Genomic DNA, 56,375 nt, shown 5'->3' on the forward strand with positions numbered 1-56,375 from the left:
ACTTGCGGAACCCGGCACTCGCCGGGCCGCGCCCGGGCCGAGTACTATCCGGCCAACACGCCCGCGAGCTGGACCCGCCCGCGGCGTGGCCGGCGGCCCGGAAGGCGGCCAGGGCCCGTCGCTCGGCCTCGGGGTCGAGGTGGTCGGCGCGCAGGGTGGCGGTCAGCGCCGTTTCCAGCGCGCTGGAGCCGGGTGCGTCCCAGGGGCCGGACACGGTGCCGCCAGGGTGTACATGCCGGTGACGGACCGGAACCCCGTCGCCGTTCAGCCGTTCACCCATGTCCGCTTCCGTTCCTGTCCGACCGTTTCGATTCGTTCGAGATGCCGGGAATGGCATCTTCCGGCCGTCCACTGTCGCCCTTGTTGTTCAATTCGACTCCCCCAGCGCGCGGGAAGCCTCATCCGTCACACCCTTGTCCGCCTCGCCGCCGACGCCCAGTTGCCGGGCGAGGCGTTTCAGGCCCCGGTGGGCGGCCGTGCGCACCGCTCCCGGACGCTTGCCGAGGACGCGTGCGGAGGCGGGACCGTCGAGGCCGACGACGACCCGCAGCAGCACGGCCTCGGCCTGGTCCTGCGGCAGTCCCTGGACCAGCCCCAGGGCCTGCGCGGTGGAGAGGGACTCCAGGGCCTGGTCATGGGTGTCGTGCGGTGCGGGCAGGTGCAGTACGTCCTGTTCGGTGCCGCCCGCCCGGGGCCGCGCCCGCTGGCGGCGCAGGTGGTCCAGGGCGCGGTGCCGGGCGATGGTCGCGGTCCAGCCGCGGAACCCGGCGCCGTCGCCCTTGAAACGCCCGAGGTCGCGGGCTATCTCCAGCCAGGCGTCCGAGGCCACGTCCTCCGCGTCCTCGCCGACCAGCCCGCGCAGATAGCCGAGCAGGCCCGGCTGCACGATCCGGTAGGCCACCGCGAAAGCGGCTTCGTCGCCGTCCTGGGCCCGCGCGACCGCAGCGCCCAGCTCCCCGTCGTACGCCTGAACGCGGCGGGGTTGCCGTACCTGGCCCAAGACTGTCCTCGATCGCACCGGGTTCACAGCGATTTCCGTGTCGTCCGCCGCGCTCCGGTCGCATCGACGGCCCCATGTGTACAGCGCCGGACCTCACGGAAATGTCACAACGCGCCAGTGGCCCTCACGCCGTGGCCGGATCCGGAGTGACGTTTCGCGCCGGTCGTGCGCTGGCTGAGTACCGGGGTCGGTACCGGGCGGCCCGAGAGCGGACACCCGCCGGATACCGACACCGCCGGACCCCCCTCCGTGCCGCCGCCGACTCCCCCCTTGAGCGGCACGGAGGGGACGGGGCCTTGCCGACGGGATCCCGCCGCCGCGTGACGCTCCGGCGCCGCCGCGCGCTCCTCGTGGCATGAGTGCGTACCTCCGTCTGCGCGCGGTGCCGCCTCCGGCGCTGCGCAACAGCGCGACCTGGTGGGAACGACAGTTCGAGGGCGACGTGGAGAGACACCGCGAGGAGGTGCTGGACGAGCGCTATCCGGACCAGGAGCGCATCTACGCCGGCACCCTCCCGCACGGTGCCGAGGGCCGGCCCCAGGCCCAGGTCGTGCTCGGGGGCCGGCCGGTGTTCCGGCCCGACCGGCACAAGCCGCAGCTCCTGGTGCTGACGGCGGCCCAGGCCCGCCGGGTGGCCGGGTTCCTGATCACGGCCGACTTCGACGCGCTGTGGGACTTCGCCCGCGACGAACTGCTGCCGCGCTACGGCGGAGTGAGCGCGGAGGCCGAGACGTGGGGCGCGTTCGCCGCGGCGCACCAGGAGTTGCGGGCGTTCTACGCGCAGACGGCCGAACGCGGTGATGCGGTGGTGAAGTGGCTGTGGGCGTCCCGTGAAGCCCGGGTGTAACACTTTCGGCCGAGTTCGCTCTGTCCATGCGGGCGACCATGTCGGTCGGCCAGGACATAGGGGGACACGACTCGTGCAAGGGACAGACGAACGCGCAGCGGTGCACGGCCAGGTGCCGTACACCCCCACACGTGAGCCCGCGCGGCCCGTCTTCGTCGATTCCTCGGGGCGCCGCCAGCGCCGCGTGCGCCGCGCCGCCCGGCTGCTGGTGCTCCCCGCTGTCGGCTATGTCGCCCTGCTGACCAGTGCGCTGCTCGGCGGCCCCGCCATCAGCTCCCCGTTCGTCCCGCAGGCGGGCCCCACGCACCCGGACCTGCCCGGCTCGACCGCACCCGACTCCTCGCCCGGCACCGGACACCCGGCGAAGAGCGCGGGCCCCGCCGCGGCGCGGCACGGCTCCGGCACCACGGCGCGGAAGAACTCCGGCCTCGCGGCACGGCGGGCCACCGGCCCCACCGCCCGGCCGGCCGCCTCCACCGCCCCCGCGGTCACCTCCCGGCCCACGGCCGCGCCCACCACGACCACGGCCCCCGCTCCCTCCTCCAAGGGCCGCGCCCTCGGCTCCTCCCACAGACCAGCGAAGTGATCCAAGGCACTGACGTGACCGACCGCCGACACCGCGACGCTCCCCACCGCCGCCGCAGCCGCACCCGCCAGATCACCCCCCGCACCCACTGGCTGCTGCTGACCACGCTCGCGGTGACCCTGTCGACGGCCCTTCTGCTGCAGGGCTACACCCACCACATGTTCGGGATCACCTCGGACGCCGTGACCGGTGCCCGTGGCCGGAGCGAGGCGGTGCCCGGCCGGGTGACCCACGGCGGCCCCGTCATCGCGGGTGCCGCCACCTCCGCGCACACCGCCCGGGTCAAGGCCCGCACCATCGCGCTCACTTTCGACGACGGCCCCGACCCCGTCTGGACCCCGCGCATCCTGGACGTACTGCGCCGCAACCATGTGCAGGCGACGTTCTTCGTCGTCGGAACCCAGGTGGTGGCCCACCCCGAGCTGGTCGGCCGGATCGTCGCCGACGGCCACCAGATCGGCATCCACACCTTCACCCACCCCGACCTGGCCCGCCTCGCCCCATGGCAGCGTTCCCTGGAACTGCGGGAGACGCAGCTGGCGGTGGCCGGCGCCGCCGGGGTCACCACCGCACTGCTCAGGCCGCCGTACTCCGCGGAGAACGACGCACTGGACGACGCCGACTGGTCCGTCCTGAAGCAGGCCGACGCGGCGGGTTATGTCACGGTGCTCTCCACCCAGGACGCCGAGGACTGGCAGCGCCCCGGTGTGGACCGCATCCTCGCGAACGCGACACCCCACGGCCACGCCGGGCAGATCCTGCTGATGCACGACGCCGGCGGTGACCGGTCCCAGACCGTCGCCGCGCTGAACACCCTGATTCCCCGGCTCAAGGCACAGGGCTTCCGGTTCGCGACGGTCGGCGCCTCGGTCGGCATGGCCGGACCCGTCCAGCGCGCCGGACTCGGCGACCGGCTGCAGGGTATGGCCCTCATCAGGCTGCTGCAGGCCGGCGACTGGGCCGTGTGGCTGCTGGGCGTGCTGATGTACGCGGCGGGCGCGCTCAGCGTGCTGCGCGCGGCGGCCGTACTGATCGCGGCCCGCCGGCACCGGGGGCTGCGCTCCCGGCGCCGGGGCGGGGGCCGGTCCTGGGGGCCGCCGGTGACCGAACCGGTCAGCGTCATCGTCCCCGCGTACAACGAGAGCGCCGGGATCGAGGCGGCCGTGCGCTCCCTGCTCGCCTCGGACCACCCGGTGGAGGTCATCGTCGTGGACGACGGCTCCACCGACGGCACCGCCGACCTGGTGGAGTCGCTCCGGCTGCCGGGGGTGCGGGTGATCCGGCAGGAGAACGCGGGCAAACCGGCCGCGCTCAACACCGGGCTTGCCGCGGCCTCCTGCGAGCTGGTGGTCATGGTCGACGGCGACACGGTCTTCGAACCCGGCACCGTCCGCACCCTCGTGCAGCCCTTCGCCGACCCCCGGGTGGGCGCCGTCTCCGGCAACGCCAAGGTCGTCAACCGCGGTGGCATGCTGGGCCGTTGGCAGCACATCGAGTACGTGATCGGCTTCAACCTCGACCGCCGCCTGTTCGACCTCGCCGAGTGCATGCCGACCGTTCCGGGCGCGGTCGGCGCGTTCCGCCGCCGGGCGCTGCTGGCCCTCGGCGGCGTCAGCGACGTCACCCTCGCCGAGGACACCGACCTCACCATGGCGCTGTGCCGGGCCGGCTGGCGCGTGGTCTACGAGGAGGGCGCGGTGGCCTGGACCGAGGCGCCCGCGTCCCTGAACGCCCTGTGGCGGCAGCGCTACCGCTGGTGCTACGGCACCCTGCAGGCGATGTGGAAGCACCGCGCCGCGCTGGTGCAGCGCGGCGCGGCCGGCAAACTGGGCCGCCGGGGCCTGGTCTATCTCCTCCTCTTCCAGGTCCTGCTGCCGCTGCTCGCACCGGTCGTGGACATCTTCGCCCTGTACGGCCTGGCCTTCCTCGACCCGGTCCGGATCACCGGGCTGTGGCTCGCCTTCCTGCTGCTGCAGCTCCTGATGGGCCTGTACGCCTTCCACCTGGACGGCGAACGCCGGGGCCCGCTGTGGAGCCTGCCGTTGCAGCAGTTCGTCTACCGGCAGCTGATGTACCTCGTGGTGATCCAGTCCGTCTTCACCGCCGTGTCCGGCTCGCGCCTGCGCTGGCAGCGCATGGAGCGCTACGGCAGCCTCCAGGCTCCGGCCCCCATGAAAGGACAGTGATCCGAGTCCATGAGCGGACACCGGCGCCGACCGCCGCAGAGTTCCGGGCGCAGGAGGCGGGCACCCCAGCAGAAACGTTGGATCGACTACCCGCGCCGAGGCCGGACGGGCCCGCGCCGCTGGCTGCCGTCGCTGCGCCAGCTGCTGGCACTCGTCCTGTTCTTCCTCGGCGGCACGGCAGCGGCCGTCGGCTATGCCTACGCCACGGTCACCATCCCCGACCCCAACCCCACGACGCTGCTGCAGAACAACGTCTACTACTGGTCGGACGGCACGGTCCTGGCGACCGACGGCAGCGTGAACCGGCAGAACATCACGCTCGCGCAGGTGCCCGCCGACGTGCGGTGGGACTTCATCGCCGCGGAGAACGCGTCCTTCTACACCGACCCGGGCATCGACCCGCAGGGCATCCTCCGCGCCGCCGTCCACATGGCCGAGGGCGGCTCCGTCCAGTCCGGATCGACGATCACCCAGCAGTTCGTCAAGAACACCTACCTGGACCAGTCGCAGACGCTGTCCCGCAAGTTCAAGGAACTGCTGATCTCCGCCAAGATCGGCGCGAGCATGAGCAAGCAGCAGATCCTCCAGGGCTACCTGAACACCTGCTTCTTCGGCCGCCAGGCCAACGGCATCCAGGCCGCCGCCCGCGTCTACTACGGTCTCCCGGTGGAGAAGCTCGACGCGAGCCAGGGGGCGTTCCTCGCCGCGGCGGTCAACGAGCCGAGCCTCATCCAGCACGCGGACTCCGACCCCGTGGCCAGGAAGCAGGCGGAAGCACGCTGGTCCTGGGTGCTCGACCGGATGGTGAAGATCGGCAAGCTGACGCCGGAGCGGCGGGCACGGTACGCGGCCGCCGGATTCCCGGCACCCAGGAAGTGGACGCCCGGTTCGGGGCTCACGGGCGAGACCGGTTACCTGGTCCAGCTGGCCAGGTCGTACGCCGAGGCCCACGACCGCACCGTCACCGACAGCAGCCTGAGCCGGGGCGGCTACCAGATCCACACCACCTTCGACCGGAGGAAGACGGCAGAACTGGCCAGGGCCGTCGCCAAGGTGCGCGCAGGGCGCCTCGACCCGGCCCACCGGTCGGCCGACCGGGACGTCCAGGTCGGAGCCGCTTCGGTGGAACCCGGGACCGGCAGGATCCTCGCCGTCTACGGCGGCCCCGGCTTCGACCACGCCCACTACTCCGACAACGCGGACACCTCCGGCGTCCCGGTGGGCTCCACGTTCAAGCCGGTCGTCCTCGCCGCCGCGCTCCAGCACGGAGCCGTACTGCAACCCGGCGGGCCCGCCCGGCCGATCACCCCGGCCAGCAAGTTCAACGGCGACGACGGCATCGGGATCAAGGACCAGCAGGGCACCTACGTCACCGACGACAAGGACCCCACCGGCCTGCTCCACCAGCACAACGACACCGACCGCCGCTGGGGCTACATCACCCTGCGCACGGCGATGGAGCAGTCGGTCAACACGCCGTACGTGCAACTGGGGGAGGACGTCGGCTACGGCAACGTGGCGAGGACGGCGGGGGCCCTCGGCCTGCGCCCCGACAGCCTCGCCGCCCCCAGCGCCGGCTTCTACATCGGCACCTCGACACCGAGCGCCATCCGCATGGCAGGCGCCTACGCGACCTTCGCCGCCTCCGGTGTGCAGGCCACCCCCTACTCGGTGACCAAGGTGACCCACAACGGCTCGGCACTGCCGGGCTTCACCGCCCCCGCCCCCGTACGGGCGCTACCGGCGGCGATCGCCGACAACGTCACCGACGTCCTCCGGGGCGTCATAGCCCGGGGCACCGGCACCAAGGCCCAGGCCCTCGGCAGGACGGCCGCGGGCAAGACGGGAACCACCGACGACTACCACTCGGCCTGGTTCGTGGGCTACACCCGCCAACTGGCCACGTCGGTCGTCCTCTTCAAAGAGGACCCGGCCCACCCTCAGCTCCAGTCCCTGGCGGGCGTCGGCGGCCTGCAGAAGGTGTTCGGCGGAGACATCCCGACCGAGATCTGGACCGCGTACATGCGCGACGCCCTGTCCGGCCTGCCCGACCTCCCGTTCCCCGCCCCGGCGCCCCTGGGCCACGGCAGCAACGAGCCCGGCGTCCCCTCACCCTCCCCCAAGCCCACCCACCCCCGGGCCAAGCACGCCACCAGACCGGGCAAGCGAACACCCGGCACCGCCACCCCCGGACCAGGCGCCCCCGCGCCCGGGACCAAGTGCCACGGGCACAAGTGCCGTTGACTTCGGTGGCCGAGGGGAACGGCGCTGGGCGTGTGCGCCTGGTTGCGGAAGACAGTCTTCGGGCCTGGGTGACGACAGGGGACGCCTCCCGGGCCATCCCACCCCTGCAGGTGCTCGTGCTCGGCATGGGCAAGCCGACGTGGCGCGAGCGTCATCATGGCCACCTGCTCCAGCCGAAGAGGGTCGCCGCACAGCACTTCGCCCCGCCGGATGGCCGACGGGGCGAAGTGAACCGCTACCTGCGGGAGTTGATCGTCACTTGGTGAAGGCCGCGACCCCGTTCGGGGTGCCCAGGCCGGTCGGGCCGTCGTAGCCCTTGCCCGCCTTGCAGAGGTAGTTGCCGCAGGACCCGTTGGCGCCGTCGGTGACGTCGTTCAGCTTGTCCGGGTGGGCGTAGGGGTAGGAGGACGGCACGTCACCGGTGCCCGGGGTGCCGGCGAGGGCGTAGACACCGGCGATGAACGGCGCGGAGGCGCTGGTGCCGCCGTACACGTTCCAGCCGCTCGCCTGGTAGGTGTCGTAGACGGCGAGACCGGTGGCCGGGTCGGCGACCGCGGCGACGTCGGCGACGGCGCGCTTGCCGCAGCCGGTGTCCTTCTGCCAGGACGGCTTGGCGTCGTACTGCGAGCAGCCCGAGCCCGCCCCGTCGCCGCCGGCGGAGGTGCCCCACACGGACTCGGACCAGCCGCGGGTGCTGTTGTCCTTCTTGAGCGAGGTGCCGCCGACGGCGGTCACGTACTGCGAGGAGGCCGGGTACTCGGTGCCGTAGCCGCTGTCGCCGGAGCTGACGGTGATGGCGACGCCGGGGTGCTTGAAGTACTTGTCGTCGGCCTGGGTGTCGGCGGCCTCCTCGCCGCCGCCGTAGCTGTTGGAGACGTACTTGGCGCCCTGCTTGACGGCCTGGTTCACGGCCGCGCCGAGGTCGTCCATGCTGGCGGACTTGGCCTCGACGAGGAGGATCTTGCACTGCGGGCAGGCCGCGCTGACCATGTCGACGTCGAGCGAGATCTCTCCGGCCCAACCGGCGTCCGGCGCCGGGTAGTTCGTGCCGCCGTCCTGGTCGATCTTCTTGAAGCAGCCGTTGCCCGTGCTGCACTCCGGCAGGCCGTACTGGGAGCGGTAGGCCGCCAGGTCCTTCTCGGCGTTCGGGTCGTCGTTCGCGTCGACGATCGCGATGGTGGCGCCCTTGCCGCCGTCCTTGGGCAGGTTGTAGGCGGCCTGGAGGTCGGCCGGCCCGAGGCCCTTGGGGGCGTCGTGGCGGCCGAGGGACTTCTGCGGTGTGAGGTCGGTGCGGACAACCGCCTCGCACGCCATGTAGCCGGGCTTGGTCGGCTGCGAACACAGCTGGCGGGTATGCACCGTGGAGCTCGCGGCCGAGGTGGTGGCCGTCGTGTGCGAGGCGCTGGACGTCGTGGCGAAGGCCGCCGACTGTGTGGCGATGGCCAGGCCGCCGGTGATCAGAGCTGCTGCAGACAGGAGTGCGGGCGCGCCGCGGCGTATGGGGTTCCTTCTGCGATGAGACTGCAATGAACTGCCCTCCGTGGGGGGATGGGTGGCTCCGCGCCGGCGGCCGGAGGCGGTGTCACCATGGCTTCCGCCATGTGCATGACAACCGCTTTCCGTTGGGGGTGGCCGACTGGAGTCGACTTTCGGGCATCCTGCTGATGCTGCCACCCCGGTCAGTGGTGGCTACAGAAGAGGTTATGGAGAATTTGCCGGAGAGAACAGTGGCAGTTGGTAAAAACCTTGGCCTCAACTCCTCGGCCACGACGGGTACCTTGTGCAGCCATGGAGCTTGAAGACGGAACCATCAACGACCTGATGTCCCTGGGCCTGGCCCGGTACGAGGCACGGGTCTACCTGACCTTGATCAGGCGTGGTTCTTACACGGCCGCCGAGGTGGCCCGGGAGGCCGATGTGCCGCGGCAACGCGTGTACGACGTGCTGGACGCGCTCGTACGGCGGCAACTGGCCACCACCCATCCCGGGCGGGTGGCCACGTACTCCGCCGTCACGCCCGAGCTGGCCCTCGCCCGGCTGATGGCTGTCCAACGGGAGTCGGTCGACCGGCTGGAGCGGGTCTCGCAGGGGCTGGCCGGCGTCTTGCAACCCCTGTGGTCCCAGGGGCGGGACCACACCGATCCGCTGGACTACATCGAGATCCTGCGCGACCCGAAGGCGATCGCCGAGCGCTTCGCCGACATCCAGCGGCAGGCGCGGCACGAGCTGCTCACCTTCTGCAAACCGCCGTTCGTCGCCCCCGCCGAGAACGCGGACGGCCTCGCGGTGGTCCGCCGGCTCCACCGGGCGGGCGGCACCGTCCGCGCGATCTACCTCGACGACTCCCTGGACGACCCCGAGACGGTGGAGCACGTCCAACGCTTCGCCGCGGCGGGGGAGGAGGCCCGCTTCGCCCCCGAACTGCCCCTGAAACTGGTCATCGCCGACGCCACCCTGGTCCTGTGCGACATGCCCGACCCGGTGGCCGGCGCCGACTCCACCACCACCCTCTTCATCGAACACCCGGCGCTCGCGGGGTGCCTGCGGCTGGCTTTCCACACGGTGTGGAAGGACGCGGCACCCGGGCCGGAGACCGTCCTGGCGCCATGAGGAGTCCGTCCTCGGTCACCGGGGGCGTCGCCTCAGTGCTGGGGGTTGCAGTCGTAGAGGGCGAAGCTGCCGTCGGTGCGGCGGCCGTAGGCGGTGGGCCGGATGCGGGTGCAGTGGGACTTCACCCAGGTGGTGGCGGGAGTGGTGGGGCGCTGGCTGGTGAGCAGCGCATAGCGCAGCTGGTGGGCGGTGACGAGGCCGCCGAGCTGCTGGGCGGTGGGGAAGGGGGTGCTGCCGGTGAAGCCGCCCATGACGAGGATGGGCTCGGACTTCGCGCGCAGCAGGGGCTCGGCGGGGTAGGCGGCCTGGGTGGCGAGCAGGTACTTCTCGCCGTGGCGGTGCGTGGTGAGGTAGTCGAGCAGGGCGGTGTCGCGGGCGCTGGGCTGGTCGAGCCCTGCCCTGTGCGGAGCGTGGTGGTGGTGGGCGGCGTAGGCCTTGCCGACCGGACCGGTCATCGGCGAGGTGACGGCGCCCGCGTAGAGCGGGTTGAGGCTGGAGAGGGCCCAGCCGGCCGGTACGACCAGGGTGGCCGCGATCCCGGCGGCGAGGGCGGCGTGGACCATCCGCGGTGCGGTGCGCGGGCCGCGGGTCCACAGGCCCACCGCGGCGCACAGCGCGAGCATCGCGGCGATCGGCAGCAACCAGGAGACGAATCGGGTCGGCCAGTCGAGCACCAGGGCCCAGGCCACCGTCAGCACGATCGCCGCCGGCAACGCCATGTGCCGCCGGCCGCCCACCGCCTCGCTCGCCTCCCGCGCCCAGTCGTACTCCGACCGGAAGAGCGCGAACCCGCCGCCGGCCAGCGCGGCGAGCGCCGGGGCGATGACGGCCGTGTAGTAGGCGTGGTTGCCGTTGGAGGCGCTGAACACCACGGCGTGCACGGCCAGCCAGCCGCCCCACAGCACAAATCCCGCGCGCAGCAGGTCGGTTCGCGGCTGCCCGGCGCGCCAGACGACGCCCAGGACCGTGGCGAGCACGGCGAGGGGCAGGAACCAGGCGATCTGCGGGCCGACCGTGTGGTTGATCAGCATGTCCCAGCCGGTGTTGCCGGTGGTGCGGCTGGCGGCGGTGCCCGCGACGGCGCCGAACGCGGTGGAATCGCTGCTGAAGCGGCTCAGGCCGTTGTAGCCGAAGACCAGGGCGAACGGATTGTTGTCGGACGTCCCGTCGAGGTACGGGCGGTCCGCGACCGGTGTCACCCAGGCGATCAGCACCCACGAGCAGGAGACCCCCAGCGCGACCGCACCGCCCAGCAGGCCGCGCAGGGCCCGCTTCAACGGGGCGCCGGGCGCCACGAGTTGGTACACGGCGCCGAAGACCGGCAGCACCAGCCACGCCTGCAGCATCTTCGTCTGGAAGGCGAGCCCGACCCAGATCCCGCAGGTGATCAGCGGCAGCAGCCGCTCGGTGCGCACCGCCTTCTGCAGCGCTCCGGCGGCCGCCACCAGGAGCAGAGTGAGCGCGGTGTCCGGGATGGTGGCACGGTTGAGTACCACGGTGACCGGCGTGAGGGTGAGCGTCAGCGCGGCGATCAGCGCCGCGAACGGCCCGGCCCAGGCCCGTACGATCCGGTGCAGCAGCCATACGGTGAGCACGCCCTCGACGACCTGCGGCAGCGCGGCCGCCCAGGTGCTCGGGCCGAAGAGCCACACGGAGACGGCGTCGGGCCAGAAGGCACCGGGCAGCTTGTCGATGCTGATCGAACCGCTGGCGTCGAGCCCGCCGAAGAAGAAGGCACGCCAGCTCTCGGACATCGACCGTATCGCCGCGCCGTAGAAGGGGTGGAGCGCGGCGTGCCCGATGCCCCAGGAGTACAGCACCGTGGCGAGGACCAGCACCGCGGCGAGCGCCGGGCGCTCCCAGCGCGGGGCGTCTTCCAGCGGGCCGGAGCGGCGGTTCCCCGCCCGGCGGCCTCGGGGCGCGCCGGTGGGCGGGGCGGCGGGGATGGCGGTCATGGCAGTGGTCCTCGGATCAGCAGGTCAGGTGGAGCGGCGGTGCACAGGCGGCGGGATCACGGTCGGCCGGGATCACGGTCGTCCGGGATCACGGGCGGCGGATTCACAGGCGGCGGGCCGCCCGGAAGCCGCGGGCGTAGAAGTCGGTGCCGTCCAGCAGTGAGCGGCCCGACAGGTCGCCCAGGGTGGGGCCGTTGGCGGCGGAGCGGCTGGAGTAGAAGCGGTGCCGGCCCTGGTCGTCCAGGCCCATGTACATGCCGCAGTGGTCGATGAAGTCCGGCCGGTCCTTGATGATGGCGAAGAAGACCAGATCGCCGGGTTGCAGCGCGGCCAGATCGGTGGCCTGCTGATTTCCGGTGTGAGGGATCACCAGACGGCCGGGACCGTAGGCGGCGATGGCGAAGGCGCGGCGCGGCAGACCGATGCCCCGGGTGTTGGTGTTGTGCACGGGGATGCCCATGCGGTAGCCCCACACCAGACGCTGGAAGCCGGAGCAGTCGACGTCGCCGTAGCGGGCCTGCTCCGGCTGCACGCGCGTGCCGTCCGGGAAGGTCCAGTCAATGCCCAGATAGTCGTAGAAGTCTGACTGTTCGTCGTGGTAGGCGAAGTCCAGCGGGTTGTTGACCTTGGAGTTGCGCGGGCCGAAGTGCGCGGTGCCCGCGTAGCGCACGCCGCGGGCGTTGTGCTTGTCGGGCGCCCCGGCGCTGCTGTACTCGAACGCCACCGCGAAGACGTCCGGGCTGGTGTCGGCGAGCGCCTTGCGGAACCAGCCCTTGAACCAGGCGGACTTCTCCATGCCCCGCTGCCACTCGTGCGGCAGCACCCGCACCCAGGCGTCCGTGGTCACCTTGGCCTCGGTGGTCCGCGGCTCGCTGAAGGTGCGGGTGGGCCCGGTGAGTACGGCCGTACGGGCGCCGTCGGTGAACGTGGCGAGCGTGCCGCCGTCGGCTGCGCGGGCCACGGTGCGGTCGGGGGCGGACAGCCGCTCGAAGGTGTGGGCCCCGGTGGGCCGGGCGCCCGGGCCGGTGCCCGTGCCGTCGGCCGTACCGCCGAGGTCGTCGCCGCCGCTGCCGTGCCCGTGGTGGGCCCAGGCGTACCCGCCCGCCACCCCGGCGGCCGCCACGCCCGCGATCGTCCCGAGCACGGCGCGGCGAGTCGGGCGGCTGCGTCCGCCGACGGGTTCGGAGTGCATGGCCGATCCTCCTGGGAGTGCGAGGTGAGAGGGCGGTGGGCAGGTCAGCCGGTGGGCAGGACGCCGATCAGCAGACCGGAGACCAGCACCACGTACGTCGCCAGCGTCACCGCCGTGGTCGAGATCAGTGTGGCCGCCATCGGCTGGCGGACCATCTGGTAGGAGACCAGGCCGGGGACGATGAAGCCAAGGGTCTGTGACGTGTACAGCAGCGGAAACTCGTGGCTGAGGGCGAGCATCACGGTGGTCTGCATCAGCACCGCGCACAGCACCACGGCGGCGAACAGCCGCTTGCCGTAGAGGATCACCGTGCGCTGCACCAGCTTCGTCGCGAAGAACGTGAGCGCCGCCACACCGACCATCAGCCCGGCCAGCTGTACGTCGGTGACGAGCGTGAGGGCGATCCAGCCCGGGGTGATCATCCCCCCTGGGGAGAGGTTGGTGGTCAGATAGCAGATGAGCGAGAAGATCAGCCCGAGGGCGATCCCGAGCGCGGCGGTCTGTGCGGTGAGGTTGGCGGGGATCACGGGTTCCTCGTGGACTGGGACGGATCGTAGGAGTGGTGCGGTTCGGCTGCTGTGCTCTCGCCGTCGGGCCGGCCCTGGCGGGCGGCGGACCGGCGGTCGAGCTCGCGCTGCTCCGGGATGTGGAAGCCGTACGCCGGTGTCTCCAGCGGCCCCACCCAGCTGTACGGCTCCGGCTCGGGCGGCCGGGCCACCGCGATCCGCTGCCGGGGTACGGCGATCTGCATGGTCTCCTGGTCCAGGCCGTCGCCGTCGGGTACGGCGTCGAGCGGGTCCTCGGAGTCGTCCAGCGGCAGCTCGGCGAGGCATTCCAGGAACAGCTCGCCCTGGCCGTGGATGTTGCCGATCGCCACCAGCGAGGAGGCCGGGCCGAGTTCCGCGAGCATCGCCGCGGTCAGCTCCTGGGGGTCCCGGCGGTCGCCGCCGAGGTCCACCACCCGCCCGGTGAAGTCGGCCGGAATCGCGTCGCGGGCGCTCTTGGTCGGGTGGCCGATCAGGAACACCGTCTCGGCGGCGAGGTCGGGGACGATCGCGCCCATCTGGCCGTTGCGCTCCACCCGGTCCGGGCGGCAGTTGATGACCACGTTGAGCGGCCGTCTGATCGCGCCCAGATCCTCCAGCTGCTTGACGTTCATCAGCGTCGACTCGGGGTCGTTGGCCGCGAAGACGTTGGCGAACCGCAGCTTCTTGCCCTCGGGGGTGACGTAGCGCTCCACCGACAGCACGCCCGGGTCGGGCGGCGCGTCCCACATGCCCTGCATCGCGGTCTGCCGTTCGATACCGAGCAGTTCGGCGACGGCGAGCGCGATCGCCACGTTCTCCTTGAAGGTGAACCAGCTGAAGCCGCGCAGTTCGTCGTCGGTCACCGACTCCGGATCGACCGCGATCAGACGGCAGTTCCGCTTGTCGGCCTCCTCCTGGAGGATGTGCAGCCGGTCCTTCTCGGCCGTCACGCACACCCCGCCCACCGGCATCGAGCGGGAGAGCGAGCGGGCGACGTCGTCCAGCGTCGGCCCCATCTCCTCCAGATGGTCCTCGCGGACATTGCACAGCACGCCGATCGTGGAACGGATCAGCTTCTCCTGGTTGGTCTCCTGCAGCGCGGGCATCACCGCCATGCACTCGATCACCAGCGCGTCCGGCTGGTAGGTCGCCGCCCGCCGTACGATGCCGATCTGCTCGACGATGTTGGAGATGCCGAACTTGCGGTAGATCGGCTCCTCGGTGGCGTCCGGATGGATGAACCGGGCCGCCGTGCCGGTGGTCTTGGCCACCGTGACCAGGCCGCCGCCGCGCAGCGCGCCCGCGCACAGCCGGGTGATCGAGCTCTTGCCGCGGATGCCGTTGACCAGCACCCGCGTCGGTATCTGCTCCAGCGAGGCGAAGTGCCGCTGCTGCTCCAGGATTCCGGCGATCCACAGCCCGGCGCAGGACAGCAGGACGATGACATAGAGGAAGAGCACGCCGATTCCGTCCTTCTACCGCTGGAGGGTGTTCTCACGCAGGGACCGGGAGGGTCCGGCGGCGTGGCCGGATCTGGCCGCCCGTTCGCGTTCCGCCCGGTCGCGTTCGGCCAGCGCCTGGCGCATCAGCTCCAGGCTGCGGGTGACCGAGCCGATCTCGTCGTGGTTGACCGGGTGCAGCACGGTACGGCGGTCTCCGCCGGCGAGCCGCTCGACGAGCACGGCGACCGCGCGCAGCGGCCGGATCACCACGACGTGCAGCCAGCCCAGGCAGGCCGCGCCCAGGGCGAGGCCCAGGATCCCGGCGAGCATGGTGCGCTGCTCGGCCTGCACCGCGGGGATCTGGAGCGCTGCCGCGGGCTCCGCGGTCACCACGTGCCAGCCGAGGCGGGCCGTCGGGCCGCTCTGCGCCAGCGGCGCGGCGGCGTCGACCGAGGGGCCGGAGGACGTGCGGAGCACCGCCGAGGTCGCGGTGCCCGCGGTCCCCGGGGCGCCCTGGGTGGCGCGGGCGAGACGGGTCATGCCGGATTCGGGCAGCGATTGGAAGGCGCGGTAGCCCACGCTCGCCGCCAGTACCTTGTTGTCGCCGTCCGTCACCCAGACGCTGCCCAGCTTGGGCCTGGCCAGAATGGAGTTGAGCGCCTTCACGTCGATCTCGCCGAACAGGACCACCCCGGCCGCCGGGGCCTTGCCCTTGACGGCCCGGACCTGCGCGTAGGCGGCGATCGCCGGGATCCGGCCCGAGGTGTTGACGGTGGTGATCCCGCCGCCCTCGGGGACGTGGACGAGGGTGCGCAGCGGTGTGTCGCCCACCCTCAGCGTGATGTCGCCCGAGCGGTCCAGGAGATACAGCGAGCGGTACTGCTTGTGGTCCGCCAGGACGTGCTTCAGAACCTCGGTCTGGGCGGCCCGGTTCCCGCCCGGCAGCCGTGCGGCGGCGTCGCTCAGGTCGTTGTACGACTGGTCGAGGGACTGCCGGATCCGGTTCGTCGCGATCTCGGTGCGCGTCTGCTGGTCGGCGAGGACCGGACCCGGAACCGCGGTCGCGGTGTCCGCCCGGTTCAGCACGAAGATCATCGGCACCGCCCAGCAGGCCACCACCAGCACGCCGGCCACGGCCAGCGCCCGGTAGCCCGGTGCGCGCCGGGCCGGGAACTCCTGCGGGCCGCTCTCGCCGAGCAGTTGCCTGCGCAGTGACTCCAGTGCCCGCCCGATCCGGGCCAGTTCCCCGAAGCCGTGCACCGGAACCGGCCGGTACAGCTCCTCCAGCGCGGCCTGCTCGGTCGCGCCCCGGGCCAGGCGGCCGGCGGACAGGTACAGCCGCAGCAGTGGCCGCTGCACCAAGAAGTGCAGCGCCAGCCCGAGCAGCAGCGCGAGCCCGGCCAGCGCCCCCGCGGCCTCGAGCGCGAAGCGCGAGTAGTCGGCGGCGGTGGTCGTGGTGGGCACCGCGCGGGAGGTGAGCACCACCAGACCGAGGTCGTCGGTGTCGCCCGGACCGGTCGCCGAGGCGACCTGGGCCCAGCCGGCCACCGTGCGCCGGCTGCCCGTGGCGCCGCCCAGGAGGCTTCCCGAGGCGTCGGTGTCACTGCCCGACCCGTTCGCCGCGTGGGCAGCCGCCGCGGGCAGGCCGCTGTCGGCGGTGGCCTGCGACGCCGTGCCGTGGGTGGTGGTGGCGAGCGCCGTGCCGCTTGCGTCCAGCACTGCGGCGGTGCGTCCGTCGCCGTACGTCGTGAGGGCGGGGAGCGCCTCGGAGACCACCAGCAGCCACTGCCGGTCCCGGCCCGGGGCCTGGTTCTGGTCCTGGTTGGCGTCCTCCTGCTGCGCGGGCAGCGTGACCTTGGCGAAGTACAGCAGTTGCCGCGCGCCGCCCGACGTCACCAGCCGGGGCCGGATCGCCCCGTGCCCGGACGCTGTCTTGGCGACGTCCACCCCGGCCAGCGGCACCGGCTTGCCGCCGGCCGCCAGCAGTTTGCCGGTGTGCGGGTCGAGCAGCGCACTGCCGAGGACCGCCTTCCTGGCAGAGGTCAGCGACTTGAGCGCGGTCGCGGGGGTCGATGTGCTCGTCGCCGGGTACGCGCCCGCCGTACGGCGTACGGTGCTCGCCTCGGCGTCGACCGTGGTGCGCACCGACAGCGCGGTGTCCGCGGCTATCTGCTGCTCGCCGTTCAGCACGGCCTGCGGTACCTGCTCGGTGTGTATGCCGTCGAGGCCGATCACCGTCAGGGCGGCGACGACCAGCAGGAGTATGACGAGTGCGGCGATCGGCGGGCGCACCCCGCCGAGCATCGGCATATCGGCGCGGCGGCGGATGCGGTGTCGGCGCGGCGCCCGGGGTGCGGAGGGCAGGGCAGCGGATCCTTCCTCAATTGGCGCCGAGCGCCTTAACGTTCGATAGGGCGAACACTCTAGTCTCATACGATCACATAACCATCACACTTTCGTCCCTGTGTCGTACGAGCGGACAGCGACACGCCGAAGGGCGGACCCGCGAACAGGACCCGCCCTTCGGATGTCCGGCCGGCTGTCCGGTCAGCGGACGAAAGAGATCTCCGGGTAGCTCTTGTTGGGGCCGTCGAGCAGGGTGCTGTGCTTGTGACGCAGCTCCTGGTCGAAGAAGGCCGCGAGATAGTCGCACTGGACCTTGACCGCCCGGTCCGGGTCGATCGTGCCGAACATCTGCTGCAGCTGGTACTGGGAGAGCCCGAGCAGGCCCGCCTCCTGCGGCACCATCCACTCGTTGTCGCTGAACGACAGGTGCGCCGAGCCGTGGAGCTGGATGTCGACCCGGTATCCCTTCAGATGCGACCACAGCGTGCGCCACGAACCGTCGTTGTTGCGGTTGTGGGTGCCGGAGCTGAAGAGCATGAAGGGGCGGTCCAGGTCCTTGCTCGGCGCCGTCCCGAAGAACTGGCCGTCCAGGTCGGCACCGGCGGCGATGCGGTGGTCGAGCTGCATGGCGGTGTCGACCGCCCCGCCGCCCAGCGACCAGCCGAACATCCCGATCCGGGACATGTCCACCGACTGCGACAGACCGGAGGGGAGCGTGGGGTGCCCGGGGTCCGGGTTGCCGCCCTTGCTGATCGTGCCGAGCTGGTTGATGACGAACCGGATGTCGGCCGCGCGCACCTTGAGCGTGTCGGAGGAGTGGGCGCCCGCCGGCATCGTGTTCACCTCCAGCCGGTTGCCCGGGAACTGCACCTCGTTGGCGTCGTGGGTGTGGTCGACCATGACGACGAGGTAGCCGCGGCTGGCGAGATCCTGGGCGTGGGCGGTGCCCATCGCGCGGTCCGAGTGCAGCCCGGTCGAGTACAGCAGCACGGGCAGCTTGCCGAGCTTGGTGTTCACCGGGGCCAGGACATGGCCCGCGGTCCTCGGCAGGGTCACCTGCTCCGGCGACAGCCCGCGCGAGGCGAGGAAGTGGCCGCCGGATATCGACGGCATCCACGGCGCCTGGTAGTGCCCGGACGTGGCGGTGGCCGGGTAGAAGAGCGACACCATCACTTCGCGGGAAGTGCTGCCGAACACGTACGGATCCGTACGGGACTTGTCGACGAGGTGCAGCCCGACCATGCCCACGCTGTACGGCCCGCTCGGCGCGGGCATGGTGAGCTGCTGGGCGGACGGGTTCGTGCGGCCGCCCGTGAGGCTCTCGGGGTGTACGGGCTTGTGGTGCTGCAGCGGCGCCTCGTCGTTCTCGGGCGCCCAGGGCGTGTTCTGGTTCGGCTGGTCGGGCTGGTCGGGCGAGAACCCGGTGGCCGCGGGCTTGTCGGTGGTCTTCCCGGCGGCCATCGCCGGCGTCATCCCCGCACCCAGGGCGACGGCCAGAGCACCCGCCGTACCGACCGCTCTGGCGATCACTCTGCGACGGTGGCGCGGGCGGCGGTGTTTCATGAAACCCCCTTGTGGTTCAGCGATCGCAGAACGGGCGATCGACTGCCGCACACCGTACCGCCACAACAGCCACACGGACCCCACGCTCCCGGGATACCGCCGTAGCGACTTCGGACTTACTCGGTGCCGGCGTCCCGGTGGGCGTCATGGCCGGGGAAGAGAGTCGCGGCCACGTGCTGGGTGTCGGCGTATTCGACGACCGAGGTGATCCTGCCGTCGCGCACCGTGTAGATGCCGAGGCAGCGGTTGTCGTAGGTGCCGCCGTACACGGTCCTGGCCCTGGAGGTCCATTCGGCCACCACGCGGTCGCCCTCGGCGATGGTGCTGACCAGTTCGATCTCCACGGTGCCGGGGACGAAGACCGTTCCCATGGTGCCGAGGAACTCGTCGACGATCTCGTCGCGGCCGCGCCACACCTTGGAGACGGGCAGGCTGCCCGGGTAGTGCCAGGTCGCGTCCGCGGCGAAGCTGTCGTGGATGACGTCGGCGGCGCCGTCGCGTACGGCCTCGACGTAGCGGATGACGACGGCCCTGGGGTCGGTGTTACTGGTCATGATCGTGCTCCTAGGAGAGGGTGAGGACGGCCTTGCCGCGGATGCGGCGGTCGCGCAGGTCGGTGAGGGTGGTCGCGGTGTCGGCCCAGTCCGTGACCCGGCCGATCTCGGGGTGCAGGCGGCCTTGGGCGGTCAGCCGGACGAGCGCCGCCAGGTCGTCGTCGAGGCGGGTGTCGGCGTCCAGGTAGTGGAAGTGGCGGATGACAGCCGATTCGGGCCCGTCGAAGAAGCCGAAGAAGTCCAGCGTCGCCGGTGTGCGGCTGGCCTGCCCGAACCAGATGAGCGTGCCGCGCCTGGCGAGCCGCGCGAGCGCGAGGGGGAGGGCCTGGCCGCCGGTCGACTCCAGCACGATGTCGTACGGGCCCCGGGCGTCGGCGACGTCGTGGACGATCTCGGCGGCGCCGAGTCCGGCAAGCCGGGCGCCGCGTGCGGCGTCCCTGGTCACGGCGGTGACCTCGGCCCCGGCGGCGGCCGCGAGTTCGGTGACGAAGTGGCCCACGCCTCCGGAGGCACCGGTCAGCAGTACCCGCCGCCCCAGTACGGGTCCGGCCGCGCGCAGCAGCCGCAGCGCGGTGAGACCGGCCAGCGGCAGCGCCGCGCCCTGGAGCACGGACACGCTGTCCGGCAGCTCGGTGAGCGCGTCGGTCGGCACCGCCACGTACTCCGCCCAGCCGCCCGACATGGGGTGGCCGACGACCCTCGTGATTCCGGACGGTCCGCTGCCGTCGGCGGCCGGCTGCACCACCAGACCCGCGATGTCCTTGCCAGGGCGCTCGCCGGGGACGGGCTTCTCCAGCTTGAACGTCTCGCCCCGGTTGACCGAGAACGCCTCGACCTTCACCAGCGCCTCGCAGGGGCGCGGCGTCGGCTCGGCGACATCGGCGAGCACGACCGGCTCGGCGGGATCTCCGGTCGGTACGAAGCCTTTCATCGTGGTCATCTCCTCGATGGCCTCGGGCCATCCCTTGGTGGGGCCTGCGGTGGTGCGGCTTGCGGGGACCATCCGACCGCGCGGTGCGGCGACCCGGCCAACAACCGAACCGTCCGGCCGACAACGCGCGGTTGTCGCATAAGGTCAGCGGCATGGACCTCGACCTCGCCCTGGTCCGCGCCTTTGTCGCGACCGCCGGGACACTGCACTTCGGGCGGGCCGCCGAGGAGCTGAACACCAGTCAGCAGGCCCTGTCCAAACGCATCGCGCGGCTGGAGGAGTTGCTGGGTCTGCGGCTCTTCGAGCGCCAGGGCGGCACCCGGCTGAGCGAGGCGGGGGAGCGGTTCCTGCCGGCCGCGCGCGAGGCGCTTGCGGCGGGCGAGCGGGCGATCGCGGCGGTGACGGGCGCCGGACCGGTCGTACGGATCGACACCTGGGGTCATCTGTACGCGCCGATGCGCACGGTCGCCGAGGCCGTACAGGCGCTCGGCGCGGTGCGGTGGGAGCCGGGCCCGGGGCGTGACTGGCCGTCGGTCGCGGGGGCGCTGCTGCGCGGCGACACGGACCTGGGATTCGGCCGGGTGCACCCGCTGCCCGACGGCCGGGATGCGGGACTCACCCAGCGTCTGGTGCGGCTGGAACCCGTCGACGTGGTGGTCGGCCCGTCTCATCCGTCGGCCGGCGCCGACGCACTGCGCCCGGCCGACCTGCGGGGCAGCGTCCTATGGTGCCCGGCCGAACTGGACCGCCTGGACTTCTTGCGCCGCTTCGCCGACGAATTCCGGATCACGCGGCGGCACGACGGCCCCAATCTCGGCCTGGACCACCTCCTCCAGCACCTCCGGGGCGACCCCGAGGGCTTCACCGTCTTCCCCGCCGACGCTCCGCTGCCGGACCACCTGGGCCTGCGCTGTATCCCGCTCGTCGAGCCGACACCGCTGTACGCGTGGTCGCTGGCCTGGCGGGAGTCGTCCCGCCATCCTCTGCTCGACACCTTGCTGCGCGGCTTCACCGAAGCCGGCCGTACCCGGCGCTGGCTGGAGTACACACCGCGGCGCGACTGGCTTCCCGACACCGACCATCCGAAACTCATGACCGTCAGGCGCCCGGCCAGGGAATGACGAAGGCTCCGGCCGCGGTGCGCCCGGAGCCTTCGTGTGATCCGCGACCCCGTGGAACCCGTGCTACTTCAGCGACCAGACCTGGTTGGACTGGGTTCCGCCGCCGTAGCAGTCCCAGATCTGCAGCGGTGTCGCGTCGGCGGACCCGGCGGCGTCCAGGCACTTGCCCGACTGCGGGTTGGTGACCGTGCCGTTGGCGTTGAACTGCCACCGCTGGGCGCCGGTGCCGTTGCACGACCACAGGCGCACCTGGGTGCCGTTCGCGGTGCCGCCGCCGGCCACGTCAAGGCACTTGCCCGAGGACGGGTTGACGAGGGTGCCGTTGGCGGCGGTCCATTTCTGGTTCCAGGTGCCGTAGCAGTCCCACAGCTGGACGGGCGTGCCGTCCGCCGTGCCGAAGCCGTCGATGTCCAGGCAGCGCCCGCTGCCCTGCCCCACGAGCTGGCCCGATGTACCGCCGCCGCCACCGCCGTTGGAGGTGTAGGAGAACGAGTCCACGGCCAGGCCGGGGCCGCCGACCCACGGTTCGAAGCCGAACTGCACGCTCGTCATGTACCAGGCGGGCTGCAGGTAGCCGCGTCCGATGGAGTCGTCGGTGAAGTCCTTGATGTTCACCGTGATCGCGTTGGTGGGCTGCTCGCGGACGTAGGAGACGGTGTTCCACGCGGGGGCGCTGCCCTGGCGGCCGTACCACACCTCCCACTTGGCGCCCTCCAGCCAGACGGTGCCGACCTGCCTGCCGTACGGCGTCGGAGGCCCGGAGTGGTTGGCCCAGATCATCATCTCCTCGCCGTTGTTCTGGCCGGAGGGGCTGGGGTTGGTGTCGAACCAGATGTCGTAGGAGGCGTCCCACTGGCCGTTGCCGGGGGTGGTGAAGTGCACGCTGGACTGCGGGTCGGTGAAGGACGACACCTGCTGTGGCAGGTCGTTGCCGCTGGAGCAGGTGCCGTAGTGGCAGCCCGCGTAGATCGACGGATAGGCCGCCGGCGCACCGTTGTTCGGCAGGTTGTGGTAGCCCGACGTGACGGTGAAACCGTCGTCGGAGACGTCGATGCACTGCGGGATCGAGTCGCCCCACTCGTTGTTCTGGACGACGTACTTCCCGCCCGACACCTTCATGGTGCCGAGCTTGTCGCACATGGTGGTGCCGGCCGCCGCGGACGGCGCCGCCACCAGGGACAACGCGCACAGCAGCAGTGTGGCCAGCAGGGCCGTCAACGCTCCGGCTCTGTGCCGCGACCGCATGAGGGAACTCTTCATGGTTGTCCTTTCAATGAGCCTCGGACAGTGCGTGGGAGCGCTCCCGCGATGCGCGAAAACTATCGGAAACTTGTCGCGCTGACCGCCGACCGTAGGGCGCCGGGTGGTACTCGTCAATGGATCCGGCAGGAGTCCCGTCGGCACCTCGTGATGGCCCAAAAGGCAGCCAGATGCCGCTGGTTGATGCATTGACGGGGGTTCGGTGCAGGGCTATGGTCCCCGCAGCCATCCCGAAAGTCCTTGGAAACTTTCTTTAGGAGGACGGAGGTTGAAAGGTGCTCTCCCGGACGACCAGGTGCGTGGCCAGCTCCATCCGCAACGTGCCGCTGGGGACCACCGCGTCCGGTCCCCGTAGCACGATGCGGGCGGCCAGGGCCGCCATCTCGCGCAACGGCTGACGCACCGTGGTCAGCGGCGGCGACGCCCAGGCGGCATGGGGAACGTCGTCGAACCCGACGACGCTCACGTCCCGGCCGACCCGCAGCCCGGCCTGCCGGATCGCCTCGTATGCCCCGAGGGCCATCAGGTCGCTGCTCGCGAAGACGGCGGTGGGTGGCTCCGGGAGCGCGAGCAGGTTGCTCATGCCGGAGAAGCCGGTCGTGTAGTAGAAGTCGCCGCGCTGTTGGAGCGCCGGGTCGACCGCGATGCCGGCCGTCTCCAGTGCGGAGCGGTACCCGTCCAGGCGTGCTCGCGCGCACAGGGTGCCCGCCGGGCCCTGCAGGATGCCGATCCTGCGGTGCCCCAGGTCGATCAGATGCTGGGTCGCGGCCATGCCGCCCTGCCAGTTCGTCGCGCCGACCGACGGCACGTCGGCGCCGGGACTGCCGACCGGGTCGACCACGGCCAGCGGGACACCCAGGGACTTGACCTGCCGGCGCTGCGCCGGGGTGAGATCGGTGACCGCCAGGATGATGCCGTCGGAGCCGCGTTTCGACAGGTTGTCCAGCCAGCGCTGGGTATCGGCGGAGGTCCCGTGCGTGGCCGTCGTCACCACTCCGGCACCGTACTCGGCCGCCTCGTGCTGGACTCCCTGCATCACCTCGCCCGCCCAGAGGCTGTCCACCTCGCGGATGGCCAGGTCGACCAGCCCGACGGTCTCCTTCGGCCGGGCACGGCGGCGCAGGTAGTTGTGCCGCTGCAGCAGCTCCTCGATGCGGGCCCGGGTCTCCGGCGCCACCTGGCTGTGGCCGTTGAGCACCTTGGAGACGGTCGGCGTGGACACACCGGCCTCACGCGCGATCTCGGCGATGGTGACGCGGGCGGCCTTGGGCATGTGTACCTCATCCAGGCGTCGGGTGTTTCGGTCGACTTTCTGAAGCTGCCAGCCTGCCACGAGAGCGCTGAGACCGTTCTCCGGCTGCCACGCGCGGCATAAGACCTAGGAAACAATCCGAAATTTTCAGCTGAGGACCAAGCGCGGCCCTATGTGACGGCCGGTCAGGCACCACCGTCCGTTGTCAGACCCGTGCGCCATGATCTCCCCATGGAGCGTTCGGGCGCGGTGCGGGGGGACGGGATGGTGGCAGGCGAGCTGTTGACGGCGCGGGCCGAGGTCGCGGCCTTGGACGATCACCGCCTGGCGGTCGCGCTGGACGGGCTCGTGGACGGCTCGGGTATGTGGATGGGCGAGGGCGCGCTGGCCGGTATCGAGCGGACGGGGCGTTATCTGGCCGGGACGTGGGAGCCGACCGCGCCGGACGAGGGTCCGGGAAACGCCGGGGAGGGGTCCTGGGCACGGTTCATCGGGCGTATCGGTGCCCTGGCCCTGCGTGCTGCCGTGGAGCCCACGCGCGATGAGCGGCGCCGGCGTCTGCTCGCGCTGCTGGAGGTCTGGGCGGACAGCCCCTTCGCCGATCCGCGGGCCCGGCTGCGCACCGGTCTGGTGCGGGTGGCCGAGGGAGCCCCTGCGGCCGTCCGGGACGAGCGAGGGGCGGCCGTCGCGGTCGGCTGGGCCGCCGGCGGGCGGCGGAAGTTCGTCGACCTGCGGACGGGGGAGGCGGATCCGCCGAGCCTGGGGGCGATCGAGGAGGTGACCGACGTCCCGCGCGGGGGATGGGGCAGTGCCGAGCAGGTGCGCCGGCTGCTGGACCTGGTCCGGGAGCGCGGGCCGGTGCCGTGGGACCTCGACGCGGTGGCCGCGCTGAGGGACGGTACGGGGATGGGCCGGGCGGCGGCGTCCTTCGCGCTGGCGGGGATGCTCGCGGTCGGGTACCTCCCGCGCCTCGACGACAAGGAGCGGAGGATTCACCGGCTCAAGGTGGCCGAGATCGAGGACGGCGTCCGCGAGCCGGGGCGGATGGGCTCGCTGGACCGCCTCGAGCTGGTGGCGGACGTGCTGCCCGAGGACCCCGCCGAGCTGTGGGAGCCGCAGGGCATGCGCGCGGTGGCGGAGCGGATCGCGCAGGCCTGGCGGGAGCGGTACGGCCGGCGGACCGTGGTCCCGGAGCGCACCTTCGACGCGGTCATCGACCTGCACCTGTCCCGGCTGTCCGCGGGCCGCTTCTGCGCGGCGTTCACCGACCACGCCGCGATACGCGGTCTCGGCTCGAACCTCGACACCTGGATCCGGAACAGCGACTTCCGCCCCTTCCCGACCGCCCAGGGCTGGGATCTCGTCGATTTCGAAGACACCCTGCGCAGCGTCGTCCCGAACCTCTTCCGGGTCTACGCGGAGCTTCCCGCCGGTGACCGGGTCCGCGCCGGAGCGCCCGGCCTCGTACGGGCGCTGCGGGAGCGGTTGAACCACCCGGGCCTGCTGCTGGACGCCGGCAGTCTCAGCGGCGCGGTGGGGCACACGGTCGCCGATGTGCACGACCGGTTCGGCTCGCTCTCCTACGCCGGCCCGGAGCCGCTGGACGTCGCGAGCGTCGACGACGGGCTGACCGTGGTCGTGGACGGCGTCGTCGACCGCAGAGGCGTGCGGTCCCAGCCCAAGCTGTACTTCCGCCCGGCGTTCTACGGCGACGACGAGCGCTCCCGAACGCTGCTGGCGGCCCGGGCGGACTCCCGCTACGACCCCGAGCTCGAGCTGGTCGAGTGGCTGCGCGGCCCGGCCTGCGCGCGCATCGTCGAGAGGATCGAGGGCGCCTCGCTTCCCGCGGGGTCGTACGAGACGAATCCGGTACTCTCCGCGCCCGACGTGCTGGGCCAGGTCATCGGCGAGCTCGGCATCGACGAGGACGCGGCAGCGCTCTATCTGCAGTTGCTGACCCTGCGCGCGCCGAGCGACCGGAACATCCGCATGTGGAACGGCTGGAAGGCCGCCCGGCACCAGAAGGCCGGCGCCGTGCTCGTCGAGCGCGGCCTGGTCGTCGAGGACAAACGTGCCCGAGCGGGCCGTCAGCTCTTCCTGCCGGGCGAGTGGATCCACGCGGGCAAGCCCTACCAGCCCATGGAGGCGTGGAAGGCGGAACTGCTCGGGGTGGAACGCTCGTACAACGGCAGACTGGAGAACCCGCTCCCTCTCCCCACCCGCACCCTGCCCGAGCTGTTCGCCCACGCGTGGGGGCTGGTCCAAGGGGGACGGAAGCCCTCGCCGTAAGAACTCCGGTCGGGGCAGTGCTCACGGCGGGAGGGCTCGGACCGGCCGCACCGGTTGCCGCCGGGCAGCCCCGCGACGACAACCGGGCCGGCGGGCCGTACCGGCCTCGTGCGGCCTCGCGGCTCATTGCCGAACCGTCGTGGCCTGCGGGACGCGGTTCACGCGTCCGGCCCGCCACCGACCGGGTGCCACATCCTGCGGGGTTCCAACCCGCGCCAAGGACACCTTTGGCTTACTGGAGATAACCAGGTACTGTGCAATGCATGGAACCTGACATCGCAGGTAAGCCCGTCGCGGGCAAGGCGGAGAGCCAGCTCCGCAAGGGGGTGCTGGAGTACTGCGTGCTTGCGATCCTGCGGGAGGGCCCGCGCTACGGCGTGGAGCTGCTCGAAACCCTCGGCGCGGTGAACGTCATGGTCACGAGCCAGGGGACCATCTACCCCTTGCTGTCGCGGCTGCGCCGTGACGGACTGGTGGAGACCCGCTGGCAGGAGTCCCCCAGCGGGCCCCCGCGGCGCTACTACGAGCTGACGCCGTCGGGACATGCGGCGCTGAAGGAGTTCACCGCCATCTGGCCGCACTTCCGTGACGCGGTCGACCACTTCATCACCGACTGACAGGAGACCACCGTGACGATCACCGAGCACCCGCTGGTGAAGAGTTACCTGGCCACCGTGGCGCGTGAAACGGCCGGCCTCAGCCCGGAACGCCGAGGCGAGCTGCTCGCCGACCTGGAGGAGCACATTGCCGTTTCCCTCGCGGAAGCGTCCGCATCCGGCGACGACGGGATCCGCACCGTGCTCACCCGCCTCGGCGACCCGCGCACCATAGCGGCAACCGCACTCGGCGACGAGCCCCCCGCTCCACCGGTGAGCCGAGGGCGCACCCTCCCCCTGCTGGCCCTGCTGGCGGCGACCGGCCCCTTGACGGTCTTCGGACCCGTGCTGGGCGTCCCGGCCCTGATCGGCGCGCTCTGGTGGCTGTGGACCGCGCCGCAGTGGCGCAACCACGACAAGGCGATCGCTACGGTGGCCGCCCTCGTGCCGCTGCTGTTCGCGGTGGCGTTGTGGGTGCTCCCCGCGGGCACGCTGAACTTCGGCATCGGAGCATTCACCCCCGTCCTCCTGGCCGTCCCGGCGCTCCCTGCCGCCGCCGGCGTCTACCTACTGCGGTCCGCACGGCGCCTCTCATGACAGACGCTCACCCATGACGCGGTAGGCCTCCCGCAACGGCCGGACCGCCCTCGACCGAGGCCGCCCGACCGGGCACTCCGACAATCCCCACCAGCGGTGTTCTTCGGCGGTCTGCTCGGCATCGTCAGCCGCCACGACGCCCAGCGCCGGCCGGCCGTCGCCTGACGTCCACAGCACGGTGCGAGGCGCACGCCTCATTTCCCGGATTCGGGGCCGTACCACTGGAGAGCCTGGCCGGTGACCGCGGCGATGCACCCGAAATCCCGGTCGCGGTGTAGCAGCGTCAGTCCTTGCAACTCGGCCGTGGCGGCCACCACGAGGTCGACGGCCCCGGCACTGCGGTGCTGTCCGCGCTGGGTGAGTATCTCCTGGACCTGCCAGGCGCGGTTGTAGGCCCGGTCGTCAACCGGCACCCAGCCGAAGAGCAGGCGCATGTCCTCGATCCCTTGCGCGCGATCGGCTGCAGAGCGCGCACTGTAGAAGAACTCCAGCTCGGTGACAGGGCAGGTGGCGATGAGGCCGGCGGCTGCCGCCCGGTCCCATCCGTACTGCTCGGCGTCGCCGCGCAGCATGCGGGCGAGTGCGCTGGTGTCGATCAGGAATTGCGCGGCGTTCACCGGCGGTAGTTCCCCTTGTCCTCGAAGAGGTCCAGGTCGAAAGCGCCCTCCTCGGCTGCCGCCCGCAGGCGGGTAAGCGCCAGAGCACGCCGCCGGTTCTCCAGCACCTCGCGCAGTGCGGTGTTCACCGTCTCCTTCTTGGTGCTGGTGCCGAGGGCCTTGGCCACGTCCGCGACCAGCTGATCGTCGAGGTCGATCACAGTTCGGCTCATCGGCTATACCTCCTTGGATATAAAGTCCGCCATGAAGTATATCTCTATTGATGTGCGACGCGGAGTGTCGTCAGGATCCCGGCACCCATCGCCACTCGTCCGCCGCCGACCGAGGCGGCCGTGCGGATGCCGATGCCTCAGGCATGCGGGGCCGTTCGGCGGCGCTTTGGTGGCGGCGGCTGGGGCCTGCCCGCACGCTGGAGCCGGATGTGGACGTGCGCCGCCGAGCATCGTGCTGCGCAGAGGGCTCTGGGAGGACCGTGTGACCGCTTCGTCGCCCGCCACCGACGCACCGCCGGCCCGGTACGACGACCTGCGCGCCCTGGTGATCAACTGCACGCTGAAGCGCTCGCCGGAGACGAGCAACACCCAGGGGCTGATCGACCGGAGCACCGCCATCCTGGACGCACAGGGAGTGCACGTCGATGTCGTGCGGGCCGTGGACCACGACATCGCCACCGGGGTGTGGCCCGACATGAGGGAGCACGGCTGGAAGACGGACGCCTGGCCGGACCTCTACCAGCAGGTCCTGGCGGCCGACATCCTCGTCCTGGCAGGACCCATCTGGCTCGGCGACAACAGCTCGGTGATGAAGCAGGTGATCGAGCGCCTCTACGCCTGCTCCAGCCTGCTCAACGAAGCAGGCCAGTACGCCTACTACGGCCGCGTCGGCGGCTGCCTGATCACCGGCAACGAGGACGGCGTCAAGCACTGCGCCATGAACGTCCTCTACAGCCTCCAGCACCTGGGCTACACCATCCCTCCCCAGGCGGACGCCGGATGGATCGGCGAGGCAGGCCCCGGCCCCTCCTACCTCGATCCTGGCTCCGGCGGGCCGGAGAACGACTTCACCAACCGCAACACCACCTTCATGACCTGGAACCTGCTCCACCTCGCCCGGGCCCTGAAGGACCTCGGTGGCATCCCCGCCTACGGCAACCAGCGCACCGCCTGGGACGCCGGCTGCCGCCGCGACTACGAGAACCCCGAACACCGCTAGGGACACCAGCGGCCGGGGCACGGTGCTGGGTCGTCAGTCCAGCGCCTCGAGAGCCGCGAGGATGTCGGCGGGTTCGGCTCGGGTGGTGTAGTCGGGGTCGACGAAGGCCCATCGGATGGTGCCGGCGCGGTCGATGACGTAGGTGGCGGGCAGCGGCAGGGTGCGCGGGTGGCCGTCGTTGACGCGCTGCAGGTCGAAGCCCAGCCTGTCGTAGACGGCGGCGAGGTCGTCGGGCAGGTCGAAGGCGAGGCCGTACTGCTTGGCCGTGTCGGAGCCGATGTCGCTCAGGACGTCGAAAGCCAGGCCGTGCTTCTCGGTGAGGGTGAGGGACTCGTCGGGGACCTGCGGGGAGACGGCCACCAGGCGTGCGCCGCGCGCGGTGATGTCGGTGTGGTGCTGCTGGAGGGCGCGCAGGGCGATGTTGCAGTACGGGCACCACGCACCGCGGTAGAAGGTCAGCACGACCGGGCTCAGTGCGAGCAGGTCGTCCAGGGCCACCGTCCGACCGGTCGCCGAGGGCAGCCGGAAGCGGGGCGCGGGATCGCCGGCGCCGAGGGCGCGGTCGGCCTGCCCGGAGTCGGCGAGTTCCTGACCGGCTCGCCGCATGGTCTCCCGTACCTCGGCGGGGATCTGCTGCCGGCGGGCTTCGTAGAAGGCACGCAGCTCGGCGTTGAGTGTGGTCACGGTGTCCGTTCCTCCCGATCGACGTTCCGACTAACTTGGAATGACCGTTTCAAGATAGCGTCGGCGTGATCTCGCACCAAGGGATCCGGCAAGACTCGCCGGGGGTGGACGGGGATATCTTGAAATCGTCGGTCCAAGATGGAGGGGCGGAACATGCCGGACATCAAGCACTTCGATCCGGACGCGGTCCTGGAGACCGTGGTGCGGCTGTTCTGGCGCCAGGGCGTGGCCGCGACCGGGATCCAGGACGTCGTGACCGCGACCGGCCTCAATCGCTCCAGCCTGTACGCAACCTTCGGCGGCAAGCAGGAGCTGTACGGGGCCGCGCTGCGCCGCTACATCGACCAGTGGTCCCGGCCCGCGTTCCGCTCTCTCGCCCAGGATCAGCGAGGGCTGCGGGCCGTCTCCGAGTTCTTCGACGGGCTCGTCGAGGCGCGGTGCGCCGGCGAGCACGCCCGCTGGGGGTGCCTGGTCGTCAACGCGCACGCCGGCGCGGAGAACGGCTACCCCGAGGTCCGCGCCCTCCTCGACCAGCACCACCAGGAACTGCGGGACGCCATGCACGCGGCACTCGTCACGGCCGAGGCGCAAGGGCAACTGGCTGCCGGCACCGATCCGGGTGCGGCTGCCGAGCTGCTGGCACTGCTCGCCTACGGCGTGAACCTGCGCTCCCGCGCGGGCGCCGACGCGGGATCGCTGCGCGCGACCGTGACCGCTGCCTTGCAGTCACTCAGCAGCCGGACGGCGATGTGAACCGGTGCCCCGGCGCCTGATGCCCCTGCGGGCTCCGGCGACGGCAGAGGGTTTCGCGCGCCGGCGGGGTTCTTACTTGGGCGGCAGGCTCGCGGCGAAGGCGTGACCCTCGTCGATCCACTCGCCCAGCACCTCGTCCTCCGCGACGGCGGAGCCCACGACCACGATCCAGCCGCGCATCGGGCGGCCGGTCATGTCGAAGATCCTCGTGCCCGGCCGGGTCAGAGCCTGCCCGGTGGCGTCGGGGCCGACCCGGACCATGAGGTCGTCGCCGGTCACGCCGACGGCCATGTTGCCGCGGTGGAGGAAGGCGATGCCACCGAACATCCGCTTCTCGGCGATGTCGGGGTCCGTGCACAGCCGTTCCCGGATGCGCTCGGCCAGCCCTTCGTCATACGCCATCATCCACGAGGGCAGGATCCCAGCCGACGCCGGCGGGCGCACCGTGCACGCACCACTCCTCACGGTCGCTCCCGATAGAACGCAATCGCTTCCGGAGCTCCGCCCCGCACACCGCGTCTCACCCGCCGTCGAACTGGACGACGTCACCAATCGAGCGCACGCTCGTCGGCTCGCGCGTCCCAGTCCGGCGTGACCGGGCGCGCGTCGTGGCAGGTGAAGCCGAGGCGAGTCAGTGCCCGGTGCATCTCGACCGAGGTGAAGTCGCGGCGGTTCTGTCTGGTGATCACTTCCCCGACCTGCATCACGGGGTAGACACGGCGGCCGATGGTCACGCACACGCCGGTGGCGGGTTCGGGCGTGATGCCGCTCATCGACTGTTCGACCTCGAACTTGGTCAGGTCGAAGGGGAACCGGGCGATGACACAGCGCATGGATGCCTCCACGGGGCGGTCAGGGGGTGATGGCTCAGGACGTGAGGGCGAGGATGCCCAGGGCGTAGCCGTGTTCGTCGATCACGGGGGACACGTCCAGGGTCCGGTCCCGCATGGCGGCCTCCGCCTCGCCGAGTGCGGCGACGGACGAGGTGAACGGTCCGCGGTCGAGCGGGATGTCCCGCAGCCGGGTCCGGTCGCTGTACCACGAGCCGCCGCGGTGCGCGGCGAGCTGGGCCCGGGTGACCAGTCCCGCGCACCGCCCGTCCTCGTCCTGGAGGAGCAGGTGCGGGACACGGGCACCGATGAGCACGGACAGGGCGACGTCGACCGTCATGTGGTCGTCGACCTGGGGCCCGGGAGCGTGCATGGCATCGCGGGCGGTCAGACCGATGCCGTCGGCGCCGGCGGCCTGCTGTGTTCGGGACGGATGCCGCGTCAAGGGCTTCTCCTCTTCGTCGGGGCGGGCGGGACGGGCGACGGATCTGCCTGACTGCTGGGAGTGCATCCCCCGTACGGGGGTTACGGGGTGTTCCTCGGGGCGGAGCGACGGGCGCGGGCGGCGGCCCGGCCGCTCCCGCCGTGGCCGGCGGCCCGCCCCCTGCGATTGCGGCCGGCGGATCCGTTGCCCTCGCGTCTGCCCTCGGTTCGTCCGTCGCCCGGGGCGATGAGGACGGGCGTGCCGGAGGGGGTCCGGGCGCCGGTGATGCGCTGTAGTTCGGCCTCGCCGGGACGGACCCGGGCGGTGCCCGGAGTGATGCCGGCGTCGGCCATCAGACGGTCCACGGCGCGGCGCTGGTGCGGCAGGACGAGGGTGACGACGGTGCCGGACTCGCCGGCGCGGGCGGTACGGCCGCCGCGGTGCAGGTAGTCCTTGTGGTCGCTGGGAGGGTCGACGTTCACGACGAGGTCGAGGCCCGCGACGTGGATGCCGCGGGCGGCGACGTTGGTGGCCACCAGGGCCGTGACGTGGCCGTCCTTGAACTGGGCGAGCGTCCGGTTGCGCTGCTGCTGGGACTTGCCGCCGTGCAGGGCGGAGGCGCGCACCCCTACGGACAGCAGGTGCGCGGCGAGCCGGTCCACCGCGTGCTTGGTGTCCAGAAACATGATCACGCGTCCGTCGCGGGCGGCGATCTCGGTCGCGGCGGTGTCCTTGTCGGCGTCGCGCACGTGCAGCAGATGGTGCTCCATGGTGGTGACGGCTCCCGCGGACGGGTCGACCGAGTGCACGACGGGGTCGTGGAGGTAGCGGCGCACCAGGAGGTCGATGTTGCGGTCCAGGGTGGCCGAGAACAGCAACCGCTGGCCACGGGCGGGGATTTGGCCGAGCAGCGCGGTCACCTGCGGCATGAAGCCCATGTCGGCCATCTGGTCGGCCTCGTCCAGAACGGTGACGGCGACCTGGTCCAGCCGGCAGGCTCCTCGCTCGATGAGGTCCTTGAGGCGGCCGGGCGTGGCGACGACGACCTCGGCGCCGCCGCGCAGCGCACTCGCCTGCCGGCCGATCGACATGCCGCCCACCACGGTGGCGAGCCGCAGGCGCAGGGCACGGGCGTACGGGGTGAGCGCGTCGGTGACCTGCTGGGCCAGTTCCCGGGTGGGGACGAGGACGAGGGCGAGCGGCTGTTTGGGCTCGGCCCGCTGCCCGTCGAGGCGGGCCAGTACCGGCAGGCCGAAGGCGAGCGTCTTGCCCGAGCCCGTCCGACCCCGGCCCAGGACGTCCCGGCCCGCCAGCGCGTTCGGCAGGGTGGCCGCCTGGATCGGGAAGGGAACGCTCACGCCCTCGGTGCGGAGTGCGGCCAGCAGCCGTGCGGGCATGTCCAGTTCGGCGAACGTCTCGACCGCGGGGAGCGGCTCGGTGAGGGTGACCGGCAGGGCGAACTCCTGGCGGCGTGCGGTGGAGCGTGCTCGTTGACCGTTCTTGTGCCGGGGGCCCGGACCGGAATTTCGACGGGAACGAGCGGAACGGGTGCGGTCCACGACGGGGCCTTCCTCGATGCGGCACGTATCGAGGAATTCCTCGAGGGGGAATCACAGGACTGAGCCGAGTGAAATCCGAAGACCTTGGGTTGACGTTCCTTACGTTCCTTACGGCCTTGCGGGATCAGAAAAAATGGGCGGGGGCCCGCACCCCGAGAGCGCGGGCCCCAGCCACATGATGCGCGAACCAGTGGCTCGCGACGGTTCGCGTCAGCGTCAGGCGGGAACGATGTTCTCGGCCTGCGGGCCCTTCTGGCCCTGCGTGACGTCGAAGCTAACCTTCTGGCCTTCCTGAAGCTCGCGGAAGCCACCGTTGCTGATGATGTTCGAGTAGTGGGCGAACACGTCAGCGCCGCCACCCTCCTGCTCGATGAAGCCGAAGCCCTTTTCCGCGTTGAACCACTTCACGGTGCCAGATGCCATATTGAATCTCCCTTGGAGGGGCAGTGCCGAACTCCGCACTTTGCGGAGCCGAGTCGCCGCGATGATCACACCTCCGGAAAGATCCCGGAAAGCTCTGCAAAGAAAAAATCTCTGGCAACCAAAACCGCAACGGCTATCACGTTAACACAGGGAGGGTGGCAGCAGTCATGAGTTTTCGGACCGGTCCGGTGATTACCATCCCGCTGGAGTACGCATTTCTCTATCGGCGGGACTAGGTATCCGCACCGGGCTCGTCCAGCTTCCGGCGCATTTCCCGGTTCAGCCGGAGGGCGTCGTCGAGCTGGTCCTCCAGGGTGATGATGCGGCACGCGGCCTCGACGGGGGTGCCCTGGTCGACCAGTTCCCGGGCGCGGGCGGCGATGCGCAACTGGCGGCGGGAGTACCGGCGGTGGCCGCCTTCCGAACGCAGCGGGGTGATCAGCCCGGCTTCGCCGACGGCCCGGAGGAAGGCGGGGGTGGTGCCGAGAACATCGGCGGCCCGCCCCATGGTGTAGGCGGGATAGTTGTCGTCGTCGAGGTTGCCGGCGACAGGGGTGTTCTCAGCGGGCATGGCACCTTCGTTTCGGGGGCACGGCGGGGACCCGGGTGCGCGTGGCACCCGTGCCGCGAAGGATTCGGCGCCATCCGCCTTCGCGCCATCTGCCTCGTGCGACAACCCTAACTCCGGCGGGCACGGACATGTGGTCTCGCCGTGGCAGATATCCCCTCTCCGGCCGGCGTACTCAGCTCGCGAAGTCGCGCTGCTCCGGTGTCAGCCCGGCTGCGGACATGAGCGATACGGCGGCTCGTTCGGTGGCCTCCGGCGGGACGACCAGCAGCACCCAGCGCCCCGCGGTGCCGCAGTCCAGGGTGATGACGTGCGCGGCGCTTCCGGGGCCGGCCGGCTCCACGGCGATCTCCCGGCCGGGTGACATGACCGTGTGCGGCGCGTCGGGCCATTCGGCGGGATCCACGGTGACCCGCACCGTGGTGTCCGGGTCCGGCTCCAACGAGCCGACCAACGAGGGCAGTTCGAGTTCCAGCGCGCCGCAGCGCGGCCACCAGGCCCCGTCCAGCGGGCCGTGGCAGACGTCCGGGGTGAGGGCCAGGCGGGGCAGGGGCATGCGATACGTGTGCGGGCCGGCCGCGGGCGCGCCTCCGGCCGGCGTACTGCTCGGTTCCATCGTGCGGTCCCGTCCCGGGAGCCGTGGAGCGACTGCCCGTCTGGTCACTCGCCGGGAACGGCACCGCCGGAAGCGCTGCGCGAGGAGCTCTCGGTACGGTCAAGGCTACTCTCTGGCCGGCGAGAGGCGGGCGGGTCAGTCGCCCGACTGCGACCGTTCTGCCCTCTCCCGCTCCTCCTCCTGCTCCTCCTCCAGTTCTTCCATCAGGCGGACGCCGACGTGTGTCAGCGAGACGGCGGCCGGGGTCCGGTGCGAGGTCCACTCCACGTTGATCAGGCCCTCGTCCGCCAGGTAGACGCACGCGGCGGAGAGGTCCTCGTCGGGCAGGTCCAGCTCGGCACGGAGCACCGATCCGTTGACCTCGGGGCGGTTGTGCTCGACGGCCCGGTACAGGGATTCCAGGACCGCCTTCCGGTTGTTCTTGCGTTCGCGGAGTTTCGTCATGGCTGTCGTTCTCCGAGGTGTTGACGGCCGCGTGGGCAAGGACGCGACGGTGGATCCCCCTGCCTCAGGGACCCGGGTCACACCTCGTCGGCGTGTGCTTGCGCGTGCTCCGTCGATGTACTGGTCGAGAGCCAGGACCGTGCGGGTTCCGCGGCGTTCGCGGTGTCGAGGGTGAGATGGAGCCGGGTCCCTCCTTCGCGGTCGGCGGGGTAGCTGCGCTGCTCGGTCGAGGCGAAGCAGCGGCGGAGGACGTCGGCCACGCGCCGGGCGGCCTCCGGGGTCGCGGCCACGATGCGGACCTCGGCGTGACTCTCGGAGGGCGAGGGATTGTGCTCCATACGGACCTCCTGGCGGGCGACGGGTACACACCAGAACGCGGTCGTTGCCCGAGCCGCCGAGCGACGATGACGGGGCTGCGGGGTTTTTCCACGGCACCCCTCTTCTGAAGGGTATGCCGGGCAAGGGCGGCCGTGCGTACCCCGCCCGACCGGGCGTCCGGCCGGGAGTATGCCTGGGAGTACGGTGGAGAGCAGTCGCCGCTGGAAGCCACCGGATCGCCTGCAAGAGCTGGGCGACCTGTACGCGAAGGTGTCCGGTGACGGCCCATGGGCGTGGAACCAGGGGCGCGGCGCCTTCCTGCGGCGTCTCGCGGCCGACGCACGACGACCGGGGTTCTCGCTGCTGATCGCGGAGACCACCGCCACTCTTCGTCGTATCCGGGATCGTCGTCCCTCCCCGTGTGCGCCGGGAGCACCCGGACCGTACCTGGAATCTCGCCCGGCGCGTCCAGCGGCGACTGCTCTCCGACCACGGCGCCGTACTCGGCGTCACGGTGCTGGTTCCGGGGACGTGAGCCCCGTGCTGCCGAGGGAGCTGCGCGTGAATTCGGACGGCAAGTCGCCCTCAGCGCGATCGGCGACCTCCGCCGCTGGATGAGCCGGCGGCGCGTCGCCATGCCGGAGATATGCCTCCGCTTGGCTGATCGTGCGGGGTCGGATGCACCGCTGTTGACCGGTGTTGTCCGCTCTTACGAGCACGCTGTGGGCACGGCGTCGCGGGGAGAGGGGAAGCCACGGCTCTCCGCCCCTCATTGTGCCCGGCCTCCTTGGTGTCGTGGGTCGGCTGGAGTGTCCGACGACCTGATGATCGCGGCGATGAACGTCACCGACTACGAGTCGGCCAAGGCGTGCGGCGTCTACGTGCTGGTCCGCGCGGCCGGCGGAGCCACCGTCACCGTACGGATCGTCAACGAATGCCCGTCGCCCTGCGCGCCGGGGCAACTCGACCTCAGCCGACAGGCGTTCGCCAAGCTCGCCGACCTGTCGGTGGGCCGGCTCCCGATCAACTACTTCCTGTCATCGCCGTGAAGCCGGACCTCGCGCAGCCGACCGGCGTCCAGTTCGCCCGGCATTGACCAGCCCGCCGGTCAGCCTTCACCGGCCCGCAACCGAGTGCGACCGCCGTTCGAATCCCGGGCCGGGCACTGTTAGGCTGCGCCCCCATTGTTAAACGCGCAACTAACGCGCACATCATTGCCAGGAGAGGGCGGGGGATGCTCCTCGATGACGCGTCCGCGGAGTTCCACGAATTCTTCGAACGCCACTATGCCGAACTCGCCCGTCTGGCACACCTCCTGACCGGCGAGACCGACGCGGCGGACGACCTCGCGGCGGATGCCCTGGTCGCCCTGTGGCAGCGCTGGGACCGGTTGCGGCAGGCCGACCACCCGCTCGCCTACGCCCGCGGTGTGGTGGCCAACCTGGCGCGGGGACGGATCCGCAGCGCGGTGCGCGAGCGACTCCGGATCACGCTGTTCTGGTCCCGCAGCCCCGAGAAGGTGGAGGGGCCGGACGTGGCGGCCGTGCTGGACGTCCGCGCGGCGCTCGCCCGGCTGCCGTTCCGCAAGCGTGCCTGCGTGGTGCTGCGGCACGCCTTCGACCTGTCGGAGAAGGACACGGCGGTGGCGCTGGGCATCTCGGTCGGCACGGTGAAGAGCCAGACCTCGAAGGGAATGGCCGAGCTGGAAAGGATACTGGGCGCACGAGCGGCCGGGGACCTGGTGGCAGGGAGGAGGAACCGGTGAACGAGGAGATCGCCCGTCGGCTGCGTGAGGCCGCCGAGGCCCACCGGCCCGACCGCGCGAGGATGCTGGCCCGGGTGCAACGCGGCATGGCCGGCCCCGCCGTCCGTCACCGCGCGCGGCCGTTCGCGAGGTCTGGGATCAGGGTCGCGCTCGCCGGGCTCGCCGCCGTCGGCATCCTGGCGACCGGCGGCCTCGCCGTCGCCGCCATCGTCGCGCACTCGTCGCCGTCGGCCCACGTGACCGAGCCTGCCACCCCGTCCCCGGCCGTCAGCTCCCCGCCACCGACATCGGCCCGCCCCACTCCTGTCGTGCCGGCTCCGGTCACCACCCCGGGCAGCTCGCGTCCGAGTCCGCCGACCACCAGTCCATCGCCGGCCGCCGGCGAGAGCCAGAACGGGGCGCTGTCGTCGGCCGGCTCGGTGGACCCGCACAGCACCGTCTACTGGACGCAGAGCAACCTCGTCCTCAAGACGACCCGGCCGCTCACCTCGCTCACGATCGAGATGCGGATCGTGCAGACCGGCGGGGTGAAGAACACCGGTACCTGGCAGACCCTGCCGAGTGCTGACTTCACCGTCACCGCCCAGGAGGCCGACGGCACCCTGGTCTACCGCTGGGTCCTCAAGCCGGGCCTGACCGTGCCGGCCGGAAGCCATGAGTTCGCCGCCCAGTTCAACCACGCCACCGGCGTGCGCAGTGCCGCGGGCGACGGCTACCGCGTCGACGCGAAGGATTCGGACGGCTCCGCGTCGGTCCGGGGAGGGTTCGTCCCGACCCGGTGAACGCCGTGTGCGGCGAGGCGTTGCGGGGTCGGCCACCGGCTCGCGGCACACGGTGACGGCGGCCGTGAAAATTCTTCCCCCGATCGCGGCAACCTTTGTGCGCGGGGCGGCAACTGGCGGGTAACCAGGGCCGGATCACGGCCCGTTGCGCCAGAAGGACATGCCGTTGTCAGATCAGATGCCGTCGTCAGAACAGAACCGCTCTCATCGCCGCCGTCCGGCTACCCGTCGCGTGCTCGCCGCCGCCGTGGTTCTCGCCGGCGCGGGTGCTGCCGTGCCGCTGGTCGCCCTGGCCGCACACACGCCGAATGCCCGCACGCCGACCCTGGCCGGTGCGGCGGCCGGCAGCGGCCGCTACTTCGGTACGGCGGTGTCCTCGGGCAGGCTCGGTGACTCGGCGTACTCCACGATTCTCGACCGGGAGTTCAACATGATCACCCCGGAGAACGAGATGAAGTGGGACACCGTCGAACCCTCCCGCGGCACCTTCAACTTCGGCCCGGCCGACTCGATCGTGGGCCACGCCGCCGCGCACGGCCAGCGGATGCGCGGGCACACCCTGGTGTGGCACTCCCAACTGCCCGGCTGGGTCAAGTCCATCACCGACGCCAACACTCTGCGCAGTGTGATGGACAACCACATCACCACCGAGATGACCCACTCCAAGGGCAAGATCTACGCCTGGGACGTGGTCAACGAGGCGTTCGCCGACGGCGGCAGCGGTCAGCACCGCAGCTCGGTCTTCCAGGACGTGCTGGGCAACGGCTTCATCGAGGAGGCGTTCCGCACGGCCCGGAAAGCCGACCCCTCGGCCAAGCTCTGCTACAACGACTACAACATCGAGAACTGGTCCGACGCCAAGACTCAGGGCGTCTACGCGATGGTGAAGGACTTCAAGTCGCGCGGTGTACCGATCGACTGTGTCGGCTTCCAGAGCCACTTCGGCGCAGGCGGCCCGCCGACCAACTACCAGGCCACTCTGTCCAAGTTCGCCGCGCTCGGCGTGGACGTCCAGATCACCGAGCTGGACATCGCCCAGGCGTCGCCGACGGCGTACGCAAGCGCCGTCCAGGCGTGCATGAACGTCGCTCGCTGCACGGGCATCACGGTGTGGGGCATCCGCGACAGCGACTCCTGGCGCACCGGTGAGAACCCGCTGCTGTTCGACGCGGGCGGCAACAAGAAGCCCGCCTACAACGCGGTGCTCACCGCCCTGGGCGACAGCAGCGGCGGCGGCACCCCGGGCGGGGACATCACCTCCGGCACCGTCTACACGCTCTCCGATGTGGCCGCCGGACGCGTTCTCGACGAGCCCGCGGGATACAACGGCAATGGCACCCCGCTCCAGGTGTGGGACGCCAGCGGTGCCTCCAACCAGCAGTGGCGGGCCGGCCGGAACAGCGACGGCTCCTACACGCTGACCAACGTCGCCAGCGGACGGGTACTGGACGAGCCGGGCGACCAGACCGGCAACGGGACGAGGACGCAGGTCTGGGACTCCAACGGAGGCGCCAACCAGCACTGGCGGGCCGGCCGGAACAGCGACGGCTCCTACACGCTGACCAACGTCGCCAGCGGTCGAGCCCTGGAGACCCCCGGAGGCAAGACCGCCAACGGCACCCCCGTCCAGATCTGGGACTCCAACGGCGGCGGTGCCAACCAGCACTGGAACTTCAGGACCCCGGCGCCTGCGCCGGCGGGCGGCACGTGTGCTCTGCCGTCGACATACCGGTGGACGTCGACGGGTGCGCTGGCGCAGCCGGCGAACGGCTGGGGCGCGCTGAAGGACTTCACCACCGTGACGTACAACGGCAAGCACCTGGTCTACGCCTCGAACGTGACGGGATCGTCGTACGGCTCGATGATGTTCAGGCCCTTCACGAACTGGTCGGACATGGCCTCGGCCGGCCAGACCGGGATGAGCCAGAAGGCGGTTGCGCCCACCCTGTTCTACTTCGCGCCCAAGAAGATCTGGGTGCTGGCGTACCAGTGGGGTGCATGGCCCTTCGTCTACCGCACGTCGAGCGACCCCACCAACCCCGACGGCTGGTCCGCGCCGCAGCCGCTGTTCACCGGCAGCATCCCTCGCACCGAATCCTCCACCGGACCGATCGACCAGACCCTGATCGCCGACGACCAGAACATGTACCTGTTCTTCGCCGGTGACAACGGCAAGATCTACCGGGCGAGCATGCCGATCGGGAACTTCCCGGGCAGCTTCGGCTCGTCCTACACGACGGTCATGAGCGACACCGTGAAGAACCTGTTCGAGGCGCCGCAGGTCTACAAGGTCCAGGGCCAGAACCGGTACCTCATGATCGTCGAGGCGCGGGGTGCGAACGAGCAGCGCTACTTCCGCTCGTTCACGGCCTCCAGCCTGAACGGTTCGTGGACCCCGCAGGCCGCCGGCGAGAGCAACCCCTTCGCCGGCAAGGCCAACAGCGGTGCCGGCTGGACCAACGACATCAGCCACGGCGACCTGGTCCGCAACAACCCCGACCAGACCATGACCATCGACCCCTGCCACCTGCAGTTCCTCTACCAGGGCAAGTCCCCGACAGCGAGCGGCCCCTACGACCAACTGCCGTGGCGGCCGGCTGTCCTCACCCTGCAGCGCTGACCCACCCCGACGAAGAAGACGGATGCGCCCCCCTCGAAGAGCGAGGGGGGCGCATCCGTACCTTCGCCTACTTGAGCGCTGTACCGCCCGAGTTGTCATAGGCGATCGTCTTGCGGATCAGGTTTCCGCCGTCGGACTCGACCGATGTCTGTTCCTGCTGCCCTGGACCGAAGAACAGGCCGGCGACATGGGCGTTCGCCACCTGGTCCATGTGTGCGAAGAACCAGTCCACCTTGTCGTCCTTGTAATGGTTGAGGGTGTTGTTCTGCGCCATGTTGCCCACGGGGATCTGCCACAGGACCACCGGCTTGCCCACGGACTCGGCCATCGTCTTGTAGAACTGCAGCGCGGCGGCGGCCTTCTGGTCGGTCCAGAAGTGGTCACTGCCGCCGTGGGCCGGCTGTGCGTACCAGCCTGCGTCGCGGTCCGACACATCGGTGACCAGGAAGTCGGCGTTCTGTGCCCCGAGGTTCGCGTAGTCCTTGACGCATGCCTGTGTGTTGGTCTGCCAGTCGAAGCAGGAAAGGTGCATCCCCACGGCGGTGTTCGGCGCGTACTTGTGCGCCATCGAGATCAGGCAGCGGGAGAGTCCGGCGGCGCTGTTCTCCTGCGATCCGCAATCGGTCGGGTTGGCGCCCGAGACCTGTGCGGGAACCTTGTGCGGATCGCCGAGCGACCGGACGTAGCCCCAGAAGTCGGGTTCGAGGTCGATCGCGTCGTGCGACGTGCCGATCTTCTGGAGGAAGAAACGGTAGTCGTTCAGGTACCGGGTGAGCAGGTCGAGCCGGTTGATGGCCTTGACCTCGCCCGGACCGTCGCCCTCGCCTGCCGCATCCCCGAGGTCGCGCAAGGAGTACCAGGTCCAGAGCATCTTCTGCGGGCGCGGGCTGCCCTTGTACGTCGCGTGGGCCGCCACGGTGTCCCGCCAGGTCACGTAAGTGCCGGGCGCCGTGGTGCTGCCGTTCCAGCAGCCCCACCAGCCCGACCACTCGTCGTGGCAGCGTGCTGCCGAGTAGTAGTCCGACGAGGGCGCGGGCTGGCTGTGCACGTAGGCGTAGCGCATGTCGAACGGCGCGGCGGCCGCCGAGGCGTCGGACATCGAGCCGCCGATGAGCACCCTGCTGCTGCCCATGAAGCGTGTCGTCGAGCCGGCGTCACCGGGCGTGGGAGACGACGGCTGCGTGCCGACACTCCCGGCCGGGACGAGTTGCCATTGCTGATCGGCGCCGCCCCGGTCGCGGTCCTGGACGACGTCGCCCCCGTCGGCCTTGGCGGAGTTGTGGACCCCGACGGCCATGCCACTGAAGCGATTGATCAAACGCACGTGGTCGTCCGACGACTTGGCCAGCTTGAACTGCTGGTTGGTGCCGTTCAGGTCTTTCCACTGCACGATGGCGGAGCCGGCGGTCTTCGACCAGCCGAGGTCGTCCAGCACCTTGCCGGAGTTCCGGTTCTGCAGCCGGTAGTACCCGTCACCCGCGTCGATGAACCGCCACTGCTGGTTGGCCCCGCCGTGGCGCGCCCACTGCACCACCGCCGCGCCGTCGTTCGTGGCGAAGCCGCGGTCGTCCAGCGCCTTGCCGCTGTGGCGGTTGACCAGCACGTACCACTTCTTCAGATCCAGGGACTGGTGCGCCGAAGCCTGGCTGACCACGACGGCGGAGCCGGCCACGACCACCATGACGAGGCCCGCCCAGAAACCCCGACGCGCCAGCAACCGACGGCCACGATGCTTCGGGCCACCACCGCGGGACGCCATCGATGTCGTGGGTGGGCTGGGGGCATGTCTGTGCTGTCGTTCAGGGGGCATGTCTGCGCTCTCTTTCAGCCGTTGCGTCTGACCGGACCACTTGGCCGGACACCACTGAGTGGTCCGAGAGGCCGAAAAGGTTGCCGCGAAGATCCAGAGTCTTCCCCGCCGATCGGCGGGGGTGCAGCAGCCGACTGAGGGATGGGCAAGGCAGAAGAAATGCAACATGATCCTTGCGGGCGATTATCGCCTCGCCCACAGGCAGCTCTTCGGGATTTGTTCGCATTCTGTGAAGCTTTAATTCACCATTTTCACAAGCGCGGCAAACCGCGTATTTGAGCCATCGGATCTGCTTCGGGAATCTGACAAAATCGCAGGTCAGGTGGGTGGTGCGGCTCCTTCTGCAATGCATGATGCGGTGCTTTATCGCCAGTGGGTGAGTACCGTCACAGCTCCCAGATAAACCGGCGAAGCATTCCCGTCGTCAGGCAGGTCAAGAACTTCTGGCAGAGCTCGGGAAGGATGCTTCTTGACCACCACTCGATCCCCGATATCCACGCGGGGCCCGGCTCGGCGTCGGGCGGACATGGCTGTGTTGGGAGGTGTGCGGCCGCCACTGGCGGCTCTGCCGGTTCTGCTGGCGCTCGTCGCGGGCCTGACGGTGTTCGCCGTCGGGAGCGATGCCGAACGGGGCGTTCCCGAGGCCGTCCTCAGCTCCCAGCAGCACGTCGCCGAGGACGGGGCGGTGGCGCTGCAGGGCGCCGTCGACCAGAGCGTCACCGATCTGCGGGCAGCGGCCGCGGACTTCGGTGGCTCCACGTCCCTATCGGCGGACGGAATGCTGACCCGCCTCGACCGGGCCTACCGCAAGTGGCGCGGTACCGCCGTCGTCGACCTGTCCACCGGTCGGCTGCTCGCCTCGCAGGGCGAGGCCGTACCGCTCGGGAAGGTGGACCTTCGTGAACTGCCGGCGAACCCGCCTCCGCGGCTGGTGCGGGACGACTCGGGCGTCACCCGGCTGCTGGTCTTCGCGACGCTGTCGCAAGGCGGCAGGCAGGAGTTGCTCGTCGCTTCGCAGAGCCTGAAGCTGCCGGGCATCTCCGTCGGCAGGAATCACACGCTCGACATCGTGGACCGTGACGGGGCCACTCTCACCTCGGCCGGGCCGGGATCCGGCACCGACCGGGCCAAGGCGCTGGCCGGCACCGCCGCCCGCGAGGCGCGGCGCAAGGGACCGTCGGACACCGCCGCCGCCGGCGGCTTCGACGGTCCGAGCGGCAGTCTCGTCGGGACAGCGGACGGCAACACCCGTACCGCCGTCGGGTACGCCGCAGTGGCCCGGGGGCTTGCCACGAAAGGGAGTCCGAGCAGTGCACTCGGACTGACGGTCGTCACGACGGTGCGAACCGAGCGTCATGGGGCAGGGACCGGCGACCTTCGTCTCGCCCTCCTTGCCGCGGCCGTGCTCCTGGCCCTCGCGGCCGGGGTCACCGCCGTCCTCCACGCGGTGGTGCAGCGGCCTGTGCTGCGGTTGCGTCGCGAAGCGCACAGGCTCGGCTCGGGCGACCTCGCGGCTCCCGTCCACGTGCCCCGCTTCGGGGAACCTGCCCGGGTCGGCGCCGCTCTGGAGGCACTGCGCCTTCAACTCCGCGGCAAGGGCTGCCCGTCGCAGCAGACGGTCGCGCGGGTACCGGCCAAGGGGCGTGTTCTGCCCGGGACCGGCAAGGGCCGGCGTCGGCTCGGACTGCGCACCGTCCTTGTGGCGTGCGCGTTCGCTCTGTTGGCCTGGCCCGCGTCGATGCTGCTGACGCTCGGCAGCACGTGGCCGCATCCAGCTGCGGTCGTACCGCGACTGATCACCGATGACCAGCGGCACCGCACCGAGACGACGGCGGATCGCGTGCGCAGGGGGATCAACGACGGATACGCGGATCTCGCCCATCTCACCAACGTGATCGACGCTTCCCGGCCGGAGGAGGCGCGCAAGGTCCTCGACAGATCCCTGGAGCAGCACGGCCGATACCAGTCCCTGTACGTCGTCGACGGCACCGGCAAGATCCTCGTCCGCGCCGGCGGTGAACCCCGCACCCCGAAGAGAGTCCGCATCAGGCCCGGGGTCGTGCAGACGAACACCTCCGGCACGGAACCGGTGCTCGCCGCCGTGGCCGCTCAGCCGGCCGAGGGTGCGCAGGTCGGTTCCGGACGCCGTTATGTCGTGGGCGAGTTCAAGGTCCAGTACCTGGTCGGCATCCTCAGCCGACCCGGTCTCGGCTCGGTGTGGCTGGTGGACTCCGCGCATCGGGTCATCGCGTCCAACAAGGGGTTCGTGGCCTTCGAGCGGGTCTCCGACAGCCGGCTGCGGGCCCAGCTGGAGGCCGTCCGCACGACCAAGGGCTCCGCCGAGCTGCTGCTCGGCTGGAGGAATCCGGCGGTCGCCGCCGTGGCGCCGTTCGACGACAAGCTGGGAGTCGCGAGCGCACTCGGCTGGAAGGTCGCCTCGATCAGGCCGGTGTTCTGGATCGGCCTGCCCGAGTACGAGGCACAGCGGCGGATCATGCTCGTCGGTCTGCTGGGGACGACCACGGGCGCCCTCTGCCTCGGCTGGCTGTACCTCGTCGTCGTACGTCCGCTGCGTGAAGTCTCCCAGCGCGCCGAGGCGTTGGCAGCCGGGGACCGCACAACGGTGCTCTACCCGCGCTACCACGACGAGGTGGGATCCCTCGCCCGCAGCCTCGAACTGATCAGACAGCGACTCCCTCGCACCGACGCACCGCCCGCGCCCGGTTCCCCGGACGGGGCGCCGCCCACACCCTCCACGTCCCCGTCCGGCCCCGGTCCGAGGAGCTGACCCGCCGTGCTCTTCCTGTACTGCGTGCTCGCGGCGTGCTGCGTCGGCCTGCTCGTCGCAGGTGTTGTCGAACAGCGCCGCCATGACGCGAACCTCGCCGCCATACCCACCCGAGTGCTGGTCAACGGCATTCGCGGCAAGTCCTCCATCACCCGGCTGTGCGCGGGCGCGCTGCGCGGCAGCGGCCTGGTGACCGTCGCCAAGACCACGGGCACCGCTGCCCGGTTCATCCATCCCGATGCCACCGAGGAGCCGGTCTACCGCAAGTTCGGCATCGCCAACGTCGTGGAGCAGATCGGCATCGTCCGGCGCGCCGCCGCGTACAAGCCGGACGCGCTGGTCATGGAGTGCATGGCTGTCATGCCCGCGCTCCAGGAGATCAACCAGTCCAAGCTGATCCGCTCCACCATCGGCGTGCTGTGCAACGTCCGTGAGGACCATCTCGCCGAGATGGGCCCGACGCTGGACGACGTGGCCCGCTCCCTGTGCCGGTCCCTGCCGGAGGGCGGCGTCTGTGTCACCGCGGAGAAGGAACGCTTCCCCGTCCTCCAGGAGGAGGCCGACGCCCGGAACTGCGAGCTGATCTACGCCGACCCGGAGACCGTCACCGACGAGGAACTGCGCGGCTTCAGCTGGTTCACCTTCAAGGAGAACGTCGCCATCGCACTCGCGGTCGCCGGGCTGCTCGGCGTCGACCGCGCGACCGCGCTGAAGGGAATGTACGAGGCGCCACCGGACCCGGGTGTGCTGTCCGTCGAGCGGTACCGCACCCCTGACGGAAAGCGGCTGCGATTCGCGAACGTCTTCGCCGCCAACGACCCCGAGTCCACGGCGATGAACATCAAGCAGTTGCTCGAACTGGGCGCGATCCAGCGTCCGTTGCACGTCGTCATCAACTGCCGTCCCGACCGTGTGGAGCGCAACGGGCAGATGGGCGCGCTCATCCCCGAGCTCGACCCGGAGACGGTGTTCCTCATCGGCCATCCCACCAAGTCGGCTGCCGACGCCATACCCGCCCACTGGACCGGGAACGTCGTCGATCTCGGTGGCGACCGCCGCGACCCCGAACGGCTCACCACGGATCTGCTCGCTCACCTGGGGCAGCACTCCTCGCTCGTCGCCATCGGCAACATCCATGGCCAGGGCGAACTCCTCCTCGAGCGGCTCGCGGCACTCGCGCCCGACCATCCCGACGCCGCCGCCGGCCCCGCCGACCCGAGCGAAGCCCTCACATCGTCCGGCGCCCACCCCAGCCCCTCCCATGGAGAACCCCGTTGATCCCCGCAGTAGTCACCCCGCAGATCGCCGCCATCGGCATCGCACTCGGTCTGGTGTTCTCCCTCCTGTGCTACCTGACCACGAACCTGTCGCCGGGCGGCATGATCACCCCCGGCTGGCTCGCCCTCACCCTCGTCGACGATCTGCGGCGCGCCGCCATGGTCGCGGGCGTGGCAGGCCTGACCTACCTGCTGACCAAGCTGCTGCAGCGCTTCGTCATCCTCTACGGCAAGCGGCTGTTCGCCGCCGTCGTGCTCACCGGTGTCCTGCTCCAGGCCGGGCTCTCCCTGTTGCTCCAGCAGCAGTTCCCCCTGCTGTTCGCCCATCAGGCCCTCGGGTTCATCGTCCCTGGTCTCATCGCCTACCAGCTTGAGAGGCAGCCCAAGACAGCGACGGTCCTCTCCACCAGCACGGTCACGTTCGCCACCTACGTGATTCTGGTGTCCGGGCTGCTGCTGGGCGCCCTGCCCACGACATGAGCCGCCCCCTCCCCGACATGCGGCGCCCTCTCTCCCTCCCGCCCATCGGAGTTGACCAGTGAAACGCCTCCTGCCCGGAATCCGTAGGTTCTCCCTGCCCAGGAACGCGGCCCTGTTCCTGGTGACAGCCGTCCTGCTCGCGGCGAGCTGCGTGCTGACGGTGCAGTTCAGGCACCGCGCCGACCATCCGGAGGCATCACCCCCGGCAGCACAGGCAGCACCGGGTGCCGGAATCCCGGCCAGGAGCGGCCCGCTGCACTTCGAGCGGATCGGCAACCCCGCCCGCACGGTCGCCCGCGACCGGCACGGCACCGTCATCGCCACGTTCACCGACGGCGCCCGTACGGCCGTACTGACAGGGCCCAGCAGGACCTTCGCGGAGCCGCGTGCGACGGATGCCCGGGTCGTCACCAAGGACTGGGTGCGGGTGCTGCCCAAGGCATGGGCCCGTGGCGCGGAGCAGAGCGACTGGTTCAAGACCTGGCTCGGGTCCCGGCTCGGCAGCCGCGACCCCGACATCCTCGCCACGGCCTTCGACTACATCGCCGGTGCCCCTGCCCGGAAGACCGCTGCGGGAGTCACCTACAGCGGTGCCGCCCGCTACACACCCGGCACCACCAGCGACTCCGGGCGTGCTCGGCAAGGGAAGTCGAAGCCGCGCACGGGTTCGGACTTCTACGACTACCTGGGCATCCCCTGGACCTTCCCCGACGCGGTCACCCGCCGCCCCGAGAAGGACCGCGCGCGCTCCGTCGACAGCTCCGGCTATGTCCGGCTGGTGTACGGATACCGCTCGGGGTTCCCGCTGAACAGCAGGGACAGCCCGGCGGGCAGCGGGCTGCAGCGGACCCCCGACGCGATCGCCCACGGGCGGCTCGGCGTACCCGTGATCCCCCTCACCGACCGTCGCCCCGCCGTCATCCAGCAGCTCCAGCCCGGCGACCTGGTCTTCTTCGGAACACGGGAGCTGCCCGGTGGACGGATCGGCCACATCGGTATCTACCTCGGCCTGGACACCGCCGACCACCCGCGTTTCATCTCCAGCCGGAAGAACGCGGGCGGCCCCACCATGGGTGACAAGGGCGGTACCTCACGGCTCGACGGTGACGGCTACTACGCACAAGGGCTGCGCGCGGCCCGCCGCCTGTGAGCGCGCAGACGGTGGGTTCCAGCCTGTCGGCGCGGTCGGCTTCGTGGTGGGCGGCAACGGCTTCGTGGCATCGTTCGTGTGCGGGATCGCCTTCCGCCACGTCCGGCAGGCGCAGGTCCGCCGACGGGGCGCTTCGGCTCCCCACGCCTCGGACTTCCAGCTCATCGAGTGACCGGCCCGCCCCCCTCGGCTGCCGGCGGCCCGGGCTCCCTGAAGACCAACGAGCCGGACCCACGGGTCGTCACCACGCGGAACTGCTGTGCCTGGCGGTCCTGCGTGTCTCGCGGTGCTGTCGTGTCATGCGGTGCTGCGATGTCTTGCGGTGCTGCCGTGCTTGCGGCGCGTCCGCCTCGCGACCCCGACGGCTACCACCCCAGGCCGGTCTTCCCCAGCCACTCGGCGGGGACGGACCCGACAGTCGCCGGATGTGCGAAGAGCGGCCGGGTGTCCAGGCTGGAGGCATGACACGGCATGTTCGCGACAAGGAGCACGAGACCACCCTCGGGGCGTCGGCCGACATCGACGTGCCGGGCCGTGCCGCCACACCTGGCCGGGGCGGGCTGCTGGAACTTCTCGGCCTGACGCTGGCGGCGGGCGCCTGCATCCTGTTCGTCGTCCGTCCTGAGTTCTACGAAGCAGGGGTGCACATCCTCGCCACGCGGGCGGCCTCACTGGTCCACTGAGGCTCCGGCTCGGCCGCCCGTGCCTGTGAACACCGCATCCGCCCCAAGCGCGACGGGTGCCGAGTCCCTGCGCGCCCGCGAGACGCTCAAGGCGCTGTACGGGTACATCCGTCCGCACCGCTGGGACAGGCTGACGCCCGCAGACTCGGGCGGACGCCGGACTGATCCCACCGGACGGCAACCACGGACGCCATCCGCCGAGCCTCGCCCACCCACCCGCCGACGGGCCGGAACCCTCCCCCCCCGAACGGCTGGAACCGGCCTGCCGGGTGGCGGGTGTCCACAGCGGCCACGCCACCGCGTGCCTCGCAGGACGTACGGTCGACAGCAGGTGAAACCCGTACCAGTACGTGGACGCCCCGATGCCCGATGCGGGCGTACGGGTCGCCGAGAAGATGGACAGAGCGGACGAGTGTGAGGCGGAACGCCGGTGATCCGGGTAGTGGTGGTGGACGACGAGGCGCTGGTGCGGTCCGGGTTCGAACTGATCCTGAACGCCTCCGACGGCATCCACGTCGTGGCGACCGCGGAAGGAGCACAGGCCGCCGACGTGATCCGGCGCGAGCACCCGGACGTCGTACTCCTCGACATCCGGATGCCGGACGTGGACGGCCTGACCGTCCTGCGGGAGATCCAGACGCTGCCCACACCGCCGCACGTGGCCATGCTGACCACCTTCGACACCGACGAGTACATCCTGACCGCGCTGCGCTCGGGAGCCGCGGGCTTCCTGCTCAAGGACACCGAGCCCGAACAACTCGCCCAACTGGTCCGCACGCTGGCCGCGGGCGGGGTGGTGATGTCCCCGAAAGCCTCGCGGGCCCTGCTGCGCAGCCATCCGGGGGCGGCCGCGCCCCAGGACGCGGACGTGGCGCGCGTGGGCCTGCTCAGCGACCGCGAACGTGACGTCCTCGTCCTGATCGCCCAAGGACTGTCCAACGCCGACATCGGCACCCGCATCCATCTGAGCGTGGGCACCGTCAAGGACCACGTCAGCTCGATCCTGACCAAGCTGAGGGTCACCAGCCGCGTGCAGGCGGCGCTCCTCGCGGAGCGGGCGGGGCTGCTCGGCGACGACGGCGCCCACACGGCACAGGACAACGGGCGATGAGCACGGGCCAGGCACTGTGGCGGCGGGTGCCGCCCTGGGCCGTCGACGCGGGCCTCGTCGTGCTCGCCGCGCTCGACACCTGGATCAACCTCTACGGTGAGGCGACACCGTTCATATGGGCCTGCGCCGCCCTCGGCTGCGCCGGACTGTTCCTGCGCAGACGCCTTCCACTGACCGTCTTCCTGCTGACACTGCCCATGACCCTGTTCATGGACGTGGCAGTCGCGCCGATCGCCGCGCTCTACACACTGGCCACGCGCACTCGCAACCGCCCGCTGCTGGCCGGCTGCGCCCTGCTGAACGCGGCGGCGGGAACCCTCGCCTGGCCCCTGTCCGACACGTTCTCCGGCGGCGACCAGACCTGGACGCTCGTCCAGTTCGTCTACACGCTGGCCACGGCCTTCGCCCCGATCCTGTTCGGCCAGCTCGTCCAGGCCAGACACGACGTGGCCCGCCAGCTCGTCGAGGTCGAAGAGGCCCGCGAACACGAACGCGCCCTGTACGCCCAGACCGTCCTCGCCCGGGAACGCGCCCAACTGGCCCGCGAGATGCACGACGTCGTCTCCCACCAGGTCAGTCTCATCGCCGTACAGGCCGGAGCCCTGCAGGTCGCCGCCAAGGACCCCGACGCCCGTGACGCCGCACGCACCATCCGCACCCTGAGCGTGAACACTCTCGACGAACTCCGCCACATGGTCACCCTGCTGCGCGCCTCCGGCGGCAAGGAAAGCGAACTCACCCCCCAGCCCACCCTCGCCGACCTCCAGCGACTGATCGCCAACAGCGGCATCAAGACCACCCTGACCGGCGGGCTCCCGCCCGGCATCAGCACGACCGCCCAACGCACCGTCTACCGCACGGTCCAGGAAGCCCTCACCAACGTACGCAAGCACGCCCCCGGCGCCCGCGCCGAGGTGCGTCTGTGGCACGACGCGCAGCACTTCGGCGTCACCGTCGCCAACACCGCCCCCACCCGCCCGTCCGTCGCCCTGCCCAGCGCCCGGCACGGCCTGATCGGCCTGAAAGAACGCGCCGAACTGCTCGACGGCACCTTCACCGCCGAACCCACCCCACAGGGCGGCTACAAGGTCGAACTACGAGCCCCGACCCGGCCCGCCTGAGCACAACCCACCCGTCGGAGATCACATCGCTCGCAATAGCATTTTCAATGGCATACTTGGTGTCATGGCTGACGACGTGGACTTCCTGCCCGGTGACGGGCCCACCAGTGGTATCTCCGTCACCCTGACCGCCGGCACCCTGCAGGCGATCCGTGAGCGGGTCGGTAAGCGGGGCGTCTCGGCGTACCTGGAGGCGGCGGCGCAGCGGCAGATCGAGCGGGACAACCTTGACGAGTTGATCGCCGACTTCGACGAGGTGCACGGACCGGCCGACCCGGAGGCGGTGGCAGCCAAGCGAGCCCGGCTCACCGGCGGGACCTCGGATGCCGGGGCGGCCGCATGAGCGGTGCCCTGGTCCTGGACAGCGAGGGCCTGGCGAAGGCGGTGCAGCGGGACCGTGAGGTGCACGAGTGGCTGACAGCTGCCCGTGGCGCTGATCTACCGGTCATCACGTCGGCCGCAGTCCTCGTCGAGGTCATCCACCCGAAGATCAACGACGCCGCGCTGAAGTGGACCTTGTCCCGGCTGCGCGTAGAGCCGGTGACCCAGACGGTTGCGCAGTCCGCCGCTGCCCTGCTGCGGGCTGCGGGGCTGCACGGTCACAAGTACGCCATCGACGCCATGCTGTGCGCGACCGCCCTGCAGCATCCCGGCCGGGTGACGATCCTGACGTCCGACGCCGAGGACATCGGTCTGCTCACAGCCGGGCATCCCCGCGTACTGGCCGAGAAGGTGTGAGGAACAGAGCCGCGACGCCATGACCGATGCTCTGCCGCCTGCCAAGAAGACCGCTGCCACGCAGGAGAGGGCACCAGGTGTGCAAGTGATCGGCACCGCAGGGCGTCGCCGACGCGGCGCGAACTGGCGTTTTGTGTATGCGACTTCACCACCTCGATGCCTTTAAGGGACGCAGGTCACAGAAAATGCGTCTCACTATTCGAGATGATTGGCTGGACGCGCCATCAGGGATCACCCTTCGGTGCCCCTTCCGGTGTACGGCACCCCGAAAGTGGTCTAGACAAGCAATAAACCCCAGGCCACCGACCTGGGGTTTCTCATGGAGCGGGTGACGAGAATCGAACTCGCGCTCTCAGCTTGGGAAGCTGATGTTCTACCATTAAACTACACCCGCGTAAGTCGGACATGATCCTCGCGGAGTCCTCGTCCGTACGCTTGCTCACTGTACATCATCGCAGACCCCTGGTGCTCAGGCCCTGGGGTCTGAGTCTGTTTCAGGGGCGGGATCCGGCTGCGGCTGGGGTGAGTTGGGGCGTACCGTGGAGGCCTGGCGGAGGGGTCGGGGGAGGCCGGAGTGCCGCCTGGAGGGTCGTCTCTTTGATCCCGTAATGTGGCTTTTGTCGTCAGGGTGGTACGCCCGACGAGGCTCTTGGGGAAGGGACTTAAGGGACTTGATGGAACGCACCGTCGTCCGCTGTGCGGACGGGCACGTCTTCAGCGCCGCTTCGTTCCCGATGCAGCAGGCCGACCGGCTCGGCCCCGGCCGGCTCATGAGGTGTCCCCGGTGCGCCCGGCTCCGCAGTGTGGTGCCGGTCGCCCTGGAGAAGCGCTAGCAGCGGCGGCAGCGGCAGTAGAGGAAGCGGTCGCGGAAGACGCGCGCGGAAGACGCAGTAGCACAAACGACACGATCAGTTACCGGGCGCGCGGAGTCATCACGATTGTTACGGCTCCGCGCGCCTTGCGTATCCTCGCTACGTGCTTCTCTCAGACAAGGACATCCGGGCCGAGATCGACGCCGGGCGGGTACGGATCGATCCCTATGACGAATTCATGGTGCAGCCGTCGAGCATCGACGTGCGGCTGGACCGGTACTTCCGGGTGTTCGAGAACCACCGGTACCCGCACATCGACCCCTCGGTCGAGCAGCCCGACCTGACCCGGCTGGTCGAGCCGGAAGGCGACGAGCCGTTCATCCTGCACCCCGGGGAGTTCGTGCTGGCCTCCACGTACGAGGTGATCACGCTTCCCGACGACCTCGCCTCGCGGCTCGAGGGGAAGTCCTCGCTCGGGCGGCTGGGGCTCGTCACCCACTCCACCGCCGGGTTCATCGACCCGGGCTTCAGTGGGCACGTCACCCTGGAGCTGTCCAATCTCGCCACGCTTCCCATCAAGCTCTGGCCGGGGATGAAGATCGGGCAGCTGTGCATGTTCCGGCTGACCTCGCCCGCCGAGTCCCCCTACGGCAGCGAGCGCTACGGCTCCCGCTACCAGGGGCAGCGCGGGCCGACCGCCTCGCGTTCCTACGTCAATTTCCATCGGACCCAGGTGTGAGGGCGGCAGCAGCATGAGTGACGTACGGGAGAACCTGACCTACGAGCGCTTCGGCGCCGCCATTCGTGAGCTGGCGCAGACCGTCGCCGACGACGGGTACGAGCCCGACATCGTGCTCAGCATCGCCCGGGGTGGAGTGTTCGTCGCGGGCGGGCTCGCGTACGCCCTCGACTGCAAGAACATCCACCTGGTGAACGTCGAGTTCTACACGGGCGTGGGGACGACCCTGGAGATGCCGGTCATGCTGGCGCCCGTCCCCAACGTCATCGACTTCTCCGACAAGAAGGTGCTGATCACCGACGACGTCGCGGACACCGGCAAGACGCTGAAGCTCGTGCGCGACTTCTGCCTCGACACCGTCGCCGAGGTGCGCTCCGCGGTGATCTATGAGAAGTCCCACTCCCTCGTGAAGTGCGAGTACGTCTGGAAGCGCACCGACGAGTGGATCAACTTCCCGTGGTCTGTGTTGCCTCCATGCCGTAAGTCTGGCACTCCGATCACGCCGTCGAAAGATGCTCTCTGAGGCAGGTCGGTATTCACCGGATCTGGCACCCGGCGCCCCTGCGCTGCCTTCGGCGTCGGGCAGCTGCAAAACGTCTTAGCTCGGTGGCGATCCCTGGCCGCCACCTCTCCGGTCGGTCAGGCCGAGTGGCCGTGTGGCAGTGGTCTCAGCAGTCGAGTCAGCCCGCTTGAGCAATCTTGAAATCTGTCGGCGTATGCCTACACAGGTTCGAGCCCTGCCGCCGCCACACGGAAGTAAACGGCCCATGGCCTGCTGAAACGCAGACCGTGGGCCGTTTCGTTGGTCGACCATGAGCGTTCGCTGGTGACCATGATCACCCCTTCCTGTCTGGCACGGATCTGGCACGGCGGGGCAAGCGCCGACCTTCTGCGTGACGGGCCAGCGGGCGGGTGGGACCTTCCTCCGCGCGGAAGCGGCGCGGCTCCGGACTCGCCGGCGAGCGTTGCGTACGGCCTCGGCGCGGCCTGGGCGAGTGCCATGCTCGTCGGGGCCCTTTGGTCCTGAGCCTCTCCTCCGTGGAGGTGATCTTCGCTGGTGTTGGTGGGCGGGGCGGTTGCTTGGTGGGCACGCTTGTTCGTGCCCGGGGCGCCGGCGTGTGTCGGAGCCAGTGCCGGGCGTCCCCCCTCGCGCGGATGTGGGCAGCATGCGCTCCTGCTTCTGCGCGCATAACAGCGAGGAGAAAAGCCATGGGTGCTCACGACTATAACTTTCGCGCTCAGGAAGAGCCGGTGCTGACCGCACACGAGCAGGAGGTGCTCGAGGAGGTGGAGGAAGAGGCGGAAACGCGGTAGGGACCGCCCTTCTCCTTCACCAAGTCGGTGCTGTCGGTCCTTCTGGCCGACAGCACCGCCCCCTTGTCCTCCCTCTGCAGAAAGGCTCACATCAGTGTTCTCCGGTGATTCCCAAGTTCCTCAGCTCGGTGAGCGGAGCATCCCCCTGGTCCGGGCCTGGCAGCATGGTCTGACCGCTGCCGAACAGCTCGGCCTGAGCTTCGAGATGGAGCCGGTTTCTGACGCCGCCGGACCGTGGCGATGCACGCTGTTCCGCGGCGGCGCGCCCGTGCCCGGAGGGACCGGCTCGGGGAAAGGGCCGGAGCCCGCTGCGAAGGTCGGCGCTCTGTTCGAAGCCCTGGAGCACCACCTCAGCAGCGGCGTTCCCGAGCCCGAGTCCCTCGTGCTGTGCTCCAGTCATGCCGTCATCGTCGCGGACGTCTCGCGGGACGCCGCACTGGCTCTCCTCGCCGAGGGCCCGGACGCGCCCCTGGCCTGCTTCCCCTACCGCTCCCTGACGGACGGCACCGAACGACCCCTGCCGGTCTTCATGTCGATGCCCGACTACGTCGGGGACGAACACGCCGCCGTGCGCGCCGCGTGTGGTGACACCTACAACTACCGCACTGTATGCCGCTACTCCTGCAACAACGGCTGGGCCGCTGGCACGACCCCCACGGAAGCGGCGGTCCACGCCATCAACGAGATCATCGAACGGGACGCCATGTCCCTGCTGCTGGTCTCCCAGCTCCTCACCGACACGCCGGCTCCGCTGCCAGTCATCGATCCCACGACCCTGCCCCCCGACCTGGCCGCCCTGCACGCCGCGGCCCAGGAGCGGACCGGGCGGCCGGTGTGGCTGCTGGAGATGACCACGGACCTGGGTGTTCCCGCCTACTGGGCCTACATCCCATCCGAGCCCGGAACCCCGTGCCGCGTCCGCGGTTGCGGTGCCTCGCTGTCCGCCCGGTACGCCGTCGAGCGGGCCCTGAGCGAGCTGATCCAGATCCACGCGATCGCCGAGGGCGCTCCCGATCTGGTGGTGCCACGCCAGGACCACACGAGCGCACATCCCCGGCTGCACCGCTGTCACCTGGCCGACTTCTCGGCGCGCGGTGACGACGTCGACCTGCGGCCGTTCGCCGACACGGAGGCCCCCGATACCCCGGACGGGCACCTGGCCTTGCTGCTGGACCGTCTGGCCGCCCACGGTTTCACCGCGTGGGCACGGGAGCGGTACGTCAGCGAGCACTTGGCCGTGCTCAACGTCTTCGTGCCAGGACTGGAGCTCTTCATGCTCGTCACGGACGGGGCGCTCGTCCTGCCCGGGCCACGAGGACTCGCCGCTCGCCCCTCGGCGCCTGTTCCGTCCTAGCCTTCCGCGATCGTCTCCGCGGGTTCCACAGGGCCCCGCCCAGCCTGTTGGCTTCCCGGTCTCAATCCATCACTCAAGACGCCTGCAGACTTCCGCATGACCGCTCCCAGTGGGAGGAGCAGGGGTCTGGGCACGGCCCTGAAATCCGGTGATCTTCCCGATGTCAATGCTATTGGCTCCGCCCGCCACCGAGACAAGGAGGCGGCGCCGTCCCACCGGCGCGTCCCTGCGCGCCACGTCAGTCCTGCCGGGTCGGCAACGTTGGCAGGTACCAGGCCTGTACGG

At 70.6% G+C, this 56,375-nt stretch carries 53 protein-coding genes, 1 tRNA gene and 2 pseudogenes; 29 read left to right on the forward strand and 27 right to left on the reverse strand.

The genetic code is table 11. The annotated features are described in order from the left end of the window. A pseudogene (locus ACWC0C_RS40700) lies at positions 1–280 on the reverse strand (hypothetical protein); the annotation flags it as partial. Positions 281–367: 87 nt separating this feature from the next. Beyond that, complete coding sequence (locus ACWC0C_RS40705) at positions 368–1,000, reverse strand: RNA polymerase sigma factor (RefSeq protein ID WP_450869618.1); 633 nt, start codon at positions 998–1,000, stop codon at positions 368–370. A gap of 355 nt (positions 1,001–1,355) precedes the next feature. On the opposite strand from ACWC0C_RS40705, the gene ACWC0C_RS40710 reads away from it, so the two are divergent. From ACWC0C_RS40710 to ACWC0C_RS40730, 5 genes are all read left to right on the forward strand, one after another. Continuing rightward, entirely contained in the window at positions 1,356–1,847 is a 492-nt protein-coding gene (locus ACWC0C_RS40710; protein ID WP_450869620.1) for a DUF1877 family protein, read from the forward strand. 73 nt (positions 1,848–1,920) lie between these two features. Next, positions 1,921–2,433 (forward strand): hypothetical protein, encoded by a 513-nt coding sequence (locus ACWC0C_RS40715; RefSeq protein ID WP_450869622.1) that lies wholly within the window; start codon positions 1,921–1,923, stop codon positions 2,431–2,433. Positions 2,434–2,447: 14 nt separating this feature from the next. Beyond that, on the forward strand, positions 2,448–4,619 hold the full coding sequence (locus ACWC0C_RS40720; RefSeq protein ID WP_450869623.1) for a bifunctional polysaccharide deacetylase/glycosyltransferase family 2 protein: 2,172 nt from the start codon (positions 2,448–2,450) through the stop codon (positions 4,617–4,619). Positions 4,620–4,628: 9 nt separating this feature from the next. Then, a complete protein-coding gene (locus tag ACWC0C_RS40725) occupies positions 4,629–6,863 on the forward strand; it encodes a transglycosylase domain-containing protein (RefSeq protein WP_450869625.1) in 2,235 nt (744 codons plus the stop codon). A 68-nt stretch (positions 6,864–6,931) separates the two neighbouring features. Continuing rightward, complete coding sequence (locus ACWC0C_RS40730; RefSeq protein WP_450869626.1) at positions 6,932–7,129, forward strand: hypothetical protein; 198 nt, start codon at positions 6,932–6,934, stop codon at positions 7,127–7,129. Here the strand turns inward: ACWC0C_RS40730 and ACWC0C_RS40735 are convergent. Further along, positions 7,119–8,390 carry a S53 family peptidase gene (locus ACWC0C_RS40735; RefSeq protein WP_449200279.1) on the reverse strand — a complete coding sequence of 424 codons (1,272 nt, stop codon included), beginning with the start codon at positions 8,388–8,390 and terminating at the stop codon, positions 7,119–7,121. The genes ACWC0C_RS40730 and ACWC0C_RS40735 overlap by 11 nt on opposite strands. Before the next feature lie 261 nt (positions 8,391–8,651). Here ACWC0C_RS40735 and ACWC0C_RS40740 point away from each other — a divergent pair, with 261 nt between their 5' ends. Further along, positions 8,652–9,473: a TrmB family transcriptional regulator gene (locus ACWC0C_RS40740; protein ID WP_450869628.1), complete on the forward strand. Its 822-nt coding sequence runs from the start codon at positions 8,652–8,654 to the stop codon at positions 9,471–9,473. Between the two features lie 32 nt (positions 9,474–9,505). Here ACWC0C_RS40740 and ACWC0C_RS40745 read toward each other — a convergent pair whose 3' ends face one another. The 8 genes from ACWC0C_RS40745 to ACWC0C_RS40780 all read right to left on the reverse strand — a co-directional run bounded on the left by ACWC0C_RS40745 (position 9,506) and on the right by ACWC0C_RS40780 (position 19,983). Further along, positions 9,506–11,428 carry an ArnT family glycosyltransferase gene (locus tag ACWC0C_RS40745; protein ID WP_450869630.1) on the reverse strand — a complete coding sequence of 641 codons (1,923 nt, stop codon included), beginning with the start codon at positions 11,426–11,428 and terminating at the stop codon, positions 9,506–9,508. A gap of 103 nt (positions 11,429–11,531) precedes the next feature. Next, the gene (locus tag ACWC0C_RS40750) at positions 11,532–12,620 is read right to left on the reverse strand and encodes an NlpC/P60 family protein (RefSeq protein WP_450869632.1); all 1,089 of its coding nucleotides are present in this window, start codon (positions 12,618–12,620) and stop codon (positions 11,532–11,534) included. A 44-nt stretch (positions 12,621–12,664) separates the two neighbouring features. Further along, positions 12,665–13,147: a poly-gamma-glutamate biosynthesis protein PgsC/CapC gene (locus ACWC0C_RS40755; protein ID WP_449200283.1), complete on the reverse strand. Its 483-nt coding sequence runs from the start codon at positions 13,145–13,147 to the stop codon at positions 12,665–12,667. Next, the gene (gene pgsB, locus ACWC0C_RS40760; protein WP_450869634.1) at positions 13,144–14,607 is read right to left on the reverse strand and encodes a poly-gamma-glutamate synthase PgsB; all 1,464 of its coding nucleotides are present in this window, start codon (positions 14,605–14,607) and stop codon (positions 13,144–13,146) included. Before pgsB (ACWC0C_RS40760) ends, ACWC0C_RS40755 begins: the two co-directional genes overlap by 4 nt. 15 nt (positions 14,608–14,622) lie before the next feature. Further along, a complete protein-coding gene (locus ACWC0C_RS40765) occupies positions 14,623–16,881 on the reverse strand; it encodes a HAMP domain-containing protein (protein WP_450869635.1) in 2,259 nt (752 codons plus the stop codon). 255 nt (positions 16,882–17,136) lie between these two features. Then, positions 17,137–18,465 carry an alpha/beta hydrolase family protein gene (locus tag ACWC0C_RS40770; protein WP_449200286.1) on the reverse strand — a complete coding sequence of 443 codons (1,329 nt, stop codon included), beginning with the start codon at positions 18,463–18,465 and terminating at the stop codon, positions 17,137–17,139. Positions 18,466–18,614: 149 nt separating this feature from the next. Further along, entirely contained in the window at positions 18,615–19,052 is a 438-nt protein-coding gene (locus ACWC0C_RS40775) for a nuclear transport factor 2 family protein (protein ID WP_450869637.1), read from the reverse strand. A gap of 10 nt (positions 19,053–19,062) precedes the next feature. Next, entirely contained in the window at positions 19,063–19,983 is a 921-nt protein-coding gene (locus ACWC0C_RS40780) for a zinc-binding dehydrogenase (protein WP_450869676.1), read from the reverse strand. 152 nt (positions 19,984–20,135) lie between these two features. Here ACWC0C_RS40780 and ACWC0C_RS40785 point away from each other — a divergent pair, with 152 nt between their 5' ends. Further along, the gene (locus ACWC0C_RS40785; protein WP_450869639.1) at positions 20,136–21,104 is read left to right on the forward strand and encodes a LysR family transcriptional regulator; all 969 of its coding nucleotides are present in this window, start codon (positions 20,136–20,138) and stop codon (positions 21,102–21,104) included. 63 nt (positions 21,105–21,167) lie between these two features. Here ACWC0C_RS40785 and ACWC0C_RS40790 read toward each other — a convergent pair whose 3' ends face one another. Further along, positions 21,168–22,364, reverse strand: a complete 1,197-nt coding sequence (locus ACWC0C_RS40790; protein WP_450869641.1) for a GH12 family glycosyl hydrolase domain-containing protein — start codon at positions 22,362–22,364, stop codon at positions 21,168–21,170. Between the two features lie 253 nt (positions 22,365–22,617). Further along, on the reverse strand, positions 22,618–23,637 hold the full coding sequence (locus tag ACWC0C_RS40795) for a LacI family DNA-binding transcriptional regulator (RefSeq protein ID WP_450869643.1): 1,020 nt from the start codon (positions 23,635–23,637) through the stop codon (positions 22,618–22,620). 210 nt (positions 23,638–23,847) lie between these two features. On the opposite strand from ACWC0C_RS40795, the gene ACWC0C_RS40800 reads away from it, so the two are divergent. From ACWC0C_RS40800 to ACWC0C_RS40810, 3 genes are all read left to right on the forward strand, one after another. After that, positions 23,848–25,905, forward strand: coding sequence for a hypothetical protein (locus ACWC0C_RS40800; RefSeq protein ID WP_450869644.1), 2,058 nt, complete (start codon positions 23,848–23,850; stop codon positions 25,903–25,905). A gap of 263 nt (positions 25,906–26,168) precedes the next feature. After that, a complete protein-coding gene (locus ACWC0C_RS40805; RefSeq protein ID WP_067308095.1) occupies positions 26,169–26,522 on the forward strand; it encodes a PadR family transcriptional regulator in 354 nt (117 codons plus the stop codon). A 12-nt stretch (positions 26,523–26,534) separates the two neighbouring features. Further along, positions 26,535–27,098, forward strand: a complete 564-nt coding sequence (locus ACWC0C_RS40810) for an HAAS signaling domain-containing protein (RefSeq protein WP_450869645.1) — start codon at positions 26,535–26,537, stop codon at positions 27,096–27,098. A gap of 194 nt (positions 27,099–27,292) precedes the next feature. Here the strand turns inward: ACWC0C_RS40810 and ACWC0C_RS40815 are convergent, their stop codons facing one another. Together ACWC0C_RS40815 and ACWC0C_RS40820 are read right to left on the reverse strand one after the other, a co-directional pair. Continuing rightward, positions 27,293–27,715: a PIN domain-containing protein gene (locus tag ACWC0C_RS40815; protein WP_449200293.1), complete on the reverse strand. Its 423-nt coding sequence runs from the start codon at positions 27,713–27,715 to the stop codon at positions 27,293–27,295. Further along, a complete protein-coding gene (locus tag ACWC0C_RS40820; RefSeq protein ID WP_033320602.1) occupies positions 27,712–27,927 on the reverse strand; it encodes a type II toxin-antitoxin system VapB family antitoxin in 216 nt (71 codons plus the stop codon). The genes ACWC0C_RS40815 and ACWC0C_RS40820 overlap by 4 nt, the downstream gene beginning before the upstream one ends. 262 nt (positions 27,928–28,189) lie before the next feature. On the opposite strand from ACWC0C_RS40820, the gene ACWC0C_RS40825 reads away from it, so the two are divergent. Beyond that, positions 28,190–28,927, forward strand: a complete 738-nt coding sequence (locus tag ACWC0C_RS40825) for a flavodoxin family protein (RefSeq protein WP_449200294.1) — start codon at positions 28,190–28,192, stop codon at positions 28,925–28,927. 33 nt (positions 28,928–28,960) lie between these two features. Here ACWC0C_RS40825 and ACWC0C_RS40830 read toward each other — a convergent pair whose 3' ends face one another. Then, on the reverse strand, positions 28,961–29,611 hold the full coding sequence (locus ACWC0C_RS40830) for a peroxiredoxin-like family protein (protein ID WP_450869647.1): 651 nt from the start codon (positions 29,609–29,611) through the stop codon (positions 28,961–28,963). Between the two features lie 153 nt (positions 29,612–29,764). Between ACWC0C_RS40830 and ACWC0C_RS40835 the strand changes: the two genes are divergently transcribed. After that, entirely contained in the window at positions 29,765–30,364 is a 600-nt protein-coding gene (locus ACWC0C_RS40835; RefSeq protein WP_450869648.1) for a TetR/AcrR family transcriptional regulator, read from the forward strand. A 72-nt stretch (positions 30,365–30,436) separates the two neighbouring features. On the opposite strand, the gene ACWC0C_RS40840 is transcribed toward ACWC0C_RS40835, so the two are convergent. From ACWC0C_RS40840 to ACWC0C_RS40880, 9 genes are all read right to left on the reverse strand, one after another. Then, the gene (locus tag ACWC0C_RS40840; protein ID WP_450869650.1) at positions 30,437–30,769 is read right to left on the reverse strand and encodes a TfoX/Sxy family protein; all 333 of its coding nucleotides are present in this window, start codon (positions 30,767–30,769) and stop codon (positions 30,437–30,439) included. 140 nt (positions 30,770–30,909) lie between these two features. Further along, positions 30,910–31,197, reverse strand: coding sequence for an SCO5918 family protein (locus tag ACWC0C_RS40845; protein WP_449200298.1), 288 nt, complete (start codon positions 31,195–31,197; stop codon positions 30,910–30,912). Positions 31,198–31,231: 34 nt separating this feature from the next. Next, a complete protein-coding gene (locus ACWC0C_RS40850) occupies positions 31,232–31,567 on the reverse strand; it encodes a CBS domain-containing protein (protein WP_449200310.1) in 336 nt (111 codons plus the stop codon). A gap of 152 nt (positions 31,568–31,719) precedes the next feature. Then, positions 31,720–33,177, reverse strand: a complete 1,458-nt coding sequence (locus ACWC0C_RS40855) for a DEAD/DEAH box helicase (protein ID WP_450869653.1) — start codon at positions 33,175–33,177, stop codon at positions 31,720–31,722. Between the two features lie 216 nt (positions 33,178–33,393). Next, positions 33,394–33,600, reverse strand: coding sequence for a cold-shock protein (locus tag ACWC0C_RS40860; RefSeq protein WP_020943091.1), 207 nt, complete (start codon positions 33,598–33,600; stop codon positions 33,394–33,396). Between the two features lie 232 nt (positions 33,601–33,832). Then, positions 33,833–34,171, reverse strand: a complete 339-nt coding sequence (locus tag ACWC0C_RS40865) for a MerR family transcriptional regulator (RefSeq protein ID WP_071375245.1) — start codon at positions 34,169–34,171, stop codon at positions 33,833–33,835. Between the two features lie 172 nt (positions 34,172–34,343). Next, positions 34,344–34,724 carry a DUF5994 family protein gene (locus tag ACWC0C_RS40870; RefSeq protein WP_450869655.1) on the reverse strand — a complete coding sequence of 127 codons (381 nt, stop codon included), beginning with the start codon at positions 34,722–34,724 and terminating at the stop codon, positions 34,344–34,346. 195 nt (positions 34,725–34,919) lie between these two features. Further along, positions 34,920–35,228: a hypothetical protein gene (locus ACWC0C_RS40875; RefSeq protein ID WP_449200302.1), complete on the reverse strand. Its 309-nt coding sequence runs from the start codon at positions 35,226–35,228 to the stop codon at positions 34,920–34,922. A gap of 77 nt (positions 35,229–35,305) precedes the next feature. Continuing rightward, positions 35,306–35,566, reverse strand: coding sequence for a hypothetical protein (locus ACWC0C_RS40880; RefSeq protein WP_449200303.1), 261 nt, complete (start codon positions 35,564–35,566; stop codon positions 35,306–35,308). A 786-nt stretch (positions 35,567–36,352) separates the two neighbouring features. Between ACWC0C_RS40880 and ACWC0C_RS40885 the strand changes: the two are divergent. The 4 genes and pseudogenes from ACWC0C_RS40885 to ACWC0C_RS40900 form a co-directional block, all read left to right on the forward strand. Next, positions 36,353–36,592 (forward strand): annotated as a pseudogene (locus ACWC0C_RS40885) (RlpA-like double-psi beta-barrel domain-containing protein); the annotation flags it as partial. Between the two features lie 188 nt (positions 36,593–36,780). After that, positions 36,781–37,311 carry a SigE family RNA polymerase sigma factor gene (locus ACWC0C_RS40890; protein WP_449200304.1) on the forward strand — a complete coding sequence of 177 codons (531 nt, stop codon included), beginning with the start codon at positions 36,781–36,783 and terminating at the stop codon, positions 37,309–37,311. Beyond that, positions 37,308–38,093 (forward strand): hypothetical protein, encoded by a 786-nt coding sequence (locus ACWC0C_RS40895; RefSeq protein WP_450869657.1) that lies wholly within the window; start codon positions 37,308–37,310, stop codon positions 38,091–38,093. The genes ACWC0C_RS40890 and ACWC0C_RS40895 overlap by 4 nt, the downstream gene beginning before the upstream one ends. Positions 38,094–38,271: 178 nt before the next feature. Continuing rightward, the gene (locus ACWC0C_RS40900) at positions 38,272–40,713 is read left to right on the forward strand and encodes a non-reducing end alpha-L-arabinofuranosidase family hydrolase (RefSeq protein ID WP_450869678.1); all 2,442 of its coding nucleotides are present in this window, start codon (positions 38,272–38,274) and stop codon (positions 40,711–40,713) included. Positions 40,714–40,780: 67 nt separating this feature from the next. Here ACWC0C_RS40900 and ACWC0C_RS40905 read toward each other — a convergent pair whose 3' ends face one another. Then, positions 40,781–42,394, reverse strand: a complete 1,614-nt coding sequence (locus ACWC0C_RS40905; protein ID WP_450869679.1) for an RICIN domain-containing protein — start codon at positions 42,392–42,394, stop codon at positions 40,781–40,783. A gap of 673 nt (positions 42,395–43,067) precedes the next feature. Between ACWC0C_RS40905 and ACWC0C_RS40910 the strand changes: the two genes are divergently transcribed. The 9 genes from ACWC0C_RS40910 (at position 43,068) to ACWC0C_RS40950 (ending at position 51,871) form a co-directional block, all read left to right on the forward strand. Next, positions 43,068–45,311, forward strand: coding sequence for a HAMP domain-containing protein (locus tag ACWC0C_RS40910; RefSeq protein WP_450869659.1), 2,244 nt, complete (start codon positions 43,068–43,070; stop codon positions 45,309–45,311). A gap of 6 nt (positions 45,312–45,317) precedes the next feature. After that, entirely contained in the window at positions 45,318–46,589 is a 1,272-nt protein-coding gene (gene pgsB, locus ACWC0C_RS40915; RefSeq protein WP_450869661.1) for a poly-gamma-glutamate synthase PgsB, read from the forward strand. Continuing rightward, entirely contained in the window at positions 46,586–47,068 is a 483-nt protein-coding gene (locus ACWC0C_RS40920) for a poly-gamma-glutamate biosynthesis protein PgsC/CapC (protein WP_449199521.1), read from the forward strand. Before pgsB (ACWC0C_RS40915) ends, ACWC0C_RS40920 begins: the two co-directional genes overlap by 4 nt. Positions 47,069–47,126: 58 nt before the next feature. Further along, entirely contained in the window at positions 47,127–48,218 is a 1,092-nt protein-coding gene (locus ACWC0C_RS40925; protein ID WP_450869663.1) for an NlpC/P60 family protein, read from the forward strand. A 461-nt stretch (positions 48,219–48,679) separates the two neighbouring features. Next, a complete protein-coding gene (locus ACWC0C_RS40930; RefSeq protein WP_450869665.1) occupies positions 48,680–48,901 on the forward strand; it encodes a hypothetical protein in 222 nt (73 codons plus the stop codon). A gap of 430 nt (positions 48,902–49,331) precedes the next feature. Further along, complete coding sequence (locus ACWC0C_RS40935) at positions 49,332–50,012, forward strand: response regulator (RefSeq protein ID WP_450869666.1); 681 nt, start codon at positions 49,332–49,334, stop codon at positions 50,010–50,012. Next, positions 50,009–51,133 carry a sensor histidine kinase gene (locus ACWC0C_RS40940; RefSeq protein WP_450869667.1) on the forward strand — a complete coding sequence of 375 codons (1,125 nt, stop codon included), beginning with the start codon at positions 50,009–50,011 and terminating at the stop codon, positions 51,131–51,133. Before ACWC0C_RS40935 ends, ACWC0C_RS40940 begins: the two co-directional genes overlap by 4 nt. A 64-nt stretch (positions 51,134–51,197) precedes the next feature. Next, positions 51,198–51,476, forward strand: coding sequence for a hypothetical protein (locus tag ACWC0C_RS40945; RefSeq protein WP_449199515.1), 279 nt, complete (start codon positions 51,198–51,200; stop codon positions 51,474–51,476). Beyond that, positions 51,473–51,871 carry a PIN domain-containing protein gene (locus ACWC0C_RS40950; protein ID WP_449199514.1) on the forward strand — a complete coding sequence of 133 codons (399 nt, stop codon included), beginning with the start codon at positions 51,473–51,475 and terminating at the stop codon, positions 51,869–51,871. The genes ACWC0C_RS40945 and ACWC0C_RS40950 overlap by 4 nt, the downstream gene beginning before the upstream one ends. A 320-nt stretch (positions 51,872–52,191) precedes the next feature. Here the strand turns inward: ACWC0C_RS40950 and ACWC0C_RS40955 are convergent. Next, a tRNA-Gly gene (locus ACWC0C_RS40955) sits at positions 52,192–52,265 on the reverse strand. A gap of 280 nt (positions 52,266–52,545) precedes the next feature. Here ACWC0C_RS40955 and ACWC0C_RS40960 point away from each other — a divergent pair. From ACWC0C_RS40960 to ACWC0C_RS40975, 4 genes are all read left to right on the forward strand, one after another. Next, a complete protein-coding gene (locus ACWC0C_RS40960; protein ID WP_385317517.1) occupies positions 52,546–52,704 on the forward strand; it encodes a hypothetical protein in 159 nt (52 codons plus the stop codon). Between the two features lie 142 nt (positions 52,705–52,846). After that, positions 52,847–53,422 carry a dCTP deaminase gene (dcd, locus tag ACWC0C_RS40965; protein WP_449199513.1) on the forward strand — a complete coding sequence of 192 codons (576 nt, stop codon included), beginning with the start codon at positions 52,847–52,849 and terminating at the stop codon, positions 53,420–53,422. A gap of 13 nt (positions 53,423–53,435) precedes the next feature. Beyond that, positions 53,436–53,945 carry a phosphoribosyltransferase gene (locus ACWC0C_RS40970; protein ID WP_450869670.1) on the forward strand — a complete coding sequence of 170 codons (510 nt, stop codon included), beginning with the start codon at positions 53,436–53,438 and terminating at the stop codon, positions 53,943–53,945. 885 nt (positions 53,946–54,830) lie between these two features. Beyond that, a complete protein-coding gene (locus tag ACWC0C_RS40975; RefSeq protein ID WP_450869671.1) occupies positions 54,831–56,090 on the forward strand; it encodes a YcaO-like family protein in 1,260 nt (419 codons plus the stop codon). Positions 56,091–56,375: the final 285 nt, after the last annotated feature.

Source organism: Streptomyces sp. NPDC001709, assembly GCF_053596375.1.

Bases quoted from the DNA above. Each gene is read 5' to 3' on its own strand.
- ACWC0C_RS40710 (WP_450869620.1), top strand. From the start codon at position 1,356: ATGAGTGCGTACCTCCGTCTGCGCGCGGTGCCGCCTCCGGCGCTGCGC.
- ACWC0C_RS40725 (WP_450869625.1), top strand. From the start codon at position 4,629: ATGAGCGGACACCGGCGCCGACCGCCGCAGAGTTCCGGGCGCAGGAGG.
- ACWC0C_RS40740 (WP_450869628.1), top strand. From the start codon at position 8,652: ATGGAGCTTGAAGACGGAACCATCAACGACCTGATGTCCCTGGGCCTG.
- ACWC0C_RS40745 (WP_450869630.1), bottom strand. From the start codon at position 11,428: ATGACCGCCATCCCCGCCGCCCCGCCCACCGGCGCGCCCCGAGGCCGC.
- ACWC0C_RS40750 (WP_450869632.1), bottom strand. From the start codon at position 12,620: ATGCACTCCGAACCCGTCGGCGGACGCAGCCGCCCGACTCGCCGCGCC.
- ACWC0C_RS40775 (WP_450869637.1), bottom strand. From the start codon at position 19,052: ATGACCAGTAACACCGACCCCAGGGCCGTCGTCATCCGCTACGTCGAG.
- ACWC0C_RS40780 (WP_450869676.1), bottom strand. From the start codon at position 19,983: ATGAAAGGCTTCGTACCGACCGGAGATCCCGCCGAGCCGGTCGTGCTC.
- ACWC0C_RS40785 (WP_450869639.1), top strand. From the start codon at position 20,136: ATGGACCTCGACCTCGCCCTGGTCCGCGCCTTTGTCGCGACCGCCGGG.
- ACWC0C_RS40790 (WP_450869641.1), bottom strand. From the start codon at position 22,364: ATGAAGAGTTCCCTCATGCGGTCGCGGCACAGAGCCGGAGCGTTGACG.
- ACWC0C_RS40795 (WP_450869643.1), bottom strand. From the start codon at position 23,637: ATGCCCAAGGCCGCCCGCGTCACCATCGCCGAGATCGCGCGTGAGGCC.
- ACWC0C_RS40800 (WP_450869644.1), top strand. From the start codon at position 23,848: ATGGAGCGTTCGGGCGCGGTGCGGGGGGACGGGATGGTGGCAGGCGAG.
- ACWC0C_RS40805 (WP_067308095.1), top strand. From the start codon at position 26,169: ATGGAACCTGACATCGCAGGTAAGCCCGTCGCGGGCAAGGCGGAGAGC.
- ACWC0C_RS40820 (WP_033320602.1), bottom strand. From the start codon at position 27,927: ATGAGCCGAACTGTGATCGACCTCGACGATCAGCTGGTCGCGGACGTG.
- ACWC0C_RS40835 (WP_450869648.1), top strand. From the start codon at position 29,765: ATGCCGGACATCAAGCACTTCGATCCGGACGCGGTCCTGGAGACCGTG.
- ACWC0C_RS40840 (WP_450869650.1), bottom strand. From the start codon at position 30,769: ATGATGGCGTATGACGAAGGGCTGGCCGAGCGCATCCGGGAACGGCTG.
- ACWC0C_RS40845 (WP_449200298.1), bottom strand. From the start codon at position 31,197: ATGCGCTGTGTCATCGCCCGGTTCCCCTTCGACCTGACCAAGTTCGAG.
- ACWC0C_RS40850 (WP_449200310.1), bottom strand. From the start codon at position 31,567: ATGCACGCTCCCGGGCCCCAGGTCGACGACCACATGACGGTCGACGTC.
- ACWC0C_RS40860 (WP_020943091.1), bottom strand. From the start codon at position 33,600: ATGGCATCTGGCACCGTGAAGTGGTTCAACGCGGAAAAGGGCTTCGGC.
- ACWC0C_RS40865 (WP_071375245.1), bottom strand. From the start codon at position 34,171: ATGCCCGCTGAGAACACCCCTGTCGCCGGCAACCTCGACGACGACAAC.
- ACWC0C_RS40870 (WP_450869655.1), bottom strand. From the start codon at position 34,724: ATGCCCCTGCCCCGCCTGGCCCTCACCCCGGACGTCTGCCACGGCCCG.
- ACWC0C_RS40875 (WP_449200302.1), bottom strand. From the start codon at position 35,228: ATGACGAAACTCCGCGAACGCAAGAACAACCGGAAGGCGGTCCTGGAA.
- ACWC0C_RS40880 (WP_449200303.1), bottom strand. From the start codon at position 35,566: ATGGAGCACAATCCCTCGCCCTCCGAGAGTCACGCCGAGGTCCGCATC.
- ACWC0C_RS40890 (WP_449200304.1), top strand. From the start codon at position 36,781: ATGCTCCTCGATGACGCGTCCGCGGAGTTCCACGAATTCTTCGAACGC.
- ACWC0C_RS40900 (WP_450869678.1), top strand. From the start codon at position 38,272: ATGCCGTCGTCAGAACAGAACCGCTCTCATCGCCGCCGTCCGGCTACC.
- ACWC0C_RS40905 (WP_450869679.1), bottom strand. From the start codon at position 42,394: ATGGTGGTCGTGGCCGGCTCCGCCGTCGTGGTCAGCCAGGCTTCGGCG.
- ACWC0C_RS40930 (WP_450869665.1), top strand. From the start codon at position 48,680: ATGACACGGCATGTTCGCGACAAGGAGCACGAGACCACCCTCGGGGCG.
- ACWC0C_RS40940 (WP_450869667.1), top strand. From the start codon at position 50,009: ATGAGCACGGGCCAGGCACTGTGGCGGCGGGTGCCGCCCTGGGCCGTC.
- ACWC0C_RS40945 (WP_449199515.1), top strand. From the start codon at position 51,198: ATGGCTGACGACGTGGACTTCCTGCCCGGTGACGGGCCCACCAGTGGT.
- ACWC0C_RS40950 (WP_449199514.1), top strand. From the start codon at position 51,473: ATGAGCGGTGCCCTGGTCCTGGACAGCGAGGGCCTGGCGAAGGCGGTG.
- ACWC0C_RS40960 (WP_385317517.1), top strand. From the start codon at position 52,546: ATGGAACGCACCGTCGTCCGCTGTGCGGACGGGCACGTCTTCAGCGCC.
- ACWC0C_RS40970 (WP_450869670.1), top strand. From the start codon at position 53,436: ATGAGTGACGTACGGGAGAACCTGACCTACGAGCGCTTCGGCGCCGCC.